A 57,671-nucleotide genomic window follows, 5' to 3' on the forward strand; every position below is an offset into this window, starting at 1 on the left:
TACTGATTGACCTGCTTCCTTTGTCTACTCACTAAGGCATCACCCAGTATTGAAAAATACTGTTGGAACATCTCATTGATCATCAAACGCTGCTCACCATTTGGATATAAACCAAGTTTGGCTTCATCTGTTTCTATTGTACCTCTCACCAAGAAACGACTATTGGGTAAACAGTCCTCAATATACGCTTCAAACGCACGTGCACATATTTCTTCTGGCTTTGAGTAGTAGAAACTATTCAGTCGAATATCTGTTTCTCTTGAACAAATAAACAGCGGACTTGGCTCCTTACCGTCAACTGACAACAAAATCGTTTCGTAACATTGAGCCAGTAATGTATTCAGGGTATGAGGCCCATATGGGTAATCGTTTAACCATAGTTTCGAGGCGAATACCATGCGGTCTGCAATAGGAAACATCTTGTCTGCCATGTAGTGATCAAATGCATGAAACCACTCATGCGCAAGACTACCGGCTCCAGCATTCTTCGCTAGCGAAAGTTTTTTAACTGCAGGCATGTAGTGAGCGGAAACACCTAACTGCCCGCCTTTACCGTACTGCAACCCCAAAGATCCTTTTAGGGAGATTACAGATTCTGGAACTTTTAAAACATGCATCAGATCCATTAAAGCTTGATAAAAATTTAAGGCTGCTCTATCACGCTCTTTTGGTGTCACCCAATGACCAAGTTCAATGCTTTTAAAGCCAAATTGACGTCGTATTTCGACAAAGTTCATGAATGTTAGTGTATTAGGATAATTTGAAGTGTGTCTCTAAATTTTATCATAGGGATGCATGTTTGATTCATATTTAACTCTTTAAATTCGTGTAATTAAGTGAAGAATACTACCCTTTATTCAATCGACTACCTTCTAGTTCGGAACCTCTATGACACAATTACCGCCAGCAAGTAACATCCCTAAACATGTACAATATTTACGTGTACTTGCACTTGGTTTTTGTGCGTTTATTTTCAACACATCTGAGTTTGTTCCAGTTGGCCTGTTAACTGGAATCTCAAATGACTTTAACATTTCACCCTCTCAAACAGGATGGATGTTAACTATTTATGCCTGGATCGTTGGTGTGATGTCGTTACCAATGATGTTGCTGACCAGTCGTATTGAGCGAAAGAAACTCTTACTTGGAACATGCTCAGTATTTATAGTCAGCCATGGCTTCTCAACGATTGCTTGGGACTTTAACAGCCTCTTAATTAGTCGCATTGGCGTCGCTTTTTCCCACGCAGTATTTTGGTCCATCACCGCATCTATTGCCATTCGCGTTGCCCCTCCTGGTAAGATGAATTTTGCCCTCAGTGTACTGGCAACGGGCACGGGTATGGCAATGGTGTTAGGGGTCCCACTAGGCAGATTAATCGGTCAACATTTGGGCTGGCGAATGGCTTTTGAAGTGATTGGTCTAGCAGCATTAGTCATTACCGCATTGGTATTTCGCCTACTACCGCCCTTGCCAAGCCTTACAAGCACTGATCTTACAGCCAAAGTAAAATCGGTATTCACGAACAAGCGGTTGTTCATCATGTATTTGTCTGTTTTTCTGGTATTCACAGCCCATTACGGTTCTTATAGCTACATTGAACCGTTCCTAATGGATTTTGGTAGAGTTTCCAGTAATTTAACCACTGTTATTCTGCTTACATTTGGTGTGTCAGGGATTATTGGCAGTACATTATTTAGTTACCTTGGCGAAAAGTACGGTGCTCAATTGATGATTGGTAGTGCTGTCGGTATGGCCCTATGTATGCTTTTTCTAGCCATTGCTTTAGCATCTGAAACGGCTCTGATTGTTATCACCGTTATTTGGGGGGCAGCTTTAATACTGACCTGCTTGGCCATGCAATCCAGAGTTCTGAGTATCGATACTAGTGCATCAGATATCATCATGTCGCTATTCTCTGGCATCATCAACATGGGAATCGGAGCTGGCGCACTGCTGGGTTCTATCAGCATAGAGCAAGTGGGGCTTGGTAATATAGGCTATGTCGCTTCAAGTGTTGCGTTTCTAGCAATATGGGTTGTGATCTATATTGCTAGAATGAATATCACACCTGTAGCAGTTAGCGGTGGTGGACATTAGGCGCCTTAGCACAGCAATGAGGCTTATGACGCGCATTAGCTCGTATGTTGTCGCTAATCTCCTGTGCCGCTCGGTATCTCCAACGCCACCAAAGTGATTTACAAGGCAGCACATTGAGAGCTGAAAGCGAATCAATAACTTCTTCAAACGTTATCAAAGAGGCATCATAGTGAAATACGATGATGCCGCTTGAATCATTGAGCTTAATTAATTCAACAGGGGTAATGTCGGTGAAATATAGCTCAACCAAAGGGATGGTTAAGCTATTCAGCCCAGTGAACTTTAAGTTGATTTTATGACGGTAAGCAGAATGCTTTATTGCAGACATACCACCTCCCTATTTTCCTAACCAAAACCACCAAATGATAAAAGCAATGGCAGCAAGCCCCATCAGATTTAGAAAAATCATGACTTCCTAGCTCCTTTCGTAGTTGAACTTGGTTTGTACCAACGCAATCGATTTGCATTAACGACAACTGTAATCGATGACAGTGACATAGCTGCACCTGCGACAACTGGACTTAGAAGCCAGCCCGTTAATGGGTATAACAACCCTGCGGCAACAGGGATCCCTAAGGAGTTATAACCAAACGCACCCCAAAGATTTTGTTTTATATTACTTAGTGTGGCTTTGCTGATTTCAATAACATTTGCGATATGGTTTAAATCACTACCAATCAGCGTAATATCAGCGCTCTCCATGGCGACATCTGTACCAGCACCCATTGCGAAGCCTACATCTGCTTGAGCTAATGCTGGCGCATCGTTAATACCATCTCCTATCATGCCGACCGTTTCACCTTTATCTTGTAATTGCTGAACAAAGGAGAGTTTATCTTGCGGCAACATATTAGCCTTGAATTCATCAATACCCACAGCTTTTGCAACAACTTCAGCTGTATCAGCATTATCTCCAGTGAGCATGATCACCTTAATATTATTCTCATGTAACTGTTTAATGGCAGCCTTAGCACTTGGTTTTATTTTGTCTTCAATAACAAAACCAGCCATCAGCTGTTTGCCTTTAGATAGATACACATGCGAACCCGCACTGAGCTCAAATTTTAAGTTGATAGTTATCCCTTTTTGCGTCATCAGCACAGCATTACCTAGCGCATAATCGATACCATCTATGGACGCTATAACCCCTTTGCCAGGTACATTGTCAAAGCTTTCAATCAATTGCTCTTCTGCACTGTCTGAGTACTCTAACAAGGCCTCTGCTAATGGATGGTTCGCTCCTGATTCAAGGCTTTTAATGATGCTTTTGATAGCATGCTCATCATCACCTATCAGCTTCACTTCGCTGACAGTTGGTTTACCCTCTGTAATAGTTCCCGTTTTATCAAGCACAATCGTTGTGATTTCACTCGCTTTTTGAAGTGCATCACCATTACGAATTAAACCGCCGTATTCAGCCGCCTTACCGACTCCGATCATGGTCGATATAGGCGTGGCTAACCCTAATGCACAAGGGCATGCAATGATCAAGACGGACACAGCTGCAACCAGCATGTGAACGGCCGCAGGTTGAGGACCGAAATTTAACCATGCCATCGCAGCTAAGATAGCTAAAATTATGACACTTGGTACAAAGACTGAAGACACTTTATCTGCCAAGCGACTGATCGGCGGCTTAGAGTTCTGCGCCTTACCTACCATGGTGATGATTTGAGCCAACAACGTATCACCGCCTACTTTTGTCGCTTTATATACAAACCGTCCATTTCCATTCACGGTTCCTGCAGAGACAGTGTCACCTTCAGTTTTTTCAACTGGGACTGGCTCACCTGTCAACATAGACTCATTGATAGAGGACTGCCCTTCTACAATCACACCATCAACAGGTAACTTATCACCGGATTTTATTATGATGTGATCATCAATCTTGATTGCTGAGATATGAACCGTATGTGTTTTGCCTTCTTGTATTACATTTGCTTGCGAAGGCTGTAGGTCTAATAGACGCTTTAGCGCCGCACTGGTCTTCCCTCGGGCTTTTACTTCTAGAGCCTGCCCCAAATTAATCAACCCTAAAATCATAGTGCTGGCTTCAAAGTACAAGTGTCTTGAATTAGCAGGAAGCCACTCAGGTAGTAAAACGACAGACATGGAATATAACCAAGCAGCACCAGTGCCTATTGCAATGAGAGTGTCCATATTGCTGTGGCGATGTTTAAAGGCACGCCACGCACTGCGATAAAAATGCTTTCCACTGTAATACATGACAAGCAACGAAATCGCCCCAACAACCCCCCAGGCGACTTGTTCTTCAGCTGTCGTTACCATCATAGAACCACCAAGAAGCCCCCACAGCATAAGCGGTATACCGATGACTAGGCCTGCAGCTGAAAAGCGTACCTTGGTGTGATATTCATCTAGCTCTCGTTGAGCTCGCTCATCCTGCTCTTTTAGAGGGTCTTTGATCTGCTCTGCTTCATAGCCAGCATTTTCTATCGCTTTTATTAATTCATTTGCAGGAGCTTGGCCTTGAACCTGGGCTGTTCGGCTTGCAAAGTTTACTTCTGCTTCCGTTACATCAGGCAGTGCTTTAAGGGCTTTTTGAATGGTATCGACACAGCCAGCACATGTAATTCCCCTTAAACTTAGCTGTACGGCAGGATCAGAAACCTTTTTCTGTTCAGGTTCTTTTGAGTGAACTCGCTCAGTTGAATTGATATTATCTTCAATTGATGTGCTTTTTTCACCAATTGAATAAATACCATCAAACTGATATCCCACATCCTGAACGATTGATTCAATATCGGATGCGTCTAAGCGTGATCGAACGGTGAGCTTTGATTCATTTGGCATACCTTCTACTTCTGCCATTGGGTCCATATCAATGATTTTCTTCCTGACCTTACTCACACAACCTTGGCAAGACATGCCTACAACTTTGTAGTGTACGGCTGAATTAGCAGGTTCATACTTTCCTTTAAACTGAAAACCTGCTTTGGCAACAGCCTGGCTGAACTGCTCTTTCGTCATGTCGCTCATTAAGACAATTCGGTCTTCTTTAGGAAAACCTTCAATGTCAGAAGCTGATGAAATGGATTGAATTTCATTGCGGAGCTTTTTGACGCAACCTTGGCAATTAAGCCCCTCTACACGATAAGAATTTTCTCGATGAGCTCGTTCAGTCATTTTTACCTCCATTTCCACAGCAGTCATCTGGCTTATTCCATTCCTCAATCAAGCAGCAAATGGAATGCCCATTAGGAACGCCATCCTGCATTTCATCCCAGGCAGATAAAGCAGCTTCCATTCTATGTAAATGCGATTGTAGCTGAGCAATTTGTTGCTTCACTTCTGGGACTTTTTGCTTTAAAAGATCTCTAACTAATGGGCACGGCGAGTCTCCCGAATCCGATTGCTCAAAGATTACCTGCACTTGCTTAAGGCTGAAACCTAACTCTCTAGCTTGCTGTATGAACCTTACTTTGCGTAGCGCTTCATTATCGTATTGATGATATCCATTTTCTGGGTTTCGATTCGCTTTTATTAAACCTTCTCGAGTGTAATGCCGAATGGTTTCGGGCGTTACATTGGCTGTATTAGCAAGTTCGCTTACTTTCATTGCAACCTCCGTAAATCAATTATGAGGACAGTTTAAAACCTTTGGGTAACACAAGGGTCAAGCAAATTTGAAAATAGGCATGTTTATTACAAGACAGTTGCTAGTTTGCAAAGTAGAGTAGAACAAAAATCTACTGCATCAATGAGTGATCTATGTTCTCAGCACTGTCCATGGCCTTAACCCCTATTCTGCTTTTAGGGGGATTAGGCATTTTTCTAACAAGACGAACAGAATATTTGGATAGCCCACAATTAGGTTCTCTTGTCTCAAACGTTGGATTACCTGCTCTACTACTGTCTTCTGTATTAAAAATGGACATGGATTTGGGGGGAATGCTTTCCATTGTGGCAGCCACCCTTCTGTGTCTAATGGCTATGCTAGTGGTTTCACTGATTTTTCTAAAAATCATGAAGCTGCCTTCACGCTATTACTTGCCGCCATTGGTAAATCCCAATACAGGTAATCTTGGTATTCCTGTTGCTTTTGCGTTATTTGGTGAAGAAGGCCTTACCGTTGCAGTGGTCGTAAGCTCTGTCGTGCAAGTGAGTCACTTTACATTGGGCGTGGGTTTTATGTCCGGCAGTTACCGGCCAAAAGAGCTTTTAAAAAATGGTCCAGTGGTCGCATTAATTCTAGGGGTGTTAGCCTTACTCTTTAATGTCTCACTACCTGCTCCGATATTAAAAACACTGGAAATGTTCAGTGCGATCACATTACCTATTATGTTAATGCTATTGGGTAAGTCTTTAGCGAATTTGTCCTTCAAACAAAGCAACACGCTTTACCGCGCCATCATTTTTGCTCTTTTTAGACCGTTTGTAGGGGCAGGGATTGCAGCGTTAGTTGTCCCTTGGTTTGCGTTCTCTGAGGTTGAGCAAGCTGCAATCATTGCTTTACAAGGTATGTCAGTTGCAGTCATCAGTTATATGTTAGCAACGAAATTTGATGGCCCTAAAGACGAGATAGCATTGATGATTTTACTATCATTGCCTGTTTCATTGGCCGTCGCAGCACTGGTTTGGTGGATGAAAATTGCTAATTAATAAAGACAGATAACTTTATTCTTCGTTTTTATCACTCCACCACTTCGACGTAGGGTGATACGGAACCATCCATGTTCAACTGGAGAATTGAGAACGGCATACTTTGCATATTTATTCCAATGCTTGTTGCTGATGGTAATGGTGCAACCAAACCTTTTGCGTTGGCTGGTGGATTTGCTAAAAATTCTTTTACGATAGCGGCAGGAATATTTCCTTCAAACAAGTAACCACTCTGAGATAAAGAAGTCTGACACGAACGAGCGTCTAGAGGGACTCCATAACTGTCTTTGATTTTTTCTAATGCGTTTGAAGAATGAATAACTGCGCTCATACCCTGCTCGGTTAATCCATCAACCCAATCGCCACAGCAACCACATGAACGGCTAATGTGGACATCGAGTGTATTATCTTTGGGCAAAATACTAGTTTCACTTGCACTGTATAGCCAAGGGCTTGGAAACAATAAGAACAGTAAAGAAAGTGTACGGATTACATTCATAGTCATGCTTAAAGAGTTGTATTATCTTTAAGATATTAGCAAGAATGTAGAGGGTGCATCTGCGTTAGTTTATTGAAATAACGTTTTTTCCGTAATAACCGAAACTTACAACAAACTGTGCACTGCATATAAGAAAGGGAGCAAAGCTCCCTTTCTTATATCGAATAGGTTATTTCTTAAGCGTCCAATTCACTTGGCGTCCAGCATAAAAAGGCACAATAGGTTCACCGGTTGGTAAATCAATTGATTCAGGTACTACCCACTCTTCACGTACTAGCGTAATGGTATCCGTGTTGCGCGGCAATCCGTAAAAATCAGCACCATGTAGGCTAGCAAAACCTTCTAACTTATCCAATGCATCTAACTCATCAAATACTTGCGTGTAAAGCTCAATAGCTGACCAAGCACTGTAGCAACCTGCACAACCACAGCCAGATTCTTTGCGATGCTGAGCATGTGGAGCAGAATCCGTGCCTAAGAAAAACTTAGACGAACCTGTTTTGACCGCTGCACGAAGCGCCTCTTGGTGAGTCGAGCGTTTTAGAACAGGTAAACAGTAGTTATGCGGGCGAATACCGCCATCTAGCATATCATTACGATTCAACATCAAATGCTGTGGTGTAATAGTCGCTGCTACACCATCACGTGCAGACATAACGAAATCAGCCGCATCCTTAGTGGTAATGTGTTCAAATACCACTTTTAAGTGAGGTATTTTCTCAACAATTTTCACTAGGTGCTGATCAATAAACTCTTTTTCACGGTCAAAGATATCAATGTGCTTTTGAGTGACTTCACCGTGGACTAATAAAAGCATGCCTTCATCGGCTAATGCTTCAAACACAGGGTAAAGGCTATCTAAGGAGCTTACACCAGCGTCAGAATTCGTTGTTGCACCAGCTGGGTACATTTTAGCCGCAGCAACACCCGCTGCTTTTGCAGCGCGAATGTCTTCTGTTGACGTTTTATCAGTAAGATAAATGGTCATCAAAGGAGCGAAAGAGTTCCCCGCTGGAATCGCCGCTTCAATGCGCTTACGGTACTCTACTGCTAATTGTGCATTGGTCACAGGCGGAACAAGATTGGGCATAACAATCGCTCGTGCAAAGCAGCGAGCAGTCGCCGGTACAGTTTCCTTAAGCATGTCGCCATCACGGAAGTGTAAGTGCCAATCGTCTGGACGAATAATCGTAATTTGATCCATCTTTAATCCTGCTTTTTAAAAAATATTATTTCAGTTAAACCTTTTTCCCCGATGGAATCGGGTCGTATGAGAAGAGGTTCCCCCCGCTAAGAAACCAAGGTCCTACATTCCAATACAAACCAGGTCGTAGGCAAATTTTTTTCAATAAAAAGCCGAGCATTGCTCGGCTTTTTTAAGAACTTAGTCTTTATTACGAGGACGTGGTTTACGGTCGCCACGGTCTCCGCGATCACCACGCTCTTTATTAAAATTACGTGGACGTCGGTCACCACGATCGCCTCGGTCGTTACCTTGACGACGGCGGTTACCGCCTGCTGGACGCTCACGCTCGAAGATTTTGTCATCGGCATTTTCAAGCATTGTTAGATCACAGCGTTGGCCACATATACGCGTCTTCGCTAGTTTGCCAACCGCTTGCTTACTCATATCAGCAGGTAGATCCACCGTAGCGAAATCCTCGAAGATTTCAATATGACCGATCATACGGCTGTCTAGATCAGCTTCGTTTGCGATTGCTCCAACGATGTTGCCCGGCTTAACACCGTCACGGTAACCCACTTTAACAAGGTAACGCTTCATCTCTATAGATGGGTTATCTTTCAGTGGCAGTGCTTCTTTAGTGATGTTACGAGGCTTACGTGGACCACGATCACGGTCACCACGTTCGCCACGATCTGGACGTTCACTGCGCTCACGAGGCTTGATCTCGATCTCTTTCAACAATAGAGGTGTTTTACCTTGAGCCATGTAAGCTAACGCAGCAGCTACTTTAGTAGGGTCTACTTCGTTTTCTTTCTGGTAGCCTTCCATCAATTCGATGAAGAAATCTAAGTCTTGGTTATCGATTGTGTCAGTGATACGTTGCTTGAAGCGAGTAACTCGTTGCTCATTGATGTCTGCCGCAGTTGGAAGCTGCATACGCTCAATAGTTTGACGAGTTGCACGTTCGATTTGTTGCAACATGCGGCGCTCACGGTGACCAACGAATAGGATCGCAGTACCAGAACGACCTGCACGACCAGTACGACCGATACGGTGTACATAAGACTCAGTGTCGTATGGAATGTCGTAGTTAACAACGTGGCTAACTCGATCAACGTCAAGACCACGAGCCACAACGTCTGTTGCAACAAGAATGTCAATCTGACCTTTCTTGATACGCTCAACAGTACGCTCACGTAGGTTTTGACTGATATCACCGTTTAAGGCTTCACAAGCATGACCACGTGCCGTCAATTTCTCAGCAAGCTCAACAGTTGCCGCCTTCGTACGTACGAAGATGATCATACCGTCGTGTTCGTTCATTTCTAGAATACGTGTCAACGCATCAAGCTTATGAAGACCACTTACTTGCCAGTATTTTTGAGTGATAGTCGTTGCAGTAGACGTCTTAGTTTGGATCTTAACTTCTTTCGGGTTGTTAAGATGTTGTTGAGCCACTTTACGAATGACACCTGGCATCGTTGCAGAGAACAATGCGATTTGGCGTGATTTAGGTGTGTGCTCCAGAATCCACTCAACGTCGTCAATGAAACCCATACGTAACATTTCATCTGCTTCGTCTAGAACAAGCGATTGAAGGCCGTCTAATTGAAGCGTCTTACGACGAATGTGGTCCATGATACGACCCGGTGTGCCTACAACTACTTGTGCGCCACGTTTAAGTTGGCGAAGCTGAGAGTCGTAAGACATACCACCGTAAATCGGTAGCACGTGAAAATCTGGAATGTAACGAGCGTAGCTCTGGAATGCTTCAGAAACCTGAATAGCCAACTCACGTGTTGGCGCCAACACCAATAATTGTGGTGCTTTATTTGCTACATCAATGCGAGATAGCAATGGCAGAGCGAATGCCGCCGTCTTACCCGTACCTGTCTGCGCTTGACCTAGAAGGTCATGCCCTTCTAACAAAAATGGAATACTTTGCGCCTGAATGGCAGAGGGTTGTTCGTAACCTAGTTCACTAACCGCTTTAAGAATTGGGGCGGCCAAACCCAGAGAATCAAAAGTAGGCTGAATATCAGCGTCAGACATGTAGATGGTAACCTTTAAATAGGATAAGAGACGTGCGAGGATTCGCACCGAAAAAATCAATCGCGAATTCTACTGCAAAATACACCGAATTGCTAGTTTTATTCTAAACAAGCAAATATGGGCTATATTTTTCTACTTCTTACCAGCGAATTTACGGGTGTGCTTTAGAGTCTAGCAGAATTGCAAGCCAACGCATCTTTTGGTTCGCTTCAAAAGCAAATTTTAAGATGATCGTTAATGGTATTGAGAGCAACATGCCAACCGGTCCAAATACCCACCCCCAAATCATCAAAGATAGGAACACTACCAAAGGTGACAACCCTACCCCTTTTCCCATAAAACGCGGCTCAATGAAGTTACCCATAACAAGATTCACCAATAAAAAGCCAGCGCCTGTCAAGAATGCATCAAAGCTACCCAACTGAACAAATGCTAAAAACATTGCAGGAATCGCGGCTATGATAGAGCCAATATTTGGAATAAAGTTCAAAAGGAATGCACAAACACCCCATAGTATTGGGAAATCAACGCCTAGAGCCCACACCCATATACCAATAAACAAGCCTGTGCCTATACTGATAAGCGTCTTGATCATTAAGTAACGATTTACTGTTGCAATAAAGCGATCAACCTTTTCCATCGAAGATGAGGCATCACCTAACGCATAGGTGAGTTTTTTAGGAATCTCTGCTGCTTCAAGCAAAATGAATACAACAATCATGATCACTAAAAAGACATTCGTCAGAACACTACCAAGGCTCGTTAACGTATTAGTAAACAGATTCATTAATGAGGAAGGATCAACGTAGCCTCGAATCTGCTGATAGGAAATATTAATGCCAAAGTTATTTAGCTGACTGAAAACACTTGCCATCTCAGTGCCAAAACGTTCTCGGTAAGTCGGTAATTGTTGCGAAAAATTATCTAAAGAAGCGGCAACCAAAAGTCCGACTGAACCCAAACAAGCCAAGATAAGCAGCACAATCAAAATGATAGAAAGCCAAGTTGGTACATTATAACGACGTAAAGTGTTTTGAAGTGGTGAGCAAATGATGGCAATAAACACTGAAAGCATAAATGGCACGACAATTTGCGACGCTTCTTTGAGGCCTGCAATAATCAAGATAAATGCAGCTATACCGACTAACCACTGTGTCGTACCACTATTTTGACTCATTTGTATTTCTTCTCCATTACATATATCCGTATTTAGTAGGGATAAATTCCCTGAGCGTAATCCACTAAATCTTGCAGCATCATTCGCTTACTATCCGATAAAGAGTCATCATTTGCTAGCGCCATAATACGCTTTTCAAATTCTTGCATAGTAATGCTCCCTCCTCCATCTTCTTGCAATAACTTGACACGACGGTGCTCTTCCCAGTCTTCACGCTGTTCGCTCGTTAATTGCTCTGGGTAATTTCGGGCAAGATAACGCATAAACATTTCAGGTAATCGTCGATCATCGAATGTTAATTCCAATTCCCCTAAAATCTCACTCGGGGTATTTCGTATTTCTTCCATACGAGTCTTATCGTCTCTAGAAAAGAAGCCACCACTGTAAAGCATCAAGTCAGGGTCTTTATCAATACTGTCAAATTCCTGCATGAACACTTGAGTCAATTTAGCCGCAAGGCCTGGACTCTGTCGTAGTAAAGAAAGATTGCTTCGGCAGATATCGCCATTAAGACCTAATCGCTTTACAACAGCTTCGTCTTTCAAAAAAGTGGCTGGCGCTACAGCAGGGCATTTATTTAAGTGGATCACTTTTAGGGGTAAACGCTCGACTTCACCAAGCTCATCTTTTGAGGAAAAGACTCGACGCTGGATTTCCTCAACACTCAATTCTAATAGCGATTGAGCATTCGCCATAAGGTCAAATACGATGACACCATTTTTATTGGTCGGATGAGGCGCAATCGGCGCTACGAAGGCTGCGAACTTCTTATCTTGACCAAACATCCCAGAGATATGCAAAAAAGGTTTCATACGTACTGGATCAACAAACTGTTGTAAGGAGCCTTTATCCCGCATAGAAAAGTAATAATCGAAAAGTTTTGGCTGCTTTTCTTTTATTAGTTTCGCCATGGCAATAGTGCCATATACGTCCGATAACGCGTCATGTGCTTGTTCGTGCAAAATGCCGTTAGCTTTTGTAAGGTCTTCAAGTTTGAACGAAAAGGAACCGTCTTCTTTTTTTGGCCATTCAATACCATCTGGACGCATTGCAAAGGTCATACGAACTAAGTCAATCACATCCCAACGAGAGCAGGCGTTTTGCCATTCCCTAGCATAAGGATCAATAAAGTTACGGTAAAAGCCATACCGAACTACCTCATCATCAAAGCGAAGGGTGTTATAACCCAAAGAACAAGTACCGGGAGTAGCAAGCTCTTGTTCTATTTTCGCCATAAATTCTGCTTCACATAGCCCTTCACGTATTGCATGTTGTGGCGTGATACCTGTTAAAAGGCAGGCTTCGGGGTGCGGCAAGACATCGTCGGCAAGCTTACAGAAAAGATTAATGGGCTCACCAATAGGATTAAAGTCTAAATCTGTACGAATTCCAGCAAACTGCATTGGTCTGTCTTTTGCGGGATTTACTCCCGTCGTTTCAAAGTCGTACCAAAAAAAAGAGGTAGTCGCACTATTACTCACAAATAAATCCTGTTTGGTTTTAAGAAAATGGGTATTATACGCATGTAAACAAGAACTTGGCGATTAAGGAACAGTTATGTCGACTCCAGCTCAATGTCCTTGCGGCTCAAAAGCGCATTACGAAATGTGTTGTGGAATGTACCACAATAACCCAGGTACGGCCCCTACTGCTGAAGCCTTAATGCGCTCACGTTATAGTGCTTTTGCGTTACAAAAATTTGATTATATCTCAATGACTCAAAAGTTAGAGTCTGACCCTGACCAAAACCCGGAAGACATATCTGATAGTAATGGCCGTACTCAATGGACCAGTCTGGAAATCCTCGATACCGTTGACGGGGGCCCCAAGGACAAAACCGGGATGGTCGAATTTGCTGCCCACTTTAAAGAAGGTAGCAATACTGGTCGCTTAAGTGAACGTTCATTGTTTGAGAAGGTTAATGGCGAGTGGTTCTATGTATCGGGCGAACATGAAATACAAGGACATACTCCATATGTTGCCCCTGAGAGTGCAAAATTAGGAAGAAATGATCTTTGTATTTGTGGCTCAGGAAAAAAATACAAAAAGTGTTGTGGTTAAGAAATTCTATAAACTGGTTAAGTTCGTGCATTTTCTGCCTTATGGTTTAATGTGCGAACAGCCAAACAGTGAAACTATTTCATTTCACCTTCTTGTTCCCATTTCTTCTTAACCATTCGAATTTTCGAGTCTTGCTTTATGAAACAATCAACTAATTTAGGGTCAAAATGTTTACCTGCATTATCGCGTAGATACTGGTAGGCTTCCTCAATAGGCCATGCTTTTTTATATGGGCGCTCCATAGTTAAAGCATCAAATACATCAGCAATGGCTACAATTCTCGCTGTCAAAGGGATTTCTTCACCAACTAATCCCGAAGGATATCCAGTACCATCCCATTTTTCATGATGGCCTAAAGATACTTCCGCAGCCATTTTAAAGAGCGGCGCATCACTATTACCTAAGATATCTGCACCTATGGTTGGATGTTGCTTCATTACCTCCCATTCTTCAGCGGTTAATTTTCTTGGGGCTTTGAGAATACTATCGGGGATACCAATTTTACCGGTATCATGAAGTGGGGCAGCTAAATGAATATTTTCAATACTTTGTTCATCCCAACCTAACGCTTCTGCCAAAACAGCACAGTAGTCAGCCATGCGCCACATATGGTTTCCAGTCATTTCATCATTGTAGGTACCAGCTTCACTTAACATTTTAACAGCTGAAGTAAGCGCTTCTCTTAATTGGTTCGTTCGCTGCTTAATGATAAACCGATTTTGTTTGTCTTGCTGCGCCAACGCCAAATGACTCGCCACTCTTGCTAGGGTTGTTAATGGCGCTACGGGCTTAGTTATAAAGTCTACAGCGCCAACCTCAAAGCCTTCTTGTTCATCCTCAATGGCAGTCATGGCAGTCACAAATATTATAGGGATATGAGACGTGTTTGGATTCTGCTTAATAGCTTCGCAGACTTGGTAGCCGTTCATTTCAGGCATCATTACGTCAAGTAGGATTAGGTCTGGCATTTGCGCCGCCACTATTGTCAGCGCCAATTTACCGTTTTTTGCGACCAGTACATCGTACTTGTCTTGCAAAATACCTTTCAAAATATGGATGTTATCAACATGGTCATCTACAACTAACACTTTGTATCGTTCAGACCTGTGATTGATACTATCTATAGATTCATCTAAATAATTCAAATCAATCATTTTTTGCCGCCTTACTACAACTCAGTTTTTAGCATTTTTAAATGACTTATTGCTAAATCATAGTCGTAATTATGAACGTCGGTTTGCACGCGCTTTAAAACATGCGCATGATCTTTACCTACTTGGCTCATAAGTGGATCGATATGATTGGAAACATCAGCTACACCCATTTCTAACTCTTCGATCAAAGTTTCAATTAACATTAATGCTTCACTACTAACAGACGATTCTTGATTTTTTTTCTCTAAGGCAACATTTTCATTTTGATGATTACATAGATAAGCCTCAATTCGAGACATAAGTTCATCTGCCGCTTCCGAAACGCGATTTATTTGAACGGTATGCGCCTTGTTACCGCTGTTGCCGCCTTCGGCTAGCTCTTTTTCTAGCTGAGCAATTTCCGATGCAAACTTATCTCCACCGATATTAGCAGCACTACCTTTGATACTATGTAGCTCATATGTCGTCATCGGCACATTAGTAGACTCTGAAGTAAAAGGAGCAAGTAATTTTACAAATCGACTCAACATATCAAGATAGCGCTGATGGTCACCACCTATTCGATATAAACCTAGATCTGAAGCGAATACTGGTCTATTTTCTGTTGAGCCGCTTATGACAGTATCGGCACTGTGTCCGACTAGCCATTCTTCTAACTTATTGAGTAACAACAAAGGGTCCAAAGGTTTCGTCAAGAAGTCTGACATTCCAGAATTCATTGCCACTTCCCTATCTGAATCTAACACGCCTGCAGTCAAAGCTAGTATTGGAGGATGTGCATCACCTAAATACTGAATGATCGCTTGAGTTGCTTCGAAGCCATCCATAACAGGCATTTGCACGTCCATTAAGATCAAATCAAATGACTCTTTTTTCACGGTTTCTAATGCTTCAGCGCCATTTTGAGCCACCACTACCAACACACCAAGCTTCTCTAATAATGCGCTGGCGATTTCCGCGTTAATCGGATTATCTTCTGCCAATAGAATTTTTTTACCAAGCAAGCTGTCGCACTCGTGATAACTTTGTAATGACTCATCAATAGAATGATGAACAGGAGCAGAACTTTGCGCATAACTGTTCAGTTTAGCTTTTGTCAAAAGTGACACTCTTCGCCATTGATTATGACCATGATGATGAGCCCCCCTCCCATAGACTAAAACCTGACCACTAAAATTACTGTTTAGTTTTTCTTTATCCTGTGTAGTCAAGTTCGAACAATGACTGTCACTGATTATGAGGTATTGTTGTTGACTGCAAATATGAACAAGTTGAACCAATTTGAATTTGACAGAGAAACAATCTAATAGACCAATTAACTCTCTATCCGTTTCTAATACACACAATTCCGCGTTTAGCTCTGTATTTACACTCACATCATCAGTTGACCGAAGTGGAATCTCTATATAGAAAGTTGACCCTTTTCCGATCAGGCTTTCAAAATAAATAGTCCCTCCCATCAGCTCAACGAGACGCTTTGAAATGCCTAACCCTAATCCAGTACCACCAAAAAGCCGCGTTGTGCTGGTATCTGCTTGACTGAAACCTTCAAATAGATCATTTTCCGTATCAATCCCTATGCCTGTATCCGTTACCTTGAAGCGTATCCCATTGTCATATCGCATCACGTCTAGAGATACACTGCCCTCATGGGTGAATTTGACGGCGTTACCCAATATATTCACCAACACTTGTTTAAGTCTGGTTGCGTCACCTTGTAAGGTATCCGGTAATAAAAAGTCTCTTCTGACAGTAAAATCTAACTGCTTTTCTTCTGCTGTAGTACGGCAAATCTGGTAGGTATATTCAAGAACATCATCTAATTGGAACGCGATCGATTCCAACTTAAGTTTTCCTGCTTCAACTTTTGAAAAGTCTAAAATGTCATTAATAATTAGTAGAAGGCTGTTAGCAGAACTTTGAATTTTGGTGACATAGCTTCGCTGTTTTGGTTGTAATTCTGTATCTAGGACTAAGTGAGACATACCGAGAATGGCATTCATTGGGGTGCGAATTTCATGGCTCATCGTAGCTAAGAAATCAGATTTAGCTTGTGTAGCAGCTTGCGCAGCCGTTGCGGTTTTTTGCAGCTCGTTCGCTAATTTCTTAGTCTGGTTGTAGTTTTTAATGCCCGAGGATACTTGCTTTATTAACATCCAAATAATAACTAGCATAATCAACGTTAAGCCAGTCACTAACATACCAAGATAATGGTAAAGCGTTGCCATGCTATTACGTTCAGTTACCTTGTCAGCAGATCGCCTTTCAAGCGCGCTGAAAACAACGGATTCAGTGGTTTCTAAAAGCTTTTCTACATGCCCAACTATTTTGCTTTTATCAATTTGACTAGGGCTTTCAACAAACAGCAATGCGTCTATGGCATCCATATGAACTCTTAATTCAGCACGATACGCATCTGCATGTTCTATGTCATTAAACAGATGTTTTAGTTGCCCAGCTGAAATTATATTCAAACGACTGTATAAAATATCAAATCTTAGCTGCGCTTCATCAAGACGTTCTCCCTCTTGATCGACACTTGGCGAATCAATAAATAAACGAACAGCATTACGAAACTTCAATGCTTCTCGATCAAGTTGGTAGGATGCCCACAGGGCATCCTCCTCTGCAGCCGATAGCAATTGCTTTTGACGTTCTAAAAGTTGCACATACAGCAATACGACAATAACCAAAAAGATGGCTGCAGCCGCAACTAATATCCCAATTAAACGTCCATGTTTATATTTAAGAAACGTCTTCATCTATTGTAACTTATTCAACCGTGATACTTTTCACCTGCCAAACTGATCGATTATGAATGACTTCATTGTTCAAAGAGGGATCTTTTGCGAATGGGTATAGAACGAAAATAGGTCCCTTGTCTCGAATCGACATTGGCTTGCCATTCATGTCCATAGCAAGCAAAACCTCATGATCGAAGGCATCTTGAGCAGGCACATTTGCACTGTAATCGTTTATAGCAGTTACTGACAAGTTTTTACCTTTTGCTCCTACCGCTTCGAGTAAAGCCTTTAGCGTTGGACCGTTAAAAGTATTAACACCTTCTGTCCAAGGTGTATCGGTTACCAGTTCTTGATTATCCAATGCTAACAACATAGAGCGATCAAACTGCGCTCCAGAAGCACTGTTAGTATGAGTAATATCTCCCGATACCGTTAATATGACACGCCCTTGTGGGGCTTCCAATGCCTGCGCAGCGCTTACAGAAAACAGGACACCAACAGCACTAACAAATAGATTTTTTCTTACAGCAGAAAACATAAAACAGCCCTCTAAATAAAGGTACAAAAGATTCATTAATATTTCCCAATACTATAGTTAGTAATGTGATTTAGTCATTGATAGGTTACTAATCTTTACGCAATCACAACCCAGTTATACGAAGCATGGAACGCATTGTGTACAAACATCAACCAAGAGGGCTTAATAAGCTTGCAAAACGGTTGCAGTCAGGCTCGACTAAACGTATCGTACAAATTACTGTAAGAAAATAACGAAGTTGTATATTGATACCTCACTTCCTTTGGTACGGATAGATTAATGAACTCCCTAACACTTGGTCCCCTTAATAGCGCCAACGGCGAAATCCAAATCCCTGGTTCGAAAAGCTTATCAAACCGCATTCTCCTTCTTGCCACGTTAGCAAAAGGCACAACTAAAATCACAAACTTGTTAGACAGTGATGATATTAAGCACATGCTGAATGCACTTAAAACCATGGGAGTAAATTATCAGCTGGAAGATGAAGGTCGCACTTGCATTTTAGAAGGTCTTGGCGGACCGATATGTGTTGAGAAGGCTGACCTGTTTTTAGGCAATGCTGGTACGGCTATGCGCCCATTGACAGCGGCATTGTGTCTCGGCACTGGCGAGTATCGTTTGCACGGTGAACCACGTATGCACGAGCGTCCAATTGGCGATTTGGTAGATGCGCTAATAGATCTAGGTGTCGATGTTCAATACGAAGATAACAAAGACTACCCTCCGCTTTTGATCAAAGCTAATGGTATCCAAGGTGGCGAAGTGTCTATTAAAGGCAATATTTCTAGCCAATTCCTTACCGCGCTTTTGATGAGTGCGCCATTAGCAAAGGGCAATTTAACCATTAAAGTTGATGGTGAGTTGGTTTCGAAACCATACATTGACATTACTTTATCTGTCATGAAACAGTTTGGTGTAGAAGTTGAAAACCAAAACTACGAAGCGTTTGTAATCAAAGGCAACCAAACTTATCAAAGCCCTGGCGAAATCATGGTGGAAGGTGACGCCTCCTCTGCTTCTTACTTTCTTGCGGCTGCAGCGATTGCTGGCGGAAAAATTAAAGTTCATGGTGTTGGTTCTGAAAGTGTACAAGGTGATGTCAAATTTGCTGAAGTGCTGGAAAAAATGGGCGCAAAAATCACTTACGGACCAACATGGATTGAATCGGAACGTGGTGAATTAAATGGCATCGATATGGATATGAACCACATTCCTGATGCTGCCATGACTATTGCGACAACGGCGTTATTTGCTAAAGGCCCGACAACAATTCGTAATATCTACAACTGGCGCGTAAAAGAAACTGACCGTTTGTATGCCATGGCGACTGAACTTAAAAAGCTCGGTGCGGATGTGGTAGAAGGTGAAGACTACATCACCGTTACACCAGTTGATGCGTTACAGCACGCGGCTATCGATACTTACAACGATCACCGTATCGCTATGTGTTTCTCTTTGGTAGCGTTTTCTGATACGCCTGTAACGATCAATGACCCTGGCTGTACATCAAAAACCTTCCCAACGTACTTTGAGTTATTCAATAGCATCACAGGGTAATCTAGATAAAATTTATTTAAGGCCAGCATCGCTGGCCTTTTTCATAATTATGCTAAACCACTGTTATTCATTCATTTTTCTTTTCCATGCTAGAATGCAAAGACTTACTTGAAGCGAAGAATGATTCAAATGTCTGCTCCACTTCCGTTAATTGACAACTTAGAACACTTGCCTAATCCATTTACACAGTTTCATGGTATTTTGGGACCTTTGCAAAACGACATCCCGCAACTTAGCAAAGTGGATTACCAGCGAGACTTACAATTAGCGCTTTGTTTTATTTACAGTTACAACGGTTCTCAAGCAACTTTTAATTCTTATCGTCGTGAAGTAGAAAGACTCTTGCTTTGGGCTTGGTTTGTCGTTGAATCACCGGCTCTGGCACTGCGCCGTGATCAAATCGAAGAATTTATCCATTTCTGTAATGCGCCACCAGAAGATTGGATCGGCACTAAAAACGTGGCTCGCTTTAAAAACAAAATGGGGGAACGCGTCCCTAACGATGAATGGCGTCCATTTGTTGCACACGTATCAAAGTTAGACTTTCGTAATGGCCAGGTGCCATTGTCACAGCAATACTCCCTATCGCAAGCTGCGATTCGTGCTACCTTCTCTATTTTATCGTCTTACTATGGCTTTTTAATGCAGGAAGAAGCGGTGCAACAAAACCCCGTCGCTTTGATTCGTCAAAAGAGTAAGTTTGTAAAAAAAGAAGTTACTCGCCGCCAAGTACGACGCATTTCAAATTTACAATGGGATTATGTAATCGAAACGGCTGAATTAATGGCCGAAGAAGACCCGGCAACCCATGAACGCACTTTGTTCATCATGAATGCACTACTGGGCATGTATTTGCGTATTTCAGAATTGGTTGCCGATGAACGATCAGCGCCGATTATGGGCGATTTTATCAAAGACGCCGATGGTAACTGGTGGTTTAAGGTTTTATCAAAAGGGAATAAAGAGCGCTTAGTCAGCGTATCGGATGAAATGCTCAATGCACTGATTCGCTATCGCCGTTTTCGTCAGCTCCCCGATTTACCAACGGTAGCTGAACAAACCGCACTTATTCCGAAAAATCGAGGACAAGGCGCCATGACCAGTTCACGCCAAGTGCGTAATATCGTGCAGCATTGTTTCGATCAAGCTTTCTATCGAATGTGTGATGACGGCCTAAAATCGGATGCTGAAGACCTTCGTGTCGCTACAGTGCACTGGCTGCGTCACACCGGCATTTCAGAAGATGTGAAAGTGCGTCCAAAAGAGCACGTTCGAGAAGACGCAGGTCATGCCAGCATGGCAACGACGGACCGCTATATTGATACCGAATACCGTGAACGCCACGCCAGCGGAAGAAAGAAATCGCTAAGACCGAGTTAATAAATTATTAACGTTTATTGAGTCGATTTCTTAGGTGCCACACCAACCAAATAAAGCACCATAACAAAATAGCAGACAGTCCAACGTATGCGAAAATACGTTGGTTGATGCCTTCAAGCTCCGGAGCTTTCATAGCCAAAAGAAATGCGGTAATCATGGATAAAGGCCGCAACAGCCAAACAGACGGAATGCGTCCGCCTATCATTAAAATGCGTAACCAGTTAGGCACGATAACTCCAAATTATTCAATGTAGTGGTTGATGTTATTTATTCCAACGCTCTAGGCTGGTTTCGTCACTCTTCTTCGCCTCAACCCACTCTTCTCTTTCTGGGGTGATTTCTTTTTTCCAAAAGGCAGCGCGGCTTTTTAAGTAGTCCATAATGAAGTCACAAGCAGCAAAGGCTTCAGCGCGGTGTGCAGATGAAACGCCAACGAAAACAATTTGATCATCGACAGACAATTTACCGACTCGGTGAACGACTTTGACATCTAGCAATGTCCAGCGCTGTTTGGCTTCGGAGACAATCTTTTCAAGATTATGTTCGGTCATGCCCGGGTAGTGCTCAAGCACAAAACTGGATTGCGCTGGATCATCACTAAAATCCCGTACACGGCCAACAAACATGACTACAGCACCGGTTTTATGGGCAATGCACAATGACTCGTAGAGCTCTTGGACGTTGAAGTCCTGTTCTTGAACGGCGATCATATTAGCCCCCTGTTACCGGTGGGAAGAATGCCACTTCACGCACTTTTTCAGGCTCAATCACATCATCATCGCGGGCAAAGTCAAAATCAATTGCGGCTTTAACCTTTTCTTCAAGTAATAAGGGCTGTTGAAGTTGCTCTGCTAGTTTTTCTTTCAGCTGACGAACCGTTAATTCACTCTCAATTTGAAGCTCTAGCTCGTCACATTTCATGGTTTCACGAAGAGATGCAAAGAAGACAATTTTCAGATTAGCCACGATTTGCACTCCAAGAGCCGCTTTTACCACCGTGTTTTTCTAGCAACGCGGTTTCACAAATCACGATGCCTTTATCGACCGCTTTGCACATATCGTAAAGCGTCAAGGCCGCAACGCTTGCGCCGGTTAGGGCTTCCATTTCAACGCCTGTCTTACCACTCAATGAGCAGGTACATAGGATTTCAATATGGCAGTCATCTAGCACATTAATATCCAAGGTGATTTTGGTCAGCATCAATGGATGGCACAAAGGAATGAGGTCGGGAGTTTTCTTCGCCGCTTGAATACCGGCAATACGGACTGTTGCAAGCACATCGCCTTTCGGTAGGCCGCCTTCTATCACTCTCTTTAAAGTATCTGGCAGCATTTTCACAACTGATCGTGCTGTGGCCATGCGTTTGGTTACGTCTTTATCACTCACGTCAACCATATGCGCGTTGCCGTTGGAATCAAGGTGGGTCAATGTGTCACTCATGCCATCTCACTTATACCAATTGTACTGTCAAAAAACGCCTAGTTTGGCAAAACCTCTGTACAAATCAAGGGTTAAGCGCCCGATAACTTTTTACTCAGACGTTATTGAGGCATAATGCTGTGAAATTGACGTAAGTTGACCCTATGAGCCTAATCGACGATTTTAATCTTCTTGAATTGCCAACCAATGCAACGGAGCAGGAAGCCAAAGCCGCCTACCGTCGTTTAGCACGTCGTTTTCATCCTGATAAAAACCCCGGAACGGATACTACCGAACACTTCCAACGTATTCATGACGCCTACCAAAATGTCTTATCGGCGATTAAACGCAGTCAAGGACAAGAGTGGAAGCCTTATGATTTTACTGAAAAAGCCACCTCTAAGAATACTTCAGGCTTTGAGCGTTATGAATTTGACAACGACGCCAAACAGCGCGAGTACGTTAAAGAACAACAGCGCGCCTACGAACAAATGAAACGTAGCAACGCTCAACAAGACCGCGTCCGAGAAGAAGCCTTACGCAACGCTCGAAGCACCTTGCATCAGCGTAGAATGAATGCACTGTATGAAGAGATGCGTAAAAGTGATGCCTCTCAATCTTTTCATAGCAATGAATATGAGACACAACATCAATCGCATCAAGACAGTGAAAAAGAGCCTTTTAATTCTGTCGATCAAGAAAGCTTCTTTGAGTCAAAAAATCAACATACAAATAACGCTAACATAGTCCCGTTTACTCGCTATGCAGCCAAAGCTGCTTTTGTAACCTGCACTTACTTAGCAACTTTTGCGATGGGGATATACAGCACGAACTATTGGAATGACATAATCAGTTCGTCCTCAGATGACGTGCAGGAGTACGTTGGCGGTCTGTATCCACAGTATCGTTTGGGCGAGCATTATACTCTTGATAGCACGAGGCTGTTTACGGAACCGAGTGTTGCTTCAGACATTAAGCAAACCATCCCTGTCATGCAATCTGTCGATGTCATTCAGGCACAAGGCGATTGGTTCACCCTGAGCTTCAAGGGGATCACTGGTTGGTCAAAAGCAGAAAACTTTGGTTTCGGTACAGCCGAACGAGCCCTGCAAACAGGTTGTGTCGGCCATCCCGGTGTCGCCCCTATTCATGGTGAAATCATTGGTCATGCCGAAGGTACAAGTCGCCTTAGAATCATTAATCAGCTATCCGAATCGAGCATGCTGACCTTTCAATCTTTAGAAGGCTTACCTCCCTTTTCAATTTATCTTCACGCTAACCAACCTTTTGCCGCCAACTTTATCCCAAAAGGAAGCTATCGGTTGGTGTTAGAGACAGGTTCACTGTATCATCACGCCTGTCAGCGTTTCCTATTTAATGAGCAACAGCGCACTGTGCTAGAACAAGTCAGTTTTGCCAGCACGGAACAAACGCTTAGCTTGAGAAACCTAGATACTCCGTAATCTGATAACGTAAACGAGTTACCATTTCATGCTTAGCAATATTCGCATTGTACTGATCAATACCTTCCATCCTGGCAATATCGGCGCTATCGCACGCGCTATGAAAAACATGGGGTTAAGCAACTTATATTTGGTTGATCCAAATGACTACCCATCAGAAGAAGCGACAAGCCGTGCGGCCGGTGCTGTAGATCTGTTAGAAAATGCGACCATTGTGAACACTCTTGAAGAGGCGATTTCAGACTGTAGTTTAGTAATTGGTACCAGCGCCCGCCATCGTACCTTTCAGCTGCCGATCATGAACGCCCGCGAATGTGCTGAGACGGTTATCCCAGAAGCTAAAGAGCACAATATTGCGATTTTATTTGGCCGTGAAACAATGGGACTTTTAAATGAAGAAATCGCCCAGTGTCATCGCCAAGTCTACATTGATGCAAACGATGAATACCCTGTCCTGAACATTTCTCAAGCGGTACAGATCGTGGCTTATGAAATTTGGATGGCTCACCAAAATGAACAGATTCATGAGAAGGTTGTGCCTGAGTACCCGCGTAAAAAAGAAATGGACTTGTTCTACGAACACCTTGAAGAAACGCTGTATGGCATCAACTTCGTCGTTCGCAACCACCCAGGTAAGGTACTCGACAAACTTAAGCGCTTCTTCAACCGCTCACGTCCCGAGAAGCAAGAATTAGGTATTTTACGTGGTGTTCTAGCCGCGGTCGATCGTGAAGCTGGCCTGAATGAAGGCATGAGTCACGAGGCGAAGAAAACCAAAGAGCAGGAATAAAACTAACTTGCCATTCTACCTTATTCCAATCAGGGAATCTGTGTTTGAATCGAAGATGTAGGACCTCGGTTTCCGAGGGATAGCAGCTTATCCTGCGCACAGCGCAGTCCTACAATCAAAGGCCAGATTAAGTTATCAGTAGATAACATACGGTATATACGTCTTATTTCATTTCTTCAATGACTGCCAATTTTGCTTGTATAAATTCCGAGTGCTGCATAAATAAGAGTTCGCTAATTTTTCGAATTCGATGATCTTCGTGAGCATCAAGCTTGCCATCTGCATAGGCTACTCGCCATAAGCATTTCAATAATTCAAACTTCTGTTCTAAATTCGCCTGTTCGTTGATCACTTTTGTGAACTGGTAGGCGTCGTTAGCATCATGAATGGTACTTTTTACTTCATCAAATAAACGATCAACATCCTCACCTAAATCGCTTACAGATTTGATTGCATGTTTTGCTGATTGCTCTTCATCAGGATGTATTTCATCATCGGCTATCACTACCTCAAGTAACAGTGCAGCAACTGCTTTTTGATAGCTAATTGGATCAACGATGGTTTCAGTTGAGCTAAATAATTTTTTTAACGCATTAATCATGGAGAAACCTTAAGCCTTGTTTTTAACGCCTCAATAAGCATATTAGGGAATTGGCGATAGTCCAAATATGGGCTCCAAATACATGAACCCGAAATATAAACAGCATGCTTACCACATACAATTTGGTCTGCATCATGCGGAATGGGCAGTTCCTCGAGAAAAGTCTTACCTACGATAACAGAATACTCGCCTTTCAAAGGTAGCTCATCGGCACTGAAGCAAAGCCTCGCCCTTTCCCATATATATTGATCCCTAACTATACGCCAATCCTCACCCGGCGCAGTAAGCAACTTTGCAATGATTGTGAGTATTTTGCGCCAATGGTTGCCATTCATGTCAATCAACAACTTGGGGGAGCAGTTCGAGTAATGATCCATGTGCTCTGGTAGGATGGGGGTATTTGGTAATAAGAAAATCATTCTTCACATTTTATATTTGTTAACTAAGTAAATTCTAACTTCCTGCACTGTAATTTTCTGCATGAAAGCTAGTAAAAATCTTTATATTAGATTATTCTTATTTAAATAATTTTACGCACGAGGTTTATACTATGGACGCATTTTTAATGCCCCTGATAGGTGGCTTACTTATCGGTCTCACTACGGCTGCTTACCTACTCCTTACAGGCAAAGTAGTCGGTATAAGTGGCATTCTGGCGCAAGCTTTGTTTAGTAAAGATCGATTCCTACCTTTTTTGTTTGTGATAGGCCTGATCATTGGTGGTAGCGCTTATGGCATTTTGGTAGAGCCATCTCAGCCCTTCCCTGAAATGAGAAGTCCATTAATATTGATTATATCAGGCCTCTTGGTGGGCTATGGAACACGTTTAGGAAGTGGCTGTACCAGTGGTCATGGTGTTTGTGGTATTTCTCGTCTATCACCACGCTCTTTGATTGCCACAGCGGTGTTCATGAGTACCGCCATCATCACTGTTTTGTTGACTAAGTAGGAGCTGTCCGTATGTACGCAATCATCACATTTTTTACCGGCCTTCTATTTGGACTTGGTCTTGCTATATCTGAAATGACTAACCCTTCTGTCGTTATTGGTTTTTTAGATATATTTGGGAATTGGAACCCGTCTTTAATTTTTGTAATGGGCGGCGCTGTTGTGATTGGGATGATTGGTTACATCATTCGCAATCGACGAACGCAGCCGTGGTTAGCCGATAAATGGTATGTCCCAACCCGCCGCGATATCGATAAGAATTTGATCCTCGGCGCTGCGCTATTTGGCATCGGCTGGGGGCTAAGCGGTTACTGCCCAGGCCCAGGTTTAACAGCTCTTACCAATAATCCAATGGAAGGTGTTTACTTTGTCGGCGCCTTGATCGCAGGGTCTGCACTTTTTCACTTTCAAAACCATCGCAATAATGGTTAGAACTCTATAGACTAAAAGGCTCTTCGGGGCCTTTTTTTATACCCAAAAAAAGATAAAAATTTACTTGACGTGAAGTACATTGCGTCTTAAATTTCGCCTCGCGTCGTTGCTGAACATATTCCGCACCGCTTCAACTGCTGCGCTAGTCGCTTAAGGCCTAATACGCCGGATAAGTAACAGCCATAAGTAGGATGGGGGGAGGTAAAGGCGTATTTTTCGGATTATGTTTTCTCAAAATAAGGAGCAATGCGCCATGTCAATGATGCCTATTGATGTACATTCTTTTTACACACCTGATCAATTCAAACGCTTAAAGTCTTTGGCTGACACAAAGGAAACCCCTTTTGTTGTGATCGATACTAAAATGATCGACGAAGCGTACACTGAGTTGGCAAAAGGCTTTCCAACAGCTGATATTTTCTACGCCATCAAGGCCAACCCAGCGCCAGAAATTTTAACGCTTTTACGTGATCGCGGATCAAACTTTGATGTTGCATCCCGCTACGAGCTAGACAAGTTACTTGCCATTGGTGGCGTGAAACCTGAGCAAGTTAGCTACGGCAACACGATCAAAAAAGCTCAGGACGTTCGCTACTTCTACGAGAAAGGTGTACGTATGTTTGCAACCGATTCAGAAGCTGACCTTCGTAATATTGCTAAAGCGGCACCTGGTTCACGAGTTTACGTTCGCATTCTGACAGAAGGTACTGTATCTGCTGATTGGCCACTGTCTCGCAAATTTGGTTGTCGCCCTGACATGGCCATGGATCTGTTGATTTTGGCTAAAGAACTAGGTTTAGAACCATACGGTGTATCATTCCACGTAGGTTCTCAGCAACGTGATATTGGCGCATGGGATGCAGCGATTGCTAGCGTTAAAGTGATTTTTGAGCGTCTAAAGAGTGAGGACAACATCACTTTAAAAATGATCAATATGGGTGGTGGCTTCCCTGCGAACTACATCAGCCGTACTAATGATCTGGCTACCTATGCTGAAGAAATCACTCGATTCTTGGAAGAAGACTTTGGTGATGATATGCCGCGAATTATCCTAGAGCCAGGTCGCTCTTTGATTTCAAATGCGGGCATCTTGGTAAGTGAAGTGGTATTGATTTCTCGTAAGTCACACACTGCACTTAACCGTTGGATTTTCACTGATGTTGGTAAATTTTCAGGTTTGATTGAAACGTTGGATGAGTCGATCAAATACCCTATTCATGTTGAGAAAACAGGGGAACTTGAAGAAGTGATCATTGCAGGCCCAACATGTGATAGTGCCGATATTATGTACGAGCACTACAAATACGGTCTACCTTTGAACCTTGCTATCGGTGATCGCTTGTACTGGTTGTCTACAGGTGCTTACACCACTACTTACAGTGCAGTAGAGTTTAACGGCTTCCCTCCGCTAAAATCCTACTACATCTAATACACTTACCTTGAATTAGGTAACAGACCGGCCCCCTGTGATGTTCCAACATTACAGGGGGCCGCTTTGTTTATGAGGCGTGCGAGCGGAGCCCCCTCGTTTACTCAATCTGGCCTTTGATTGTAGGACTGCGCTGTGCGCGGGACAAGATATTTTCCCTCGGAAACCGAGGTCCTAAAACTACGATTTAAATGCCGCCATCCCCGATTGAATCGGGTCGTACGAGCTGGCTCCTGTTTGCGATAGAGACATCTCCGTATGGCGATTGTTGATCAATACCTATAAGATACCTTAACGATCATTTCATCTAAGGATTATTTGTGTCTCTTAAAGTCTCTCAATTAGCCGTTTACCCTTTAAAATCTTGTAAAGTTGTTCCATTGAACTCATCTAGGGTCACATTATCTGGATTAGAGTTTGATCGACGCTATATGTTAATTGATGAAAAAGGGCTATTTTTAACGGCGCGAGACTACCCTGCTCTAACACTTATCGAAGCAAGCATTACTGGTACTACGCTTTCCTTAAGCCACCCACAACAGTCTGTCGGTATCTCGATCAATCCAGATCAATTTGATGATCACTACATCGACGTTGAAATCTGGGAAACTCCCGTGCGAGGGCAATTAACCAGCAGCGAATTTGATACTTGGTTTAGCGAATTACTAAAACAGCCCGTTAAACTTGTCTATTTTGGTGATCAGTCCGAGCGCTTTACAAGTCGCAGACCGGATCTCCCTGTTGCATTTGCTGACGGCTACCCTTTTCTTTTGACTACCGAGGCTTCACTTGAAGACCTAAACAACAGCGGCCCTCAAGTAAATGAGATGGAACGTTTTCGACCAAATATCGTCATCACTGGCAATGAACCCTTTGCCGAAGATACTTGGAAGAGAATTCGAATTGGCGATGTGATTTTTGAAAATGTTAAACCATGCGAACGCTGTATTTTTACCACATTAGACCCGAAAACTTCTGAAAGAAGCCGTAAGGGAGAGCCCCTTAAAACACTTGCCAAGTTTCGCTTAATCGCAAAAGAAGGTGTTACGTTTGGGGTGAATTTAGTCGCTGAAAACGAGGGAAACATCAGTGTAGGTGATGAGGTAGAGATATTAGAGTTTCAGCCCGCATACCCTTACAAAGATAAGCGTTAATAAATTTTAACGACATCTAATAGTACTTTAAGTAGCAAACGATTACGGTTTGCTACGAAACTCTAAGTAAATTACATGGCTAAACCTCTACAACAGACATAAGCTTTAGTCAAAGGGAGGTGATTGTCATGAATACAGTCAACACTAAAAACTGCCCTTACGATCTCACAGCAGATACGTTAAAGACAGGATCTATATTTGGAGCCCTCAGCGCTTCGTCCATTGATTACTTAGTGAATCGTGGAAAAATGCTTCATTTAAAAGAAAATGAGCAGCTTTTTGGCGATGGTGATAAAGGTGACAGTTTTTTTATTATTATTGAAGGCGCTCTAAGCTATTACCGAGACCAAAGCGACGTATCATCTTTAATTCGACGGGTGACATTTGGTCAAGCATTGGGATATGTAACAATGATCTCTTTGTCTTCGAGAAATGGTTATGCTGTCGCAGATTCTGACGTCGTACTATTGGAAATTGATTACTCAGTATTTGGTGAGTTCCATGATCAGTTCGCGTTTGATTTTGGAATCTTAATACTAAACTTATCAAGAGATATGGCACGCAACATACAAATATTGAGCCATACTATTGCCGACGCTGGAATCAGCGTCGACCTTAGCAAACACTAAAGAGTTATTTTTCAGCAGCTACCACTGAGATCTCAACCAACAACTCTGCTCGCGCTAGGCGTGCTTCAACACAAGCACGCGCTGGTGCATGGCCTTCTGGAACCCAGGCATCCCAAACCGCGTTCATAGCCGCGAAGTCTTTCATATCACGAAGGTAGACAGTCGCGGAAAGCATATGTTCACGACTGGAACCAGCTTGCTCAAGCAATGCATCAACTTTATCTAGCATAGTTTGAGTTTGCTCAGAAATATCAGTATTCGCATCCGCAGCAACTTGGCCACATAAAAAAACCATGCCGTTATGCTTAACAATACGGCTCATACGCTGACCTACTTCTTGACGCTCAATCGCTGCCATGACTACTTCTCCAATAGTTAAAAAAGCTATAATAACAATCTAAAAGCAGTTTATCTGACTAAATTATCAAGAAAATACAGAACCATATGCTTAGTATTCTCAGTATCTTGGTAGCACAAACCCAATCCAGCGGGGAAGTTGAGTTTAAATCGTAGATGTAGGACCTCGGTTTCCGAGGGGTAACAGCTTATCTCAAGCACACCGCGGCCCTACGATCAAATGCTATATTAACCGCTCGTATGACCCGATTTCATCGGGGATGATGAGCCTGAATCGCCATGCGGAGATGGCTCGTGCGATTAGAACTCCAAGCCTTTCTGGGCTTTAATGCCTCGCTTGAATGCGTGTTTGATTTCTTTGATTTCACTGACGGTATCAGAAAGCTCAATTAGCTCATCGCTTGCACCACGGCCTGTCACGACAAGGTGCTGCATTTCTGGACGTTCCATTAGTGCTTTGAGCACTCTATCAGCTTCAAGATATTCGTAGTGAAGTAAGTATGTAAGTTCATCTAACACAACAAGATCATAGCTTTCATCTTGAAGTAGCTGCTCTGCTTTCTCCCAAGTCAGCTTAGAGCTTTCGATGTCTTTCTCACGGTTTTGGCTCTCCCAAGTAAAACCAGTTTCCATGATGTGCCAAGTGACATTTGGATGAGACTTAAAGAAATCAATCTCACCAGTGTTCCATTCGCCTTTTAGAAACTGCACAACACCGACCTTCATATCATGACCTAATGCGCGGGCAACCATGCCTAATGCGGAACTAGACTTTCCTTTACCATTACCTGTAAGCAGTACAAAGGTACCCTTTTCTTCTTGGGCCTTAGCAATTCTCTTGTCGACATGCTCTTTAATTTTCTTCATGCGCTCTGCATGCTTTTCTGGGTCATGAATTGCTTTTGCCATATTATTAAAACCTCTCAGACTGAAGCTTCAAACTCTCCAGCCATAAATTTAATATATTATTTATGATTAATTTCTTTTCATCCCAAATGCGCGATGCAAATGTGCCACTTAATACAAAAGATATGTTCACTTCTGTTTGCGTTGCGCTAATTGATGAAAATTTGATTTGCCATTGCTCTGTATGCCTAACAAGACAATGACGGAAATGCCCTTCTAATACGAGTAGATTACCTGGATTAGATTCGATGACTTCAAGTCTTGAAATGTATGGCCCGCGAAGAGATTGAAATTTTATAGTTTGAAGCGAACCAGTTAGGAAACCAAAGTCAGAATTTAACGATTGAATCGCATGATTCCAACTCTCTTGGTCGGGCAAGGTGAAAAGATCCCAAGCCATTTGGCTTGAGATCTTAAGTTGAATGTCCGCTTGAAGACTGAATGGCGAATTAAATTCGATCATCCTCTGGGTCGTATCCTAGGTTCGGGGCCAACCAACGCTCGGCATCATCTTTTGACATGCCCTTACGCTCTGCGTAGCTATCTACTTGATCAGGACCAATTTTACCGACACCGAAGTAGTTACTTTCTGCGTTGCCAAAGTACCAGCCGCTCACCGCAGCGGTAGGTAGCATCGCGTAGCTTTCAGTGATTTCCATACCCGTGTTTTTAGTAACATCCAGCAACTCCCAAAGCTTGTCTTTCTCAGTATGATCAGGACATGCAGGGTACCCTGGAGCAGGACGAATGCCTTTGTAACGCTCTTTGATTAGCTCTTCGTTCGTTAGCGATTCATCAGGCGCATAACCCCATAGTTCTTTACGAACTTTCTCGTGTAGGTATTCCGCAGTGGCTTCTGCTAGACGGTCTGCTACGGCTTTGATCATGATTGAGTTGTAGTCATCATGATCCGCCTCGAAGCGTGCAACGATCGCATCGATACCAAAGCCTGCAGCACAAGCAAAAGCACCGATGTAATCGTTACCCTGCTCTTTGGTTGCCACGAAGTCAGAAAGACACTGGTTGTATTTGCCCGGTGCATTGAGCTCGTTTTGGTTACGTAAGAAGCTTAGGGTCATGACTTCTTCAGTACGTGATTCGTCTGTGTAGATTACCACGTCATCATGGTTCACTTGGTTTGCTGGGAATAAACCCACGACCGCTTTCGCGTCTAACCAACTTTCTTCGATTACCGTTGCTAACATAGCTTTGGCATCTTCAAACAAGCGTGTCGCCTCTTCACCAACGACTTCATCCGTTAAGATGCGTGGGTAGGCGCCGGCAAGCTCCCAAGTTTGGAAGAATGGCGTCCAGTCGATGTAGTTTTGCACTTCATTGAAGTCGATATCTGTTGTATCAAAGACTGTGACACCCAATTTCTCTGGTGTTTTGATGTTTGAGAAATCCACTGGTGTTTTATTGAGACGCGCCTTATCAAGTGATACACGACGACCCGCTTTAGCACGATCTTTAAAACGAATACGTGTCTTCTCGTAATCGTCTTTGATTTCAGCAATGAACTTAGCATGACGCTCAGCATCTTTAGTCAGTAAGTTACTGGCAACACTTACACTTCGCGAAGCATTAGTAACGTGAACTACTTGGTTGTTCTTGTAGTTCTGCTCAATCTTAACCGCAGTGTGTGCTTTAGAGGTTGTCGCACCACCAATCATGACAGGAATAGTAAAGCCTTGACGCTGCATTTCTTTGGCAACGTGTACCATTTCATCTAATGATGGCGTGATTAGGCCAGACAAACCGATAATGTCTGCATTTTCCTCTTTCGCGGTACGTAAGATTTTTTCAGATGGCACCATAACACCAAGGTCGATGACTTCGAAGTTGTTACATTGCAGCACTACACCAACGATGTTCTTACCGATATCGTGTACGTCACCTTTTACAGTGGCCATAATCACTTTACCGGCACTAGAAGAGCCTTGCGTTTGATTACGAGCTTTTTCTTCCTCGATAAACGGCATTAAGTAAGCCACGGCTTTCTTCATAACACGTGCTGACTTAACGACCTGAGGCAGGAACATTTTGCCGGAACCAAATAGGTCACCGACCACACCCATACCATCCATCAAAGGACCTTCGATTACTTCTAAAGGACGGTCAAACTGTTGACGTGCTTCTTCGGTATCTTCATCGATAAACTCAGTGATACCTTTGACTAAGGCATGTGTCAGACGCTCGCCAACCGGCAAGCCACGCCACTCTTGTGTTTCTTTTTCAGCTACTTCGCCAGTACCCGCGAATTCACCGGCCATGGCTAAAAGGTTGTCTGTCGCATCTGGTGTGCGGTTAAGCACAGCATCTTCCACCGCATCACGTAGACGCTTAGGAATGTCTTCGTAAACGGCAAGTTGACCTGCGTTTACAATACCCATGGTCATGCCGTTTTTGATTGCATGGTATAGGAACACCGCGTGGATCGCTTCACGAACAGGGTTGTTACCACGGAACGAGAAGGATACGTTCGATACGCCACCAGAAATTTTCGCGTATGGCAATTCGCGCTTGATATCACCCGTCGCTTCAATGAAGTCTAAGGCGTAACGGTTGTGCTCTTCGATGCCTGTTGCGATAGCAAAGATGTTCGGGTCAAAAATGATGTCTTCTGGTGGGAAGCCCACTTTGTTTACCAACACATCGTATGAACGGCGACAGATTTCGATTTTACGCTCTCGTGTATCTGCCTGACCTACTTCGTCAAATGCCATTACGATAACCGCTGCACCGTATTTCATCAGCAGTTTAGCTTGTTCGATGAATTTTCCTTCACCTTCTTTCAAGCTGATCGAGTTAACAACACCCTTACCTTGAATGTTCTTAAGGCCCGTTTCTAGAATTTCCCATTTGGACGAGTCCAACATGATCGGCACACGAGAGATATCTGGCTCAGAGGCGATCAGTTTCAAGAAGCGCTCCATAGCGGCTTCTGAATCCAGCATCCCCTCGTCCATGTTGATATCGATGATTTGTGCACCGTTTTCTACCTGTTGACGCGCAACATCTAGCGCTGTGTCGAAATCACCCTCTTTGATCAGGCGTTTAAACATCGCAGAACCCGTTACGTTGGTACGCTCACCGACGTTAACAAATAAACTTTCATCGCTGATGTTAAATGGCTCAAGACCAGATAGACGACATTCTTTTGCAATCTCAGGGACAACACGAGGCGTCGCCTCTAGAAACGCACCGGCAAAGGCTTTGATGTGGCTTGGCTCCGTACCACAACAACCACCAATGATGTTCAAGAAACCGGCGTCCACCCAAGATTGAATCTCTTCCAGCATTTCTTCAGGCGTTTCATCGTATTCACCAAACGCATTTGGCAGACCTGCGTTAGGGTGCGCAGATACGTGGGTGTCAGCAATATTTGAAAGCTCTTCGATGTACTGACGTAGATCTTTTGGCCCCAATGCACAGTTCAAACCTACAGAAATAGGTCGAGCGTGGGAGATTGAGTTCCAAAAGGCTTCTGTAGTTTGACCAGAAAGTGTACGACCCGATGCATCGGTTATCGTACCAGAGATCATAATTGGGTAACGAACACCATGATCTTCAAAGTACTGAAGCGCAGCAAAAATAGCGGCTTTGGCATTTAGGGTATCGAAAATGGTTTCGATTAGAAGCAGGTCGGAACCGCCTTTAATCAAGCCATCAATGGAAACCGTATACGCTTCCACTAATTGGTCAAATGACACATTACGAAAACCTGGATCGTTTACATCCGGCGAGATAGTGCAAGTTCTGCTAGTAGGTCCTACCGCACCCGCAACAAAACGTGGCTTGTTGGGGTTCTTGGCAGTATATTCATCGGCCGCTTCACGCGCCAGTTTTGCAGACTCATAGTTAATCTCGTAGCTCAAAGACTCCATATGGTAGTCGAGCATCGAGATCGAGTTAGCATTAAAGGTGTTAGTCTCGATAATATCCGAGCCAGCCTCTAGGTACGCCGAATGGATGGCCTTAATAATTTTAGGTTGAGTCAATGACAGTAGGTCATTGTTGCCTTTAAGTTCACTGTGCCAGTCACTGAAACGCTCGCCTCGATAATCCTGCTCCTCAAGCTTGTAGCTTTGAATCATGGTACCCATACCACCATCCAAGATCAGAATATTATCCTTTAAACGATTCTCAATAACTTCATATGAATCAGACTGAACCACTGCCACTACCTCTATATTTGAATGCGAGCCTAATATAACAAACTCATCACGCAAGTTGTTGAATTTTAGTAATGCTAAGATGAAGGATTGTGAAGTGATGGCGCAATTGAGCAGATTTCAGCTAAATTGCGCCATGATTGAATTGCTTAACAATGGCAGTGCTGGGTATTAGCTTCGCTTACCGACTTTTCCACCAACAAAACCAATTAACAGGCCACCTAGGATAGCAGCCAACCAGAAACCGTATTTGCCCAGCCAATCATTAGATATCAGCTCAACGCTTTGGGCATCCCGATAAACCTTTCGAAGTATCATTTGGCCATCGTAGTTAACGGCTTGGGTAACCGAAACATTCATCGTAGCATTAGGTCGCTCATTCAGACCACTTAGGCGCCAACGAAAATTCAGTTTGCCTTGATTAACCGTTGCCTCAGCCTCAGACGAACTCATCATACTCAAGGCACTGTCCGTAAAAAGTTCCGCAAAATAGGTTTGACCTTGCACCGGCTGATCAACCGTCGCAGAGAGCTGAATTTCAAAAGTATCGTGGAGATTAGCGGAAGTTGGCAGCGTCCAACGAACATCGGATAACTCACTTTTCAACTGTTGTTGCAAAGACAGAACCGCCCCTTCAAAAGGTATCAAGTTATTAACTTGGTTCTCTAGGCGAGCCTTTTCTTCCTGTTGCTGCTGAGACTGATTTTCTAATTGTTGCACGCGTTCACTGGAGGCAGCATAACGCTGCTTCAATTCTGATAACTGGGCTAAAACGGCATCTTTTTCTGCAGAAGTATTCTGGAGAGTTTGTTGAAGCTGTTGTGCATTTTTCTCACTAACTTCTAACATCTCCTGAACAGTCTTGATCTCACGGTTTAGCGCCGCATTTTCAGCCACTGCTTCGCGGTACTTCATCTCAACACTAGACAGCTGATTACCTAAATCATCTTCCTGACGAACAAGCGCTTGCTCTAATTTCTGAACATCATTTTGATAGTTTGAAATTAAGCTATTTTGCGCATTGAGTTCAGCTTTTAGGCGGGAGATTTGGGATTCTAATTGCGCCGTGTCTACAGTATTACTTCCATCAGAATTTTCTGAGGCACTAATAATGGATCCATTGCGATTTAAGTTGGCATTCTCTGCTTGCAGAGTATCAATCACATTACTTTGAACACGTATCTTATCCCAAAGAACTTGATGCTGAGCTCTTGCTTCTGATAAAGCACCACCCAACGTTAAATTTTCCTGTTTAATGGCATTAAATTCACTTAATAGCCTACCATTCTCTGACACTAGTGACTCTAATTCACTTTTAAGGTGGGCATGCTTAATAGATAGGTCTCGATAGTCTTTTGAGAGTGAATAGTGGGCGCTATCCAAAGTACGGAAGTTTTTATTCAGTTCTATAAAATCACTCTGATGCTGCACTAGTTGTAGTTCAGTTTTTTGAGCTTGGCTTTCAAGATCAGCCACACGTTGGGTTAAGCGATCATTCTCCAGTCGTAGCTGATTGTACTTTCTCTCAAGCACTTCTCTTTCATTTTGTAACCTTTCGATTTCGATGAGTTGAGAAGCATCTTCATCAGTAGACATTAAATTTGCAAGTAAACGATCTTTCTCATCGAGCTGGGCAGTTAATATCACTAATTTCTCTGAGTTTTGCGCTAACTGCTTACGAAGGTCACGGATCACACGCTCTTGCTCCAGAAGCTTAGCATCATCCAATTTTGAAGAATTACTATTAGAGGCAAAAGCCTGATCAGATGTGTCACTGGCTGACATACTAGAATGTATCAACGTAGACGAATCTTTCTCACTCGTTTGAGTCGTACTGCAAGCACTTAACGCCACTCCCAGCGCAACCGGTACAACATAGCGATATGGCTTTCTCATTATAGTTCTCCCATCTCCGTTGAACAGATCTTCAAAATCAACCAGTTAATTGTAGATTGTATTGTTGACGTTTACCTTACAAAAAAAAGCGCTGGTCTGACCAGCGCTTTTCTCTAATTTAAGCCAGTGATTTTGAAACCACTTCGTAAACATCTTTTGAAAGATCTTCTCTCGCAATACGCTCAAGCTCCCCTTTCATTTTTTCCGCTAGCGCCGGCACCATTCTCTGCCAACGCGTTAGCGGTGTACAAAGACGAGATGCAATCTGAGGATTACGCTTATTTAACAAAATAATCTGATCCGCCAAAAATGCATAACCGCTGCCATCTAGATTATGGAATGCGTCAACGTTTTGACCTAAGCCACCAATAACTGAGCGCAGTTTATTAGGGTTCTTGATGTCAAAGCTTGGATGTTCCATCAAAGCCTTAACTTGCTCTAAACCATTTTCCTGCTCACGCGCGGCAGACAGCATTAGCCATTTATTCACCACAAGCGCTTCATGCTTCCATTGTTCAAAGAATGCATTCAGCAGTTCATCAGCTTCTGCCAAGTTGAAATGCACAACACAAGACAATGCGGCAAACTGATCCGTCATATTGTCTGCATTACGGTATTGACGAACCACAGCTGCTTTCGCTTCGTCACTACCAGAGGCTACCCAGTAGCTTAGTGCGGCATTCTTAAGAGAACGTTTGGCGATTTGTTCTGCATTGGCTTGGTAAGCCTCACTTACAGCATTGCTTTCGTAGACATGTTTAAACTCAACTTCAAGAGCTTTCGCAGCAATCCCACGAAGATGTTCTCGCGCTGCTTTGATAGCTTGTGGATCAATCTTATCAGCCAGTTCTGACATATAAGCCTGACTTGGCAAACCAAGGATCAATGCCACCATGGCAGGATCAAGGCTTTCATCGGCAAGCAATGCTTTAAAGCCTTCAACTAACGGTGTTTCCTCGCTGAATTGTGCGCCATTTTGGTATTGCTCAATCAGTTTATTCAGTTCATTAACAGCCAGCTGTTGTGATGCACTCCAACGGTTAAATCCATCAGGGTCTCCAGACATCAATTGTAGCAATTGCTCTGTTGAGTAATCGTAGTCAAGTTTCACAGGAGCAGAGAAACCACGAAGCAATGACGGAACCGGCTTAGACATAACGTTTTCAAACACAAACGTTTGTTCAACATCATTCACATGTAGCACAACTTCGTCTTGAGTTTGTCCATCAAAAGTAAAGCTTAACGCTTCATTTGACTGACCAACCAAACCAACCTTCACTGGAATATGTAATGCTAACTTAGTCGGCTGATTAGGTGTTGGCGGTGTCATCTGCTGAATCGTCAAGCTGTAAGTTTGAGCTTGCTCATCATAGCTATCCGTTACTGTCAGACGCGGCGTTCCTGCTTGTGAATACCAACGTTTGAATTGGCTCAAATCGACGCCATTAGCATCTTCCATAGCCTTAACAAAATCGTCACAGGTCACCGCTTGGCCATCATGGCGCTCAAAATAGAGATCAGAACCCTTACGGAAGCCTTCTTCGCCCAGTAGCGTATGAATCATACGCACCACTTCAGCGCCCTTCTCGTAAATTGTTAAGGTGTAGAAGTTTGAAATCTCGATAAATGAAGCAGGTCGAATCGGGTGAGACATTGGGCCTGCATCCTCAGCGAACTGAGCTGTTTTAAGGAAAGACACATCCTCAACACGTTTCACGACATCTGAATGCGTATCAGCCGAGAAGGACTGATCACGGAATACGGTAAAACCTTCTTTTAAGCTTAACTGGAACCAATCACGACAGGTCACTCGGTTGCCCGACCAGTTATGGAAATACTCATGCGCCACAACGGCTTCAACACGTAAATACGCATCATCGGTTGTGGTTTCTGGGCTGGCCAGCAAACAAGAAGAGTTAAAAATGTTGAGCCCTTTATTTTCCATCGCGCCCATATTGAAGTCATCCACCGCTACGATCATAAAGATATCTAGATCGTATTCACGGCCATACACTTCTTCGTCCCACTTCATAGAACGCTTCAGAGAGTCCATAGCAAAATCGACTTTGTCGATGTTGTGCTTCTCAGTGAAAATTTGCAGTTTTACATCACGACCGCTCATGGTCGTGAAATTATCGTTTAATACTTCAAGATCACCGGCTACCAAAGCAAACAGGTATGCAGGCTTTTTAAACGGGTCGTGCCATGTTACGAAGGTTTTACCCTCTTCTGTTTTACCACGCTCGATTTCATTACCATTTGAAAGCATCACTGGGTAACGTGATTCATCGCCAATAATCGTTGTAGTAAATATCGACATTACATCAGGACGATCTAAGTAGTACGTAATATGACGGAAGCCTTCTGCTTCACATTGGGTACAGAACATAGAAGATGAACGATATAAACCTTCAAGCTTAGTATTGTTCTGTGGCTCGATCATCGTTTCGCATGTCAGCACAAACTCATTGGGTGTTGCGGTGATAATAAGCTTGTCATCTTTGTTCGTATATTCCTGCTCTGGCAAGGCATACTCATCAATTGCTACGCCAATCAATTTCACATCTTCCCCACCGTCCAATACCAGTGCAGAGGTTTGTACCTTACTTTCTGGGTTGCGACGTAAATGCAGGCGTGACGTCACAATAGTTTGCGTCTCGTCTAGATCGAAAGTCAGTTCTGTTTTATCAATTAAAAAGTTTGGAACGGTGTAATCTTTTAAATAAATTGCTGACGGCTTTTGCTCTGCCATGATCGGCTCCTATAGCGTGAATTCCGCTTCATATCCTGTGTATTTGCGTAGGTTGATAACGCCTGTGTCCAAAATCCAGTATTGACCTTTGATACCCAATAACGTGCCTTCTACCAACGGCGTTTTTTCCGCATTGATACTTGCTATTTTAGTGGGGTATTCCAGTACAGGGTATACAAATTCATGTGTGACATTATCAGCAGACAATTCTTGAATGGATTGTAGTCCATATTCGTTTTGCAGTGCGTCTAGACCTTCCCATAAACGATTAATCAATCGTTCTTGCTCTGACTCAAGGTTTATATCGACATCTAAGCCTTTTAGCATATTTCGCCAGTTGGTTTTGTCAGCCACTTCAGATTTAAATAAAGTTTCTACCAAACCAGACATGCGACGATTTTCCACCAAAAACATGGCGCGAGCTTGTGTTGCACCTTGGTCAATCCAGCGCGTTGGCAGTTGATCACCTCGAGTGATACCAACTTTTAAAGACGTTGTATTCGACAAGTACACATAATGACTTTGCATACAGTATTTGTCGGCCCATTCAGGCTCACGACAAGTTCCTTCAAAGTAGTGGCACTTTTCAGGACTCATAATGCATGTATCACACGCCGCTAGTTTTTTAAAACAAGGGTAACAGTAGCCTTGGCTAAATGATTTTTTACTGGCGCGACCACAATGAATACAGTTTATTGCCCCTGTAAAATTTAAGGAGACCTTTTGTCCAATTGCTTGATCAAGCTGAAAAAGCTGATCGCCAAGTTTTAACTCGTAATTAACTTTGCCATCTATAACCATGGCTGGCATTTTGCGAATATTGCCTTGGATCATTGCTTACTGTCCGGGTTGGTTACCCATTTCACGGTTTCATGTTCGAGGGTGTCTTTTTTACTACTGCAACCCAAATGTGCCTCACGATCAATGAAGCCAACACGTTCTTCTTCAGGCTTATTGGTATAGTCATATGTAATAATCGCTTGCATACATAGCTCAGTTTGCTCAGGCGTAAGTTTTACGCCATTGGGCCATTTACCTAATTCAACCGCTTGCTTCAAACGGCCATATACTTCGGGCGACATATTGTCGATCATATCTTTAAAGTTCATAACTCACTCTACCGGTAACCGGTTAATTAGCGTTGTTTGATTAGTTTCCAGAGCAGACTGTAGATACCTGCAAAGACCAAACCTGAAACTAAACCCATTAGATGCGCTTCATTGGCCATATTGCCAAGGCCGAGGATAGAAAAAACGTCGGTGTAACCTGCGATCAACCAAACCACAAAAAACACCATCAGTGGTTTTGAAATGATGGCTGGCCACCCCTTGATTAGATAAGGCATTACCCAAGCAAAAGCGATTAAGCCATACACTAAGCCTGATAGCCCGCCAAACAAAGGATAACCATTCATTAAGTATTGTCCGATATTGCTCACGACTGAGACAAATATCGCAAAAGCCAACCATATTAGAGAGCCCATCAGACGCTCAAGCTTACGTCCGACTTCCCAGACCCATAACGAATTGAAAATAAGATGAGCGATACCAAAGTGCAGGAATGCCGGTGTCAACAGACGCCAGTATTCTCCTTTACTTAACACTTCGGCTAATGGATCAAACTGAATACGATTGCCGATCACTTCAAACGACGAGATCGTAAACCAACTGATGGTGTCTAAGTAGTCACCTAAACCAGTAATGACAGCTACTAAACATGACAACACAATGAAGGCCAGCGCCATGGGAGACTTATGCCATTGTTGAAAAATAGGAGAACTTGGTTTCTTGTGCCTAGGAGTGACATTAGTCAGTTCAACCTCCTCGGTTGGTGACTGCTGCCATAACTGAAGTAATTCCATTGCTTGATGTGTATCGGAGGGATCTAGCACCCATAATTGATCATGGCTGTTAGACTGAACAATACGATGTCCGATACGTTGCTGCCAAAGAATCTTACTCAGTGACTCTGGAGACTCATTGACAGCAAATTCATAAAGTAAAACCATACTGATACGGCTAACCTATTGGCGATAACCTGACTGCCATCCAAGCTTAGTACGACACACATCGTAAAAATCGTGATCTTTTGGATGAATCAAACGGATTCCTCCCTTACGACGTGTAATGTGAATTTCATCACCTGGGGCAGCGGTAATGTTAAGTTGACCATCACAACTCACGCTTGGGTACGTTAAATTCGATTCACAGACAACGATTCGAATTTTAGCATCAGCGTCAATCACGATAGGACGATTACTTAGTGTATGAGGGTGCATTGGCACTAATACAAGTGCATCAAGCTTCGGCAACATTATAGGTCCACCTGCAGATAAAGCATACGCAGTAGAGCCTGTTGGTGTTGCAACAATGAGACCGTCAGATTTTTGATTCATGACGAACTGATCATCAATAAATAGATCAAAGCGAATCATTCGAGCCGACTTGCCTGGGTGAAGCACCAAATCATTTAAGGCGATACCCTCACCACTTGGTCGGTTCTGGCGCTTAATCTTTGCTTCGATCATGAAGCGCTTTTCTTCAAGGTATTCTCCTCGAAGAATCGGCTCTAACTCTTTTTCAAAGTCTGTGGGAGAAATATCTGTCAAGAATCCTAACGTACCACGGTTCATACCCAGTACTGGAATGTCGTAGTCAATGATTGCCCTAGCGGCCCCTAAAAAGCTGCCATCCCCACCGACAACGATCACTAGGTCACAACGGTCACCTAACTCCTTCAAAGGAGCAGATGAAAGTTTTGCTCCAGACATCATGGTAGCCAAATCTGCTTCCAGAACAGGTGTAACACCTTGCTCTAAAAGAAAATCCGTTAGTTTTTTCACCGTGTCTAGAATTTGGGGTTTATCAAGACGCGCAATAATACCGATTCGTCTAAAAAGACTCATGTAATCAATCTTTCCCATCACTGATTCGTACACGGCAACGTTTGCCAGAACGAAATTAATTTTGCTGTGGTTTCAATCAATTAGCCAACAAGCTACCTAAGCGTAGAATGTATCATGAAGCAACGCTATAGGCTACGACACGACACTATTGACCGTATTGAAAACGACCTTAATACACTTGTTTGTCTGAAGGTAGCCCTTGCCAGCCCTGCAACCCTCCCGTATGAATAAACAAAGTTTGATCATGCTGCCACTTCCCCCATCTACACAACTGGTTCACTTTGTAGACCATTTTAGAAGTATACAAAGGGTCTAAAGGAATATTGGGGTTGAGCTTCTTAAGGTCTTTCAAGAAGGAAAGTTGCTCTGCTGAAACTTTGCCAAATCCACCATGAAGTGACTCATCAAATCCTTCTATCGTAGCATTAATCGTTAACCCAGCGTCTTGGCACTGGCGTTCAACATCTTGCGTTAATGTACTGGCCCCCTTTAACGCTGAGAATACTGTCATTCCTTTGAAATGAGATGCTGCAAAGCCTGCAGCCGTAGTTCCTGTTCCGCTAGCAATACATAAGTGAAACGACTTGTCATGACTCAACGAATAAATCTCATTAGCCCAATCCAAGCACCCGAGAACCCCCTCAGCCCCAGCACCACCTTCCGGAATCCAATACACCTGATGATCATAATATTCATCAATGGTTTTCTTAATCTTGGCCCCTAACCCTAGTTTGTAATCCACTCGCTCACATGGAAACAAGAGCGCACCTAAAGCGACAGCTTGACGCAATGTCGGTGTTAATTCGGCCCAAGTTTCACCCCGCACGACAATTAACGGGGTTAACCCTTGGTGTTTACACTGAGCCACAAAGGCTGAAATATGGTTTGAATGAGGCCCACCAAATGTGGCAAGTATGCTTTTATTCTTTTTACTAGCTTGCTGTAAATGATACTTAAGCTTATGACGCTTGTTGCCAGGTGCGATGCTGCACTCTAAGTCACCACGATATATGTAAAACTGGCAACCGCTGGTGTGTTGTGCGGGTAAAAACAAAGGTTCAATAATCATTCTATTGTTACGTAACAGATCAATCTTAAAGGCTTCGTATCTAAAATCATGCATGACAAAATACGTTTACTTAATGAGTAATTATTTATTAAGTCCGCACTTATGTTAAGGAGTTTATTTGTTACACTGTAACAAGCAATAGGCTACTAACATCGGAGAATAGTACATGATCCCTAAGCTATCTGAAGTCTCACCAGTCCAAGCCAAGTACCTCGCTTTTATAGAACGCTTGAAGACTTCAGGATTCCAAGGAGATACTAACCCAGATTATGCTAACCGCGTTGTATTAGCGACCGACAACTCCATTTATCAAGTACTACCACAGGGCGTCATTTATCCAAAGTCGGTAGAAGATATTCAGTTAATCACGCGCCTTTCAAACAACGAGGAATTTCAGGATATTGTTCTTAGTCCGCGTGGAGGCGGTACAGGAACGAACGGTCAATCCCTTACGGACGGACTGGTGATCGACCTCTCTAAGTATTTGAATAACATATTAGAAGTCAATGTCGAAGAAGGCTGGGCTCGAGTACAAACTGGAGTAGTAAAAGATCAGCTCAATAAGGCCGTTGCCGAACAAGGTCTTTTCTTTGCGCCAGAGCTATCTACCAGTAACCGTGCGACCATTGGCGGCATGATCAACACCGATGCAAGTGGCCAAGGTTCGGTCATGTATGGCAAAACTCGCGATCATGTTTTAGAGCTTAAAACGGTCTTACTTGATGGGGAGCTACTGACCAGCCATGTCATCTCTGATGAAACCCTTGAACAGATCAAACAAGGCGACGGCTATTCAGCACATGCCCACAGAGTGATTGATACCATTGCAACAACCAAACAAAAAGAAATCTCAGATACATTCCCTGAGTTAAATCGGTGTTTAACAGGATACGATCTCGCTCACATCCGTGATGAAGATGGTTTGTTCAACATGAACAATATCTTATGTGGCTCTGAAGGCACACTGGGCTTTATCGTTGAAGCCAAAGTCAACCTTCTGAAAATACCTAAATACGCCGCCCTAGTGAATATACGTTACAACAGCTTCGAGGCGTCACTTCGTCATGCCAAAGAACTGTTATCCGTTAAGCCAACCTCTATAGAAACAGTAGATTCAAAAGTACTGGGACTTGCGAAAGGCGATATCATCTGGAGCTCCGTAGCGGAGTTCTTCCCTGAGGGGGCGGGTGAAGATACGCAAGGTATAAACCTTGTGGAATACACCGGAGATAGTGAAGAAGACATTGCAGAACGCATAAAAGTCCTGACGGATAACTTAGACGAATTAGCAAAATCTTCAAATAGTAGTGCTCTTGGTTACACCATCGCTAATGGCCATGCCAATGTTAATAAGATTTGGGCTATGCGAAAAAAATCCGTTGGTCTTTTAGGTAACGCAAAAGGTGAACAGCGCCCTGTGCCGTTTGTAGAAGACACCGCCGTACCACCAGAAAATCTTGCGGATTTCATTATGGAGTTCCGTGAAGTATTGGACTCCTATGGTGTTACATATGGCATGTTTGGTCATGTAGATGCTGGTGTTTTACATGTGCGTCCAGCTCTGGATTTAAAAGATGAATCTCAAGAGCCAATGATTCGTGATATCACCGATAAAGTTGTCGCCCTGACGCAGAAATATAACGGTCTTCTTTGGGGTGAGCATGGCAAAGGTGTACGCTCAGAGTACGCCCCCGCTTTTTTTGGCGATCTGTATTCAAGTGTTCAACAAGTGAAAGGCGCATTCGACCCGCGAAACCAACTTAACCCTGGAAAGATAGCAACACCATATGAACTGGGTGCAGAACTTCTGAAAATAGATGAAGTCCCCCTGCGTGGACAATTTGACCGCCAAATCCCCATAAATAATCGTGATCAGTTCAAAGATGGCATGTATTGCAATGGAAATGGTGCTTGCTTTAATTTCGATCCAAACGATGCCATGTGCCCATCTTGGAAAGGAACACGTCAGCGCATCCATTCACCTAAGGGACGCGCCTCACTAATGCGAGAGTGGCTTCGAGCCATGAGTGAGCAAGGCGTTGATGTCAGTAAAGAAAGCTACAAAGTAAAACACAGTAACTTTGTTGTGAAATTCTTTCCGCGATTATTGAATACATTAGCTAAGCGTAAAGGAGAGTTTGACTTTTCCAACGAAGTCCATGAATCCATGATGGGCTGTCTTGCCTGTAAGTCATGTGTCGGACAGTGCCCTATAAAAGTAGATGTTCCCGAGTTTCGCGCCAAGTTTCTGGAGCTGTATTACAGTCGTTATCTGCGTCCTGCCAAGGATTACTTTGTTGGCGCATTGGAATACATCATACCAGCGATGGCTGCTTTCCCAAAACCGTACAATTGGTTAATGGGCAGCAAGATTGTGAATAGTATGATGAGTAAAGTGATTGGCATGGAAGACAGCCCGACACTTTCCAAACACAATCTCAAAAGAGAAATGTCTCGTCGTGGTATTCGCTTAGCAACACCCCTAGCGATTGAATCACTGAGCCCTAAGGACCGCAAACGCGCTGTTATTGTCGTCCAAGATGCTTTCACCAGTTATTTTGAAACCGAACTGGTACTAGATACGATGGAGCTATTGAGCCGGCTAGGTTTCCAAGCCTACTTAGCCCCCTATTTGCCGAACGGAAAACCACTACACGTTCATGGTTTCCTTCGTTCATTTGAGAAAGCGGCTAAAAAGAATTTAGACATGCTACAAAATTTGGCGTTCTATGGACTTCCGATGATCGGCATCGATCCATCTATGACACTCACCTATCGCTCAGAATATGTCAAAGCATTTGGCACAAGCCGACCAATACCTAAAGTTCAATTGATGCAGGAATGGCTAGCAGGTCAAAGCCATCATTTACAGAAACAAGGCATCTCTGTCAAAAACGAAACCTTTCATATGATGGCGCATTGCACTGAGAAAACAAATGCTGCTCCGTCTATCAAAGATTGGCAACAAGTATTCGAACTACTCGGCCTTAGTTTGGCTGTTGAAAGTGTTGGTTGTTGTGGTATGGCGGGCACATACGGTCACGAATCACGGAACAAAGCGACTTCTGTTGAAATTTATAATTTATCTTGGAAAGAAAAAGTCAACGATCCTACACTGCAAAATAAACTGGTTGCCACCGGTTATTCTTGCCGTTGCCAAGCCAAACGCCTCGATGCTTTAGAGATAAAGCATCCTGCTCAGATCTTACTAGATCACATCAAAGCGGATTTAGCTTAGCTCTAAAGTTCGTTATGATACAGTCAACAAGGCCAGACGGAAGTCTGGCCTTTCTTTTATCACGAGAGTAACTATGTCACTAATCTTTGAAACTCAAGATGAGTTTGGTGTGATCAGCGTTTATGACGATGGCAAATACCGCATCCTTTCTTTTGCAGAAGGCGACGAGCAAAGTCGCATACAAATTAAAAGCCCTCATGTTTTGCAACATGAATACACGCAGGCAATGCTGCTATCACTGATAGACAGAACACCAAAACGTGCATGCATTCTGGGTTTAGGTGGTGGCGCTCTAGTACACGCCCTTGTCAAAGCAGTCAGTGGCATACACATTACTGCCGTAGAATTAAGGCAGGAAATCGTTACCATCGCAGAAGAGTTTTTTAGGTTACCGAAAAGCAAGCGCGTAGAAGTGATCACAGAGGACGCAATTGAATTTGTTCACAGTAATAAATCTAAAAAATTCGATATCTTATTTACCGATCTTTATCAGCACTTCGGCATGGATAATCGTGTTGCGACAGATGCTTTCTTAGATGACGCCAGCAAGCAGATTAAGGAAAGTGGTATGTTGGTGCTAAATTGCTGGGAAGAACATCAGTACCAACATGATTTAAAAGAATCCTTAAAGCAAAGATTTAATACAGTGACAGGACTCGATACCGGCTGCGGGAATTGGGTGGTCTTCGCGACTAATACCCCACACAATCTAAACTTAAAACAACAAAGAGACGAGTGTGAAAAGCTTTCTCAACAGCTCGGCTTCCCCTTAGGCAAATGGCTGAATCGCTTAGAAGACGTTAATTAACGTCTTCTAAGCCTACCAATTTTGATTAGCCCAAAACCTTATTAACCAACGCCACAGCTTCTTTTTCAAGCTCTCCTAAATGCTCTTCGGATACAAAGCTTTCTAAGTAGATCTTATAAACATTTTCTGTACCTGAAGGGCGCGCTGCAAACCAACCGTTCTCAGTTGAAACCTTCAGCCCACCTATGGCTGCACCATTTCCCGGCGCATGAGTAAGCTTACTTACGATGGCATCACCCGCAAGCACATCAGCTTTTACGGAGCTTGCTTCTAGCTTAGCTAGTATGGCTTTTTGCTCTGGGGTAGCCGCCACATCTATACGCTTGTAATACGGCTGCCCAAAGCGCTGTACTTGTTCTTGTGCTAGTTGTGCTGGGTTTTTACCTGTCACAGCCAGAATTTCGGCTGCCAGTAACGCTAGAATAAAGCCATCTTTATCCGTTGACCAAACACCACAGTCACGACGGAGGAACGAAGCGCCAGCACTTTCCTCTCCACCAAACGCCATGGTCCCATCGAACAGACCATCCACATACCATTTAAAGCCAACAGGCACTTCACAAAGTGTTTTATTAAGTGAAGCAACCACTCTGTCGATCATGGCACTTGAAACCAGAGTTTTGCCATATTGAATGTCTGTAGGCCAATCGCGATGCGTTGCTAGGTACTCGATCGCCACGGCCAGATACGCATTTGGATTCATTAAACCGAAACCAGGGCAAACAATTCCATGGCGGTCATAGTCTGGATCGTTACCAACAGCCACATCAAATTGATCCTGAATTTTTAGCAAATTGTTCATTGCATAAGGCGAAGAACAGTCCATACGAATACGCCCATCTTTATCTAATGGCATAAACGAAAATGTTGGATCAACACGCTCATTAACGACTTCTATATTTAAGCCATATTTCTCTGCAATAGGCTGCCAAAAATCAATACCAGACCCACCCAATGGATCCACACCTATTCGGATTTTAGCATCACGAATAGCATTCATATCAATGACATTACCAAGGTCAGAAACGTAATGCTCAATGTAATCAAACTCTCTCACTAAATGGCTGGACTTGACGGTCTCAAGAGAAACCGTTTTTACACCTTCCATACCATTTGCTAAAAGCTCATTTGCACGTTTGGCCACCCAATCAGTGATGTCCTTATCTGCTGGGCCGCCTTTGGGCGGGTTATACTTAATACCGCCGTCTTCTGGTGGATTGTGAGATGGTGTGATTACAATACCATCAGCTTGGTCTTTTGAGGCTGAATTATGCGTCAAAATTGCATGTGATATGACAGGAGTGGGAGTATAACCATCGTCTTTCTGCACACGTACCTGTATATCATTAGCCACTAACACTTGAAGTGCTGTCAAGAAGGCGGCTTCTGATAAAGCATGTGTATCTTTTCCAAGGTATAGAGGGCCAACTATATCTTGGAGCTTGCGGTATTCAGCAATAGCCTGACAGATTACCAGTATATGATGTTCGTTGAAGCTTGCATTCAGTGCACTACCACGATGTCCAGATGTACCAAAACTGACTTGCTCGGTGGCATTGTTAACATCCGGTTTTAATGTGTAATACGCACTCATCAACTTTGGTATGTTCACTAAGGTATCCGAAGGTGCAAGCTGCCCTGCCAGTGGGTGAATTGCCATAAATAAGCCCCTTTATTTAATTTTATAAAACTATTTCCTAGCGAAGTTTCGGCATGGTATCTGTAATAAAGTTACAAAAATACGAAACACTCTATCAATTTGAAACTAAAACATCGACCAGTAACATTTCGCCATTACCAAGTCGAACCACTATTGTTTTACAACTATTACCTGAGTGTAAGTCGTGATAGACATCAGAAACAATGGCTCTGCGAGCATTGCTGGCTTTACAGAAATACGGTCTCCAAGACCAGTTAATATTCTCAAAAGGCGTCCCCTCATCAACAAACAAACCATCTTGCAATGTATAGTTAGGTGAGATTTGGTTGCCTTCATAGTCTGTCATGTAGTAGCGAATAAAGTTTTCAATGGTAGCTAGCTCTGCTTCGATATCGGTTCGTATAAAACCGACTACATGGCTTCTATCTTTTATTCCATTTATCGTTTTTATTAGGTGTTTATTTCTTTGCGAAGTCATTCGCATTGCTTTACGTGTACGGTTGAAATAAGAGGTTCTAAGCTCAGCTATTTGCTCTTTAAATGTGTCTCGTGGCAAAAAATGCTCGACAGCAGGTGAAAATAAATACCCTTGCATGTAATGAGCTCCACAGCTTAAACCAAAGAAAAATTCTTCTTCCGTCTCAACACCTTCAACTACCACTAACGCGCCGCATTTTTCGCAGAAATCCACAATTGACTGAACCGCAACACGAGCAAAGCGACCGCCAAGCAACGCTTTTTTTAATAACCGCATATCAAGCTTGATAATGTCAGGCATTAGCTCTATGACACGGTCGTAGTGAGAGAACCCTGAACCAAAATCATCTATAGCAATTCTCAGCCCTTTCTCACGATATCGTTTTACCAGCTTTGAAAGCCCTTTCATTTCACCATCTGATTCAATAAGCTCAATAACAACCCGTGATGCACAAATGCCTTCACTGTCCAGCATTTCTACCGTACGAATAACAGGTTGATCACTGACATATTGAATTAATTCGGGGGAAATGTTGATGGTTAAGCGGGTGTCATTAGGCATAGACGGGATTTGCTTTATCGCTTGCAACCTAATGAATTGATCAAGTTCTCTTTGCGTTTCAAGTGAAAGCTTACTCTCATGAAACAAAAATGCTGCGGATCGAACAGCCCCATCCGCAGATTTATATCGAGCTAGAGATTCAAACGCAGTGATCATGCCGGTTGAGATCTCAACTATTGGCTGAAAGAATGGCATTAACCCTTCTTTCAAAGCATCAAGGTTATCCATTCCCATCGAATCTTCGCTCATCAAATGTCATTGAAATTATTTATAGCCTCAAGCAGCACTCACTTTGAATAAACTAACTAATCTAGAAAGTGAAGCCGCTTTCGCACTTACTTCCTCAGCTTTAGTATTTACTAATCTTACGCTTGTTCCCATCTGAAGTGAACTAGAAGCAACCTGATGTGCATGATCTCCATTTTGTTGACTACTTTGTGAAATCTGATCAATGATAGAGAACATGTTCTCTGCAATGGAAGCTAATCGATCGCTATCATGTGTTGCCGCTTCATTTCTGGCTAAACTGTTATTTACATCCTGAACGCCCTGCTCCATAAAACTTGCTGCACGACTGGTCTCTGATTTAATCTCTTCAACGACTCTTCCTATGTCGGCAGCCGCTGTAGCTGTTCGATTAGCCAATGCACGAACCTCATCAGCCACAACGGAGAACCCCCGACCGAACTCGCCAGCTCGAGCTGCCTCAATGGCAGCATTTAATGCAAGTAGATTTGTTTGACTGGTTATATCAGTAATTTCTTCAACAAATTGACCAACATTTTCCGCTTGCATACTTAAGGAGTTCACCGAGTCTGCTGATGTTTGAACCACGTCTAAAATAGTATCAGTACTTTGCCTAACCAATACATATTGGTGCTGGGCGTTTTGTACAGCCATTTCCATAGATTCCTTCATCATGGATACCGTATTATTTGCTTGGGCAACGAAGTCAGCTTCTTGCTTAATGACTCCTAAAGACTCACTTGCAGCGACTTGCACGGCGTCTGACGCCACTGCTGCTTCTTTGTTAGACGATTCCATTTGCTCGGCTAATTTCGACACCTGTTTTGCTGAAACGATTACTTCACCTACAATCTGATCTAAGTTGTCAATGAAGCTATTAATCCATCTACCTAAGTTTCCCGCTTCATTAGGTGGTAGTCGGGAAATATCCATACGCTGTGCTAGATTCCCTTCGCCTTCCGCCAATTCTCGAATCACTTTTGTCATGCCCCCCAATTGTCTTGCTGTTTTAGCGGGGCCTTTACGTGAGAAAGTAAATCCTGCAAAGCATGCTGCCAATAGGGATAGGGCTATCTCACCCCATAAAGGGAGACCACTATAAGCCAACAACAGGAACTGGAACATTAGTACGCTTAACATACATACAGAAAATAACTTCATGGTCGTATAGTGAATTGAACGTGGTCGATACACTTCCTCAACATCACCTTCACACATCATTCCCCAACGATCATCTGAACCGTCAAGTTGGAATGTGACACCTTTACCAATAACTGGGATATGTCGATAATCGGAGTATCCAGGGTACTTTACGTATACATTAGAGCCGTTTTTAATAGTCTCCCGTACCCCTGGATGTAGCTTACCGGTTGAAGGATCCGTAAACATAACCTCTAACTCAGTATGTTCCTTAATGGATACCACACCAAATGGGGTTGTTACACCCTGCTTTAAGTTTTCCCCAAGAAAAAAGGTATCATCTTCAAAACGTGAACGACTCAATGCAATCCCTGCTGGAATTGAAGGGTCAAATTTCGACTCAACCATAAATAAGTAATTATCACCTGATTCATGGAAAATGTGCCCTGCCTCACGCTGAATCAGATCACTTAACACATCGTTAGGTATACGTGCACACAGTAAAACGTCTTCGCCACTGAATTTAATGGGAAGATAAAACATCATGGTAACCTGATCATGAAATTTGGAAGTCGTTGGTCCCAGTGCGAGTGTTTGTGGATCTTTGTAGGGACCATGCAAAAAACGACCTTGTCGTGCCCTCTTTGCAGCATCAATTTGAGCGTAAGACCGATTTACACTTTGTTGAGCAGTGGAAAATATTACACAATCATTTGAATCTAGTAAGAATACCTCTGAACACTCCGGCATCGATTGCTTTAACGATGTAAGAATGGTGTCGCAATGAGATTGGTCCATTGACTTCAAGGATTCACTTGTTTGATCTAGCCTCTCCCAAACTGACTGAACAAACTGCTTGAGTAACCTGACCCTGGTACTTGCAATGCCCTCGAATGTAATTTCTATATCTTGATACGCGTAGCGGTTAACGAAACAGCTCCAGCCTAAATTAAGTTTTCCGTTCACCCCTAACCATTTAAGCCAGCTTTTTTCTGATTTACTAAGTGACATCTTATCACTATTCAAGTGTGTCATTTGAGAAACTCTTCTATGGAATTTAGTTATTTGTGGACATCTATCCTGATGACTCAACTGAAATTCCAAGCAATTGACATACCAATAATTTATACCCTATATATCTAGAAACTAGAGCAAATTAAACATATGAAACATCCCTACGCATTAATTTTTTAGTTAATCAACAATTCAGTAGATTATTTTACGTTTACATATCCTTACAGGAGTATCCATAAGTAACACTTAATATCACTGTTATTGATAGCGAATATTTCATAAATTCATCTACTCTTAACTTTATAAAAACATACTAAATTCATCATCATTACGCACAAGAACTAAGCAAAGAACAAGATTAAATGCACCAAAAATCAACATGTTACCTCTTTTAGGTATTTGAACATTTAAAAGGAGTGCATATGAATAAAAATAAAACAGCTCTTTTATTATCAGGCGGTGGTGCAAGAGGGGCCTATCAGGTTGGTGTTCTAAATGCACTTGCAACGATGGCTACTAAGAACACCCCAATACCCTTTGATATTTTGTGTGGCACTTCGGCAGGCGCCTTAAACGCTACATTTCTTGCTTCACAAGCTCAATCTTTTAGCAAAGCGGTTAAGCAGCTGTCCTATATTTGGCGTCATCTAACAACAGATCAAATCTTCCAAATGAGCCGTTGGCCCATTGCTTCATCTATAACAAAAACATTAACGTCTGCATTTTTACAACAACAATCTGGTAACGCTTTAGCATTGATGACCAATCAGCCCCTTGAAGACCTGCTTAGGCGTTTTCTAGATTTTAATCGAATCGCGATTGCTCTGAACCAACGTCATATCGAGACATTAGCGATTACTGCAATGAATTATAGCGATGGGAACTCTACAACCTTTTTCCAAAGTTCAAACACGCAAATCACTAACTGGAAATCAGGGAGAAAAGTCGGGATTAAAAGTGCTATCACAATTGATCACCTTTTAGCATCAAGTGCAATTCCAGGTATCTTTCCGCCCAGAGAAATTAATAAAGAATTCTTTGGTGATGGCGCTGTACGTTTAGGCTCAGCGATACAGCCAGCCATAAACTTAGGAGCAGAAAAACTTCTGATCATTGGTGTAAGCGACAACCGACAAGCAAAAGATTGGACCCAGTCCCCAACCAGCCTCAATTATGATGCACCATCGATTGTTCAAGTCATGGGACAGTTACTAAATAGTGCGTTCATTGACTCAATAGACCAGGATATCGCGCATATTGAAGAGTGTAATAAATTAATAGAACTCATCCCTAATGAATTGAGGCCACCACACCTCGCCCATAGAAAAACACTAGTGATTTCGCCATCCATTGGACTCAATATTGTTGCGGAACAAACGCTGGAAAGTCTTCCAGTAAAAATTAGAAAGCTACTTAAAACAGCAACAGGAAATAAATCGCTTGGCGCCGCTTCAGCGGCCAGTTATTTGATGTTCACACCAGAGTATTGCAGAGCATTAATTGAGTTAGGTTATAAAGACGCCATGTGGCAGAAAGACAAAATCGAATCCTTTTTCTCGGAGTAATCATCAGACAGCATAGCCCTTTTGAAAAAGCAGGCTTATTGAATAGCCACTGATGATAAACGAAAAAGGCAGCCAAATTGGCTGCCTTTTGATATGACATAGCGCTATCTATTACAGCGTTAAACGACGAACGTCGCTTAGCAATGCATTCAAGTAAGTCATAAAGCGACCAGCATCAGCGCCGTTTACAGCACGGTGGTCGTAAGACAAGCACAATGGCAACATTGTACGTGGCTCAAACTCTTTACCGTTCCAACGAGGCTCGATGTCTGCTTTAGATACACCTAGGATACCCACTTCAGGAGTATTCACGATTGGTGTAAAACCTGTACCACCCATAGCACCAAGGCTAGAGATAGTGAAACAGCCGCCTTGCATGTCAGCAGGCTTAAGTTGCTTAGCCAGCGCTTTCTTGATCAGTTCACCCGCTTCTGTCGCAATTTGAACGACAGATTTCTGGTCCACATCACGTAGAACAGGGACCACTAGGCCTACTGGTGAGTCGACTGCGATACCAATATGAACGTATTTCTTCTGAACAACGCTTTCGCCATCTGCATGAAGAGACACGTTGAACGCTGGGTTCTTAACCAGTGCTTGTGCAACAGCCTTAATCATGAATGGAAGCGGTGTTAGTTTCACGCCTTGTTTTTCCATTTCAGGCTTCAAGCTCTTACGGAACTCTTCAAGATCCGTAATATCAGCTTTGTCGAACTGTGTTACATGAGGAACATTCAACCAAGAGCGCGTCATGTTAAATGACGTAATCTTCTGAATCTTGCTCATCTTAACAACTTCAACTTCACCAAACTGGCTGAAATCGATCTCAGGCACACGAGGAATACCCGCACCTTCTACAACCGCTGAAGACGCTGCTGGAGCAGAAGCTGCTTTCTGAACGGCTGCTTTCACGTAAGCGTGTAGATCTTCTTTCGTGATACGTCCACGAGGACCTGTTGCACGAACAAGCGCCAGATCAACGCCTAGCTCACGAGCCAACAAACGCACTGCTGGGCCAGCATGTACTTTCTTGTTTGGAGCAGAAAGTACAGCACCTGAATCAACGGCAGGAACGGCTGCTTTTGGTGCTTCTTGTTTCGCTGGAGCGGCTTCTTTTGGTGCTTCTTGTTTCGCTGGAGCTGGAGCCGCTGTAGGAGCAGAACCTTCCACTTCAAGCTCAAGGATCAAAGTGCCTTCAGATACTTTATCGCCTTCTTTGATAGCAAGGGATTTAACCGTACCTGATTTAGGTGCAGGAATGTCCATAGACGCTTTATCAGTTTCTAGAACGATGATCGAATCACCCTCTTCAACTTTATCGCCTACTGCAACAGATACTTCGATTACGTCAACATCAGTTGCACCACCGATATCTGGAACATTCACCGCCTCAACACCACCTGCTACAGGTGCAGCTGCTGGAGCAGGAGCCGCCTCTTGTGCTGGCGCAGCTTCTTGAGCCTCAGCAACGGGAGCTGCAGGTTCTGCTGGCGCGGCGCCTTCAGCAAGGATCACTAGAATGTCATCACCTTCAGAAACTGTGTCACCTTCTTTGATCAGAAGCTTAGATACCTTACCAGTCACTGGTGAAGGAATGTCCATTGAAGCCTTATCAGTTTCCAGAACGATGATTGAATCACCTTCAGAAACTTCATCACCTTCAGCGACACAAACTTCGATTACATCAACACCTGTAGCACCGCCAATATCTGGAACAGAGACAGTCTGTTCAGCCGATGCAGCAGGAGCCGCTGGCTTTTCAGCTGCAGGGGCTGGAGCAGGAGCCGCTTCGGCTTTAGGCTCTTCTTTAGCAGGCTCTTCAGCGGCTGCAGCACCCTCAACTTCAAGAGTCAGAATGTCGCTACCTTCAGAAACTGTATCGCCCTCTTTTACAGAGATCGCAGTAACTTTACCTGCTAACGGAGACGGAACGTCCATGGACGCTTTATCAGTCTCTAATACGATAATAGATTGGTCAACTTCGATAATGTCGCCAACTTGTACGCTAATTTCGATCACATCGACATCAGTCGCACCACCAATATCCGGTACTCGAATAATCTCAGTACTCACGGAAATCTCCTTTGTCGTAAAGACGCATCAAACTTTTACAAACTGAGTCGATTTTAAAACAATCGACTCAGTCCCGATTATTCCGCTAATTAGCAGGTAACTGGGTTTGGCTTGTTAGGGTCAAGGCCAAATTTGCTGATAGCTTCAGCAACGACATCAGCTTTCACTTTGCCGTCTTTAGCTAGAGCATTCAGTGCAGACACAACTACCCAGTAACGGTTAACTTCGAAGAAGTGACGTAGTTTTTCACGAGTGTCACTTCGACCAAAACCGTCAGTACCTAGTACATTATAAGTACTGTTTACGAATGGGCGAATTTGATCTGCATAAAGTTTGATGTGGTCAGTAGAAGCAATTACTGGACCTTTATCACCTAAGCACTGCTCTACGTAAGAAAGGCGTTGCTCTTCTGTTGGGTGAAGCATGTTCCAGCGTGCTGCATCTAGACCTTCACGGCGCAGCTCGTTGAAAGATGTAACACTCCAAACATCAGCATTGATCCCAAACTCTTCACTTAGGATCTCCGCTGCAGCATCTACTTCACGTAGAATGACACCAGCACCTAGAAGTTGAACAGTTTCTTTGTTGCCTTTCTTCTCAACAGATTTGAACTTGTACATCCCTTTCAGAATGCCTTCTTCAACACCCTCAGGCATATCTGGGTGTTCATAGTTCTCGTTCATAACTGTTAAGTAATAGAACACGCTCTCACGCTCTTGGTACATACGACGTAGACCGTCTTGTACGATTACCGCAACTTCGTAAGAGTAAGTTGGATCGTAAGATACACAGTTCGGGATAGTGCCCGCAAGAATATGCGAGTGACCATCTTCGTGCTGTAGACCTTCACCGTTAAGTGTTGTACGACCCGCTGTAGCACCTAGTAGGAAA

49 protein-coding genes (2 of these 49 cut by a window edge) are annotated in these 57,671 nt (G+C 43.2%); 15 read left to right on the plus strand and 34 right to left on the minus strand.

Going from position 1 to position 57,671, the window contains the following annotated elements:
• Positions 1-737, minus strand: partial view of a CLCA_X family protein gene (locus tag JHD44_RS14570; protein WP_199463498.1) — the 5' portion only. The gene continues 1 nt to the left of window position 1, outside the view; the window shows 737 of its 738 coding nt (coding positions 1-737); the start codon lies at positions 735-737; only part of the stop codon is in view: it crosses the left edge, with 2 bases visible at positions 1-2.
• A gap of 151 nt (positions 738-888) precedes the next feature.
• Between JHD44_RS14570 and JHD44_RS14575 the strand changes: the two genes are divergently transcribed.
• Entirely contained in the window at positions 889-2,100 is a 1,212-nt protein-coding gene (locus JHD44_RS14575) for a sugar transporter (RefSeq protein WP_199463499.1), read from the plus strand.
• Here the strand turns inward: JHD44_RS14575 and JHD44_RS14580 are convergent.
• From JHD44_RS14580 to JHD44_RS14590, 3 genes are all read right to left on the minus strand, one after another.
• A complete protein-coding gene (locus tag JHD44_RS14580) occupies positions 2,081-2,428 on the minus strand; it encodes a hypothetical protein (protein ID WP_199463500.1) in 348 nt (115 codons plus the stop codon). The two genes, JHD44_RS14575 and JHD44_RS14580, sit on opposite strands and share 20 nt — an antisense overlap.
• A gap of 77 nt (positions 2,429-2,505) precedes the next feature.
• On the minus strand, positions 2,506-5,247 hold the full coding sequence (locus JHD44_RS14585; RefSeq protein WP_199463501.1) for a heavy metal translocating P-type ATPase: 2,742 nt from the start codon (positions 5,245-5,247) through the stop codon (positions 2,506-2,508).
• Positions 5,240-5,680 carry a MerR family transcriptional regulator gene (locus tag JHD44_RS14590; protein ID WP_199463502.1) on the minus strand — a complete coding sequence of 147 codons (441 nt, stop codon included), beginning with the start codon at positions 5,678-5,680 and terminating at the stop codon, positions 5,240-5,242. Before JHD44_RS14590 ends, JHD44_RS14585 begins: the two co-directional genes overlap by 8 nt.
• A gap of 152 nt (positions 5,681-5,832) precedes the next feature.
• Between JHD44_RS14590 and JHD44_RS14595 the strand changes: the two genes are divergently transcribed.
• On the plus strand, positions 5,833-6,723 hold the full coding sequence (locus JHD44_RS14595; protein ID WP_199463503.1) for an AEC family transporter: 891 nt from the start codon (positions 5,833-5,835) through the stop codon (positions 6,721-6,723).
• 31 nt (positions 6,724-6,754) lie between these two features.
• On the opposite strand, the gene JHD44_RS14600 is transcribed toward JHD44_RS14595, so the two are convergent.
• The 5 genes from JHD44_RS14600 to sbcB all read right to left on the minus strand — a co-directional run bounded on the left by JHD44_RS14600 (position 6,755) and on the right by sbcB (position 13,118).
• Positions 6,755-7,222 carry a DUF411 domain-containing protein gene (locus JHD44_RS14600; RefSeq protein WP_199463504.1) on the minus strand — a complete coding sequence of 156 codons (468 nt, stop codon included), beginning with the start codon at positions 7,220-7,222 and terminating at the stop codon, positions 6,755-6,757.
• Positions 7,223-7,391: 169 nt separating this feature from the next.
• Positions 7,392-8,426, minus strand: a complete 1,035-nt coding sequence (gene pyrC / locus JHD44_RS14605) for a dihydroorotase (protein ID WP_199463505.1) — start codon at positions 8,424-8,426, stop codon at positions 7,392-7,394.
• Positions 8,427-8,606: 180 nt separating this feature from the next.
• Positions 8,607-10,460: a DEAD/DEAH box helicase gene (locus JHD44_RS14610; protein WP_199463506.1), complete on the minus strand. Its 1,854-nt coding sequence runs from the start codon at positions 10,458-10,460 to the stop codon at positions 8,607-8,609.
• Between the two features lie 151 nt (positions 10,461-10,611).
• Positions 10,612-11,637, minus strand: a complete 1,026-nt coding sequence (locus JHD44_RS14615) for an AI-2E family transporter (RefSeq protein WP_199463507.1) — start codon at positions 11,635-11,637, stop codon at positions 10,612-10,614.
• 32 nt (positions 11,638-11,669) lie between these two features.
• Complete coding sequence (gene sbcB / locus JHD44_RS14620) at positions 11,670-13,118, minus strand: exodeoxyribonuclease I (RefSeq protein WP_199463508.1); 1,449 nt, start codon at positions 13,116-13,118, stop codon at positions 11,670-11,672.
• 76 nt (positions 13,119-13,194) lie between these two features.
• On the opposite strand from sbcB, the gene JHD44_RS14625 reads away from it, so the two are divergent.
• The gene (locus tag JHD44_RS14625) at positions 13,195-13,698 is read left to right on the plus strand and encodes a YchJ family protein (protein ID WP_199463509.1); all 504 of its coding nucleotides are present in this window, start codon (positions 13,195-13,197) and stop codon (positions 13,696-13,698) included.
• Positions 13,699-13,772: 74 nt separating this feature from the next.
• On the opposite strand, the gene JHD44_RS14630 is transcribed toward JHD44_RS14625, so the two are convergent.
• From JHD44_RS14630 to JHD44_RS14640, 3 genes are read right to left on the minus strand one after another with little or no spacing between them, the layout of a single operon-like run.
• On the minus strand, positions 13,773-14,852 hold the full coding sequence (locus tag JHD44_RS14630) for an HD domain-containing phosphohydrolase (protein WP_199463510.1): 1,080 nt from the start codon (positions 14,850-14,852) through the stop codon (positions 13,773-13,775).
• A 14-nt stretch (positions 14,853-14,866) separates the two neighbouring features.
• Entirely contained in the window at positions 14,867-17,614 is a 2,748-nt protein-coding gene (locus tag JHD44_RS14635) for a hybrid sensor histidine kinase/response regulator (RefSeq protein ID WP_199463511.1), read from the minus strand.
• A gap of 10 nt (positions 17,615-17,624) precedes the next feature.
• Complete coding sequence (locus JHD44_RS14640) at positions 17,625-18,170, minus strand: molybdopterin-dependent oxidoreductase (RefSeq protein ID WP_233402169.1); 546 nt, start codon at positions 18,168-18,170, stop codon at positions 17,625-17,627.
• 243 nt (positions 18,171-18,413) lie between these two features.
• Between JHD44_RS14640 and aroA the strand changes: the two genes are divergently transcribed.
• Together aroA and JHD44_RS14650 are read left to right on the plus strand one after the other, a co-directional pair.
• Positions 18,414-19,691: a 3-phosphoshikimate 1-carboxyvinyltransferase gene (aroA, locus tag JHD44_RS14645; protein WP_199463512.1), complete on the plus strand. Its 1,278-nt coding sequence runs from the start codon at positions 18,414-18,416 to the stop codon at positions 19,689-19,691.
• A 129-nt stretch (positions 19,692-19,820) separates the two neighbouring features.
• The gene (locus JHD44_RS14650) at positions 19,821-21,071 is read left to right on the plus strand and encodes a tyrosine-type recombinase/integrase (RefSeq protein ID WP_199463513.1); all 1,251 of its coding nucleotides are present in this window, start codon (positions 19,821-19,823) and stop codon (positions 21,069-21,071) included.
• Between the two features lie 7 nt (positions 21,072-21,078).
• On the opposite strand, the gene JHD44_RS14655 is transcribed toward JHD44_RS14650, so the two are convergent.
• The 4 genes from JHD44_RS14655 to moaC are packed head-to-tail and all read right to left on the minus strand — an operon-like array spanning position 21,079 to position 22,512.
• The gene (locus JHD44_RS14655; RefSeq protein ID WP_199463514.1) at positions 21,079-21,300 is read right to left on the minus strand and encodes a hypothetical protein; all 222 of its coding nucleotides are present in this window, start codon (positions 21,298-21,300) and stop codon (positions 21,079-21,081) included.
• Positions 21,301-21,334: 34 nt separating this feature from the next.
• Positions 21,335-21,781, minus strand: coding sequence for a molybdopterin synthase catalytic subunit MoaE (gene moaE / locus JHD44_RS14660; RefSeq protein WP_199463515.1), 447 nt, complete (start codon positions 21,779-21,781; stop codon positions 21,335-21,337).
• Position 21,782: 1 nt separating this feature from the next.
• Positions 21,783-22,037 carry a MoaD/ThiS family protein gene (locus JHD44_RS14665; RefSeq protein ID WP_199463516.1) on the minus strand — a complete coding sequence of 85 codons (255 nt, stop codon included), beginning with the start codon at positions 22,035-22,037 and terminating at the stop codon, positions 21,783-21,785.
• Entirely contained in the window at positions 22,030-22,512 is a 483-nt protein-coding gene (gene moaC, locus JHD44_RS14670) for a cyclic pyranopterin monophosphate synthase MoaC (RefSeq protein ID WP_199463517.1), read from the minus strand. Before moaC ends, JHD44_RS14665 begins: the two co-directional genes overlap by 8 nt.
• 143 nt (positions 22,513-22,655) lie before the next feature.
• Between moaC and JHD44_RS14675 the strand changes: the two genes are divergently transcribed.
• Together JHD44_RS14675 and trmJ are read left to right on the plus strand one after the other, a co-directional pair.
• Positions 22,656-23,954 (plus strand): J domain-containing protein, encoded by a 1,299-nt coding sequence (locus JHD44_RS14675; RefSeq protein ID WP_199463518.1) that lies wholly within the window; start codon positions 22,656-22,658, stop codon positions 23,952-23,954.
• 28 nt (positions 23,955-23,982) lie between these two features.
• Positions 23,983-24,744, plus strand: coding sequence for a tRNA (cytosine(32)/uridine(32)-2'-O)-methyltransferase TrmJ (gene trmJ, locus JHD44_RS14680; protein ID WP_199463519.1), 762 nt, complete (start codon positions 23,983-23,985; stop codon positions 24,742-24,744).
• 163 nt (positions 24,745-24,907) lie between these two features.
• Here trmJ and JHD44_RS14685 read toward each other — a convergent pair whose 3' ends face one another.
• Positions 24,908-25,345, minus strand: a complete 438-nt coding sequence (locus JHD44_RS14685) for a TerB family tellurite resistance protein (RefSeq protein WP_199463520.1) — start codon at positions 25,343-25,345, stop codon at positions 24,908-24,910.
• Positions 25,342-25,764: a DUF6942 family protein gene (locus JHD44_RS19245; protein WP_418903736.1), complete on the minus strand. Its 423-nt coding sequence runs from the start codon at positions 25,762-25,764 to the stop codon at positions 25,342-25,344. Before JHD44_RS19245 ends, JHD44_RS14685 begins: the two co-directional genes overlap by 4 nt.
• 131 nt (positions 25,765-25,895) lie before the next feature.
• Here JHD44_RS19245 and JHD44_RS14690 point away from each other — a divergent pair, with 131 nt between their 5' ends.
• The 5 genes from JHD44_RS14690 (at position 25,896) to JHD44_RS14710 (ending at position 29,937) form a co-directional block, all read left to right on the plus strand.
• Positions 25,896-26,294, plus strand: a complete 399-nt coding sequence (locus tag JHD44_RS14690; RefSeq protein ID WP_199463521.1) for a YeeE/YedE family protein — start codon at positions 25,896-25,898, stop codon at positions 26,292-26,294.
• An 11-nt stretch (positions 26,295-26,305) separates the two neighbouring features.
• A complete protein-coding gene (locus tag JHD44_RS14695; RefSeq protein WP_199463522.1) occupies positions 26,306-26,725 on the plus strand; it encodes a DUF6691 family protein in 420 nt (139 codons plus the stop codon).
• Positions 26,726-26,987: 262 nt separating this feature from the next.
• Positions 26,988-28,154, plus strand: coding sequence for a type III PLP-dependent enzyme (locus tag JHD44_RS14700; RefSeq protein ID WP_199463568.1), 1,167 nt, complete (start codon positions 26,988-26,990; stop codon positions 28,152-28,154).
• 320 nt (positions 28,155-28,474) lie between these two features.
• Positions 28,475-29,308, plus strand: a complete 834-nt coding sequence (locus JHD44_RS14705) for an MOSC domain-containing protein (RefSeq protein ID WP_199463523.1) — start codon at positions 28,475-28,477, stop codon at positions 29,306-29,308.
• A gap of 128 nt (positions 29,309-29,436) precedes the next feature.
• A complete protein-coding gene (locus JHD44_RS14710) occupies positions 29,437-29,937 on the plus strand; it encodes a Crp/Fnr family transcriptional regulator (RefSeq protein ID WP_199463524.1) in 501 nt (166 codons plus the stop codon).
• Positions 29,938-29,941: 4 nt separating this feature from the next.
• Here JHD44_RS14710 and JHD44_RS14715 read toward each other — a convergent pair whose 3' ends face one another.
• From JHD44_RS14715 to JHD44_RS14765, 11 genes are all read right to left on the minus strand, one after another.
• Positions 29,942-30,295: a RidA family protein gene (locus JHD44_RS14715; RefSeq protein WP_133559736.1), complete on the minus strand. Its 354-nt coding sequence runs from the start codon at positions 30,293-30,295 to the stop codon at positions 29,942-29,944.
• Positions 30,296-30,594: 299 nt separating this feature from the next.
• Positions 30,595-31,203 (minus strand): cob(I)yrinic acid a,c-diamide adenosyltransferase, encoded by a 609-nt coding sequence (cobO, locus tag JHD44_RS14720; RefSeq protein WP_199463525.1) that lies wholly within the window; start codon positions 31,201-31,203, stop codon positions 30,595-30,597.
• 4 nt (positions 31,204-31,207) lie between these two features.
• Positions 31,208-31,663 (minus strand): hypothetical protein, encoded by a 456-nt coding sequence (locus JHD44_RS14725; RefSeq protein ID WP_199463526.1) that lies wholly within the window; start codon positions 31,661-31,663, stop codon positions 31,208-31,210.
• Positions 31,650-35,378: a methionine synthase gene (metH, locus tag JHD44_RS14730; RefSeq protein ID WP_199463527.1), complete on the minus strand. Its 3,729-nt coding sequence runs from the start codon at positions 35,376-35,378 to the stop codon at positions 31,650-31,652. Before metH ends, JHD44_RS14725 begins: the two co-directional genes overlap by 14 nt.
• Positions 35,379-35,546: 168 nt before the next feature.
• On the minus strand, positions 35,547-37,271 hold the full coding sequence (locus JHD44_RS14735) for a hypothetical protein (RefSeq protein WP_199463528.1): 1,725 nt from the start codon (positions 37,269-37,271) through the stop codon (positions 35,547-35,549).
• Between the two features lie 118 nt (positions 37,272-37,389).
• Positions 37,390-40,023, minus strand: a complete 2,634-nt coding sequence (gene pepN, locus JHD44_RS14740; RefSeq protein ID WP_199463529.1) for an aminopeptidase N — start codon at positions 40,021-40,023, stop codon at positions 37,390-37,392.
• A gap of 9 nt (positions 40,024-40,032) precedes the next feature.
• Positions 40,033-40,857 carry a DUF2797 domain-containing protein gene (locus JHD44_RS14745; RefSeq protein ID WP_199463530.1) on the minus strand — a complete coding sequence of 275 codons (825 nt, stop codon included), beginning with the start codon at positions 40,855-40,857 and terminating at the stop codon, positions 40,033-40,035.
• Entirely contained in the window at positions 40,854-41,132 is a 279-nt protein-coding gene (locus JHD44_RS14750; protein ID WP_199463531.1) for a YeaC family protein, read from the minus strand. Before JHD44_RS14750 ends, JHD44_RS14745 begins: the two co-directional genes overlap by 4 nt.
• A gap of 26 nt (positions 41,133-41,158) precedes the next feature.
• Positions 41,159-42,031 (minus strand): rhomboid family intramembrane serine protease, encoded by an 873-nt coding sequence (locus tag JHD44_RS14755; protein WP_199463532.1) that lies wholly within the window; start codon positions 42,029-42,031, stop codon positions 41,159-41,161.
• 15 nt (positions 42,032-42,046) lie between these two features.
• Complete coding sequence (locus tag JHD44_RS14760; RefSeq protein WP_199463533.1) at positions 42,047-42,928, minus strand: NAD(+) kinase; 882 nt, start codon at positions 42,926-42,928, stop codon at positions 42,047-42,049.
• 169 nt (positions 42,929-43,097) lie between these two features.
• Positions 43,098-44,051, minus strand: a complete 954-nt coding sequence (locus JHD44_RS14765; RefSeq protein ID WP_199463534.1) for a 1-aminocyclopropane-1-carboxylate deaminase/D-cysteine desulfhydrase — start codon at positions 44,049-44,051, stop codon at positions 43,098-43,100.
• A gap of 112 nt (positions 44,052-44,163) precedes the next feature.
• On the opposite strand from JHD44_RS14765, the gene JHD44_RS14770 reads away from it, so the two are divergent.
• Both JHD44_RS14770 and JHD44_RS14775 read left to right on the plus strand, forming a co-directional pair.
• The gene (locus JHD44_RS14770; protein WP_199463535.1) at positions 44,164-47,235 is read left to right on the plus strand and encodes an FAD-binding and (Fe-S)-binding domain-containing protein; all 3,072 of its coding nucleotides are present in this window, start codon (positions 44,164-44,166) and stop codon (positions 47,233-47,235) included.
• A gap of 73 nt (positions 47,236-47,308) precedes the next feature.
• Entirely contained in the window at positions 47,309-48,043 is a 735-nt protein-coding gene (locus JHD44_RS14775) for a spermidine synthase (protein WP_199463536.1), read from the plus strand.
• A 25-nt stretch (positions 48,044-48,068) separates the two neighbouring features.
• On the opposite strand, the gene pgm is transcribed toward JHD44_RS14775, so the two are convergent.
• The 3 genes from pgm to JHD44_RS14790 form a co-directional block, all read right to left on the minus strand.
• Complete coding sequence (gene pgm / locus JHD44_RS14780; protein ID WP_199463537.1) at positions 48,069-49,703, minus strand: phosphoglucomutase (alpha-D-glucose-1,6-bisphosphate-dependent); 1,635 nt, start codon at positions 49,701-49,703, stop codon at positions 48,069-48,071.
• 94 nt (positions 49,704-49,797) lie between these two features.
• The gene (locus JHD44_RS14785) at positions 49,798-50,991 is read right to left on the minus strand and encodes an EAL domain-containing protein (protein ID WP_199463538.1); all 1,194 of its coding nucleotides are present in this window, start codon (positions 50,989-50,991) and stop codon (positions 49,798-49,800) included.
• Positions 50,992-51,018: 27 nt separating this feature from the next.
• Entirely contained in the window at positions 51,019-53,163 is a 2,145-nt protein-coding gene (locus JHD44_RS14790; RefSeq protein ID WP_199463539.1) for a methyl-accepting chemotaxis protein, read from the minus strand.
• 401 nt (positions 53,164-53,564) lie between these two features.
• Here JHD44_RS14790 and JHD44_RS14795 point away from each other — a divergent pair, with 401 nt between their 5' ends.
• Positions 53,565-54,707 (plus strand): patatin-like phospholipase family protein, encoded by a 1,143-nt coding sequence (locus tag JHD44_RS14795; protein ID WP_199463540.1) that lies wholly within the window; start codon positions 53,565-53,567, stop codon positions 54,705-54,707.
• Between the two features lie 111 nt (positions 54,708-54,818).
• On the opposite strand, the gene aceF is transcribed toward JHD44_RS14795, so the two are convergent.
• Both aceF and aceE read right to left on the minus strand, forming a co-directional pair.
• Entirely contained in the window at positions 54,819-56,780 is a 1,962-nt protein-coding gene (gene aceF, locus JHD44_RS14800; RefSeq protein ID WP_199463541.1) for a dihydrolipoyllysine-residue acetyltransferase, read from the minus strand.
• An 89-nt stretch (positions 56,781-56,869) separates the two neighbouring features.
• On the minus strand, positions 56,870-57,671 hold the 3' end of the coding sequence (gene aceE / locus JHD44_RS14805) for a pyruvate dehydrogenase (acetyl-transferring), homodimeric type (RefSeq protein ID WP_199463542.1). Its footprint extends 1,865 nt past the window's final position; 802 of the gene's 2,667 nt are visible here — the last part of the coding sequence; the start codon falls outside the window, past its right edge; it ends in the stop codon at positions 56,870-56,872.

This window comes from Marinomonas ostreistagni (assembly GCF_016461785.1).
Lineage (GTDB): Bacteria > Pseudomonadota > Gammaproteobacteria > Pseudomonadales > Marinomonadaceae > Marinomonas > Marinomonas ostreistagni_A.

What these genes read in the sequence shown, in the direction of transcription:
- JHD44_RS14575 (WP_199463499.1), top strand. Translation starts at nt 889, where the DNA reads ATGACACAATTACCGCCAGCAAGTAACATCCCTAAACATGTACAATAT.
- JHD44_RS14580 (WP_199463500.1), bottom strand. Translation starts at nt 2,428, where the DNA reads ATGTCTGCAATAAAGCATTCTGCTTACCGTCATAAAATCAACTTAAAG.
- JHD44_RS14585 (WP_199463501.1), bottom strand. Translation starts at nt 5,247, where the DNA reads ATGACTGAACGAGCTCATCGAGAAAATTCTTATCGTGTAGAGGGGCTT.
- JHD44_RS14590 (WP_199463502.1), bottom strand. Translation starts at nt 5,680, where the DNA reads ATGAAAGTAAGCGAACTTGCTAATACAGCCAATGTAACGCCCGAAACC.
- JHD44_RS14595 (WP_199463503.1), top strand. Translation starts at nt 5,833, where the DNA reads ATGTTCTCAGCACTGTCCATGGCCTTAACCCCTATTCTGCTTTTAGGG.
- JHD44_RS14600 (WP_199463504.1), bottom strand. Translation starts at nt 7,222, where the DNA reads ATGAATGTAATCCGTACACTTTCTTTACTGTTCTTATTGTTTCCAAGC.
- pyrC (WP_199463505.1), bottom strand. Translation starts at nt 8,426, where the DNA reads ATGGATCAAATTACGATTATTCGTCCAGACGATTGGCACTTACACTTC.
- JHD44_RS14610 (WP_199463506.1), bottom strand. Translation starts at nt 10,460, where the DNA reads ATGTCTGACGCTGATATTCAGCCTACTTTTGATTCTCTGGGTTTGGCC.
- JHD44_RS14615 (WP_199463507.1), bottom strand. Translation starts at nt 11,637, where the DNA reads ATGAGTCAAAATAGTGGTACGACACAGTGGTTAGTCGGTATAGCTGCA.
- JHD44_RS14625 (WP_199463509.1), top strand. Translation starts at nt 13,195, where the DNA reads ATGTCGACTCCAGCTCAATGTCCTTGCGGCTCAAAAGCGCATTACGAA.
- JHD44_RS14630 (WP_199463510.1), bottom strand. Translation starts at nt 14,852, where the DNA reads ATGATTGATTTGAATTATTTAGATGAATCTATAGATAGTATCAATCAC.
- JHD44_RS14635 (WP_199463511.1), bottom strand. Translation starts at nt 17,614, where the DNA reads ATGAAGACGTTTCTTAAATATAAACATGGACGTTTAATTGGGATATTA.
- JHD44_RS14640 (WP_233402169.1), bottom strand. Translation starts at nt 18,170, where the DNA reads ATGAATCTTTTGTACCTTTATTTAGAGGGCTGTTTTATGTTTTCTGCT.
- aroA (WP_199463512.1), top strand. Translation starts at nt 18,414, where the DNA reads ATGAACTCCCTAACACTTGGTCCCCTTAATAGCGCCAACGGCGAAATC.
- JHD44_RS14650 (WP_199463513.1), top strand. Translation starts at nt 19,821, where the DNA reads ATGTCTGCTCCACTTCCGTTAATTGACAACTTAGAACACTTGCCTAAT.
- moaE (WP_199463515.1), bottom strand. Translation starts at nt 21,781, where the DNA reads ATGATCGCCGTTCAAGAACAGGACTTCAACGTCCAAGAGCTCTACGAG.
- moaC (WP_199463517.1), bottom strand. Translation starts at nt 22,512, where the DNA reads ATGAGTGACACATTGACCCACCTTGATTCCAACGGCAACGCGCATATG.
- JHD44_RS14675 (WP_199463518.1), top strand. Translation starts at nt 22,656, where the DNA reads ATGAGCCTAATCGACGATTTTAATCTTCTTGAATTGCCAACCAATGCA.
- trmJ (WP_199463519.1), top strand. Translation starts at nt 23,983, where the DNA reads ATGCTTAGCAATATTCGCATTGTACTGATCAATACCTTCCATCCTGGC.
- JHD44_RS14685 (WP_199463520.1), bottom strand. Translation starts at nt 25,345, where the DNA reads ATGATTAATGCGTTAAAAAAATTATTTAGCTCAACTGAAACCATCGTT.
- JHD44_RS19245 (WP_418903736.1), bottom strand. Translation starts at nt 25,764, where the DNA reads ATGATTTTCTTATTACCAAATACCCCCATCCTACCAGAGCACATGGAT.
- JHD44_RS14690 (WP_199463521.1), top strand. Translation starts at nt 25,896, where the DNA reads ATGGACGCATTTTTAATGCCCCTGATAGGTGGCTTACTTATCGGTCTC.
- JHD44_RS14695 (WP_199463522.1), top strand. Translation starts at nt 26,306, where the DNA reads ATGTACGCAATCATCACATTTTTTACCGGCCTTCTATTTGGACTTGGT.
- JHD44_RS14700 (WP_199463568.1), top strand. Translation starts at nt 26,988, where the DNA reads ATGCCTATTGATGTACATTCTTTTTACACACCTGATCAATTCAAACGC.
- JHD44_RS14710 (WP_199463524.1), top strand. Translation starts at nt 29,437, where the DNA reads ATGAATACAGTCAACACTAAAAACTGCCCTTACGATCTCACAGCAGAT.
- JHD44_RS14715 (WP_133559736.1), bottom strand. Translation starts at nt 30,295, where the DNA reads ATGGCAGCGATTGAGCGTCAAGAAGTAGGTCAGCGTATGAGCCGTATT.
- cobO (WP_199463525.1), bottom strand. Translation starts at nt 31,203, where the DNA reads ATGGCAAAAGCAATTCATGACCCAGAAAAGCATGCAGAGCGCATGAAG.
- JHD44_RS14725 (WP_199463526.1), bottom strand. Translation starts at nt 31,663, where the DNA reads ATGATCGAATTTAATTCGCCATTCAGTCTTCAAGCGGACATTCAACTT.
- JHD44_RS14735 (WP_199463528.1), bottom strand. Translation starts at nt 37,271, where the DNA reads ATGAGAAAGCCATATCGCTATGTTGTACCGGTTGCGCTGGGAGTGGCG.
- pepN (WP_199463529.1), bottom strand. Translation starts at nt 40,023, where the DNA reads ATGGCAGAGCAAAAGCCGTCAGCAATTTATTTAAAAGATTACACCGTT.
- JHD44_RS14745 (WP_199463530.1), bottom strand. Translation starts at nt 40,857, where the DNA reads ATGATCCAAGGCAATATTCGCAAAATGCCAGCCATGGTTATAGATGGC.
- JHD44_RS14750 (WP_199463531.1), bottom strand. Translation starts at nt 41,132, where the DNA reads ATGAACTTTAAAGATATGATCGACAATATGTCGCCCGAAGTATATGGC.
- JHD44_RS14755 (WP_199463532.1), bottom strand. Translation starts at nt 42,031, where the DNA reads ATGGTTTTACTTTATGAATTTGCTGTCAATGAGTCTCCAGAGTCACTG.
- JHD44_RS14760 (WP_199463533.1), bottom strand. Translation starts at nt 42,928, where the DNA reads ATGAGTCTTTTTAGACGAATCGGTATTATTGCGCGTCTTGATAAACCC.
- JHD44_RS14765 (WP_199463534.1), bottom strand. Translation starts at nt 44,051, where the DNA reads ATGCATGATTTTAGATACGAAGCCTTTAAGATTGATCTGTTACGTAAC.
- JHD44_RS14770 (WP_199463535.1), top strand. Translation starts at nt 44,164, where the DNA reads ATGATCCCTAAGCTATCTGAAGTCTCACCAGTCCAAGCCAAGTACCTC.
- JHD44_RS14775 (WP_199463536.1), top strand. Translation starts at nt 47,309, where the DNA reads ATGTCACTAATCTTTGAAACTCAAGATGAGTTTGGTGTGATCAGCGTT.
- pgm (WP_199463537.1), bottom strand. Translation starts at nt 49,703, where the DNA reads ATGGCAATTCACCCACTGGCAGGGCAGCTTGCACCTTCGGATACCTTA.
- JHD44_RS14785 (WP_199463538.1), bottom strand. Translation starts at nt 50,991, where the DNA reads ATGAGCGAAGATTCGATGGGAATGGATAACCTTGATGCTTTGAAAGAA.
- JHD44_RS14790 (WP_199463539.1), bottom strand. Translation starts at nt 53,163, where the DNA reads ATGACACACTTGAATAGTGATAAGATGTCACTTAGTAAATCAGAAAAA.
- JHD44_RS14795 (WP_199463540.1), top strand. Translation starts at nt 53,565, where the DNA reads ATGAATAAAAATAAAACAGCTCTTTTATTATCAGGCGGTGGTGCAAGA.